General features: G+C 55.2%; 50 protein-coding genes and 1 pseudogene (1 of these 51 running past the window's edge). 30 read left to right on the top strand and 21 right to left on the bottom strand.

Annotated elements, in window-relative coordinates; all coding sequences use genetic code 11:
* Together LBR61_05945 and LBR61_05940 are read left to right on the top strand one after the other, a co-directional pair.
* Positions 1-1,097 carry the 3' portion of a BACON domain-containing protein gene (locus LBR61_05945; protein ID MDR1731619.1) on the top strand. It extends 856 nt beyond the left edge of the window, so the window shows 1,097 of its 1,953 coding nt (coding positions 857-1,953); its start codon lies off the left edge, out of view; its stop codon occupies positions 1,095-1,097.
* 17 nt (positions 1,098-1,114) lie between these two features.
* Entirely contained in the window at positions 1,115-2,806 is a 1,692-nt protein-coding gene (locus LBR61_05940) for a lectin like domain-containing protein (protein ID MDR1731618.1), read from the top strand.
* Between the two features lie 97 nt (positions 2,807-2,903).
* On the opposite strand, the gene LBR61_05935 is transcribed toward LBR61_05940, so the two are convergent.
* A complete protein-coding gene (locus LBR61_05935; GenBank protein ID MDR1731617.1) occupies positions 2,904-3,827 on the bottom strand; it encodes a LysR family transcriptional regulator in 924 nt (307 codons plus the stop codon).
* Between the two features lie 387 nt (positions 3,828-4,214).
* Between LBR61_05935 and LBR61_05930 the strand changes: the two genes are divergently transcribed.
* The 22 genes and pseudogenes from LBR61_05930 (at position 4,215) to LBR61_05825 (ending at position 27,442) form a co-directional block, all read left to right on the top strand.
* On the top strand, positions 4,215-5,177 hold the full coding sequence (locus tag LBR61_05930; protein MDR1731616.1) for a TAXI family TRAP transporter solute-binding subunit: 963 nt from the start codon (positions 4,215-4,217) through the stop codon (positions 5,175-5,177).
* A 111-nt stretch (positions 5,178-5,288) separates the two neighbouring features.
* Positions 5,289-7,253: a TRAP transporter permease gene (locus tag LBR61_05925; GenBank protein ID MDR1731615.1), complete on the top strand. Its 1,965-nt coding sequence runs from the start codon at positions 5,289-5,291 to the stop codon at positions 7,251-7,253.
* Positions 7,254-7,280: 27 nt separating this feature from the next.
* Positions 7,281-8,480 carry an aminotransferase class V-fold PLP-dependent enzyme gene (locus tag LBR61_05920; GenBank protein ID MDR1731614.1) on the top strand — a complete coding sequence of 400 codons (1,200 nt, stop codon included), beginning with the start codon at positions 7,281-7,283 and terminating at the stop codon, positions 8,478-8,480.
* 71 nt (positions 8,481-8,551) lie between these two features.
* Positions 8,552-9,490: a dihydrodipicolinate synthase family protein gene (locus LBR61_05915; GenBank protein ID MDR1731613.1), complete on the top strand. Its 939-nt coding sequence runs from the start codon at positions 8,552-8,554 to the stop codon at positions 9,488-9,490.
* A gap of 89 nt (positions 9,491-9,579) precedes the next feature.
* A complete protein-coding gene (locus tag LBR61_05910) occupies positions 9,580-10,572 on the top strand; it encodes a DctP family TRAP transporter solute-binding subunit (protein ID MDR1731612.1) in 993 nt (330 codons plus the stop codon).
* A gap of 115 nt (positions 10,573-10,687) precedes the next feature.
* Complete coding sequence (locus LBR61_05905) at positions 10,688-11,170, top strand: TRAP transporter small permease (protein ID MDR1731611.1); 483 nt, start codon at positions 10,688-10,690, stop codon at positions 11,168-11,170.
* Complete coding sequence (locus LBR61_05900; protein ID MDR1731610.1) at positions 11,167-12,438, top strand: TRAP transporter large permease; 1,272 nt, start codon at positions 11,167-11,169, stop codon at positions 12,436-12,438. Before LBR61_05905 ends, LBR61_05900 begins: the two co-directional genes overlap by 4 nt.
* A gap of 207 nt (positions 12,439-12,645) precedes the next feature.
* On the top strand, positions 12,646-12,852 hold the full coding sequence (locus LBR61_05895; protein MDR1731609.1) for a 4Fe-4S binding protein: 207 nt from the start codon (positions 12,646-12,648) through the stop codon (positions 12,850-12,852).
* An 8-nt stretch (positions 12,853-12,860) separates the two neighbouring features.
* Positions 12,861-14,003 carry a 2-oxoacid:acceptor oxidoreductase subunit alpha gene (locus tag LBR61_05890; protein ID MDR1731608.1) on the top strand — a complete coding sequence of 381 codons (1,143 nt, stop codon included), beginning with the start codon at positions 12,861-12,863 and terminating at the stop codon, positions 14,001-14,003.
* Complete coding sequence (locus tag LBR61_05885) at positions 13,996-14,838, top strand: 2-oxoacid:ferredoxin oxidoreductase subunit beta (protein MDR1731607.1); 843 nt, start codon at positions 13,996-13,998, stop codon at positions 14,836-14,838. The genes LBR61_05890 and LBR61_05885 overlap by 8 nt, the downstream gene beginning before the upstream one ends.
* Before the next feature lie 2 nt (positions 14,839-14,840).
* Positions 14,841-15,392, top strand: a complete 552-nt coding sequence (locus tag LBR61_05880) for a 2-oxoacid:acceptor oxidoreductase family protein (protein MDR1731606.1) — start codon at positions 14,841-14,843, stop codon at positions 15,390-15,392.
* 42 nt (positions 15,393-15,434) lie between these two features.
* Positions 15,435-16,901 (top strand): hypothetical protein, encoded by a 1,467-nt coding sequence (locus LBR61_05875; protein ID MDR1731605.1) that lies wholly within the window; start codon positions 15,435-15,437, stop codon positions 16,899-16,901.
* 74 nt (positions 16,902-16,975) lie between these two features.
* On the top strand, positions 16,976-18,145 hold the full coding sequence (locus LBR61_05870) for a CoA transferase (GenBank protein ID MDR1731604.1): 1,170 nt from the start codon (positions 16,976-16,978) through the stop codon (positions 18,143-18,145).
* A 22-nt stretch (positions 18,146-18,167) separates the two neighbouring features.
* On the top strand, positions 18,168-19,829 hold the full coding sequence (locus LBR61_05865) for a methylmalonyl-CoA mutase family protein (protein MDR1731603.1): 1,662 nt from the start codon (positions 18,168-18,170) through the stop codon (positions 19,827-19,829).
* A 38-nt stretch (positions 19,830-19,867) separates the two neighbouring features.
* Positions 19,868-20,281 carry a cobalamin B12-binding domain-containing protein gene (locus LBR61_05860; protein MDR1731602.1) on the top strand — a complete coding sequence of 138 codons (414 nt, stop codon included), beginning with the start codon at positions 19,868-19,870 and terminating at the stop codon, positions 20,279-20,281.
* Positions 20,282-20,283: 2 nt separating this feature from the next.
* The gene (gene meaB, locus LBR61_05855; protein ID MDR1731601.1) at positions 20,284-21,279 is read left to right on the top strand and encodes a methylmalonyl Co-A mutase-associated GTPase MeaB; all 996 of its coding nucleotides are present in this window, start codon (positions 20,284-20,286) and stop codon (positions 21,277-21,279) included.
* A 47-nt stretch (positions 21,280-21,326) separates the two neighbouring features.
* Complete coding sequence (locus LBR61_05850; protein ID MDR1731600.1) at positions 21,327-22,514, top strand: pyridoxal phosphate-dependent aminotransferase; 1,188 nt, start codon at positions 21,327-21,329, stop codon at positions 22,512-22,514.
* Positions 22,515-22,565: 51 nt separating this feature from the next.
* On the top strand, positions 22,566-23,405 hold the full coding sequence (locus tag LBR61_05845; GenBank protein ID MDR1731599.1) for a putative hydro-lyase: 840 nt from the start codon (positions 22,566-22,568) through the stop codon (positions 23,403-23,405).
* On the top strand, positions 23,398-24,168 hold the full coding sequence (locus tag LBR61_05840; GenBank protein MDR1731598.1) for a 5-oxoprolinase subunit PxpA: 771 nt from the start codon (positions 23,398-23,400) through the stop codon (positions 24,166-24,168). Before LBR61_05845 ends, LBR61_05840 begins: the two co-directional genes overlap by 8 nt.
* Positions 24,169-24,182: 14 nt before the next feature.
* Positions 24,183-24,920, top strand: a complete 738-nt coding sequence (pxpB, locus tag LBR61_05835; protein ID MDR1731597.1) for a 5-oxoprolinase subunit PxpB — start codon at positions 24,183-24,185, stop codon at positions 24,918-24,920.
* A pseudogene (locus LBR61_05830) lies at positions 24,917-25,810 on the top strand (biotin-dependent carboxyltransferase family protein). The gene pxpB and the pseudogene LBR61_05830 overlap by 4 nt, the downstream one beginning before the upstream one ends.
* Positions 25,811-25,897: 87 nt before the next feature.
* The gene (locus LBR61_05825) at positions 25,898-27,442 is read left to right on the top strand and encodes a methylmalonyl-CoA carboxyltransferase (protein MDR1731596.1); all 1,545 of its coding nucleotides are present in this window, start codon (positions 25,898-25,900) and stop codon (positions 27,440-27,442) included.
* 55 nt (positions 27,443-27,497) lie between these two features.
* Here LBR61_05825 and LBR61_05820 read toward each other — a convergent pair whose 3' ends face one another.
* The 7 genes from LBR61_05820 to LBR61_05790 form a co-directional block, all read right to left on the bottom strand.
* Positions 27,498-29,930 (bottom strand): response regulator, encoded by a 2,433-nt coding sequence (locus tag LBR61_05820; GenBank protein ID MDR1731595.1) that lies wholly within the window; start codon positions 29,928-29,930, stop codon positions 27,498-27,500.
* A 99-nt stretch (positions 29,931-30,029) separates the two neighbouring features.
* Entirely contained in the window at positions 30,030-31,184 is a 1,155-nt protein-coding gene (locus LBR61_05815) for an FIST C-terminal domain-containing protein (protein ID MDR1731594.1), read from the bottom strand.
* Positions 31,181-32,212: a response regulator gene (locus LBR61_05810; GenBank protein MDR1731593.1), complete on the bottom strand. Its 1,032-nt coding sequence runs from the start codon at positions 32,210-32,212 to the stop codon at positions 31,181-31,183. Before LBR61_05810 ends, LBR61_05815 begins: the two co-directional genes overlap by 4 nt.
* A complete protein-coding gene (locus LBR61_05805) occupies positions 32,209-33,267 on the bottom strand; it encodes a response regulator (protein ID MDR1731592.1) in 1,059 nt (352 codons plus the stop codon). Before LBR61_05805 ends, LBR61_05810 begins: the two co-directional genes overlap by 4 nt.
* 207 nt (positions 33,268-33,474) lie before the next feature.
* Complete coding sequence (locus LBR61_05800; protein ID MDR1731591.1) at positions 33,475-33,993, bottom strand: hypothetical protein; 519 nt, start codon at positions 33,991-33,993, stop codon at positions 33,475-33,477.
* 65 nt (positions 33,994-34,058) lie between these two features.
* A complete protein-coding gene (locus LBR61_05795) occupies positions 34,059-35,471 on the bottom strand; it encodes a HAMP domain-containing protein (protein MDR1731590.1) in 1,413 nt (470 codons plus the stop codon).
* A gap of 2 nt (positions 35,472-35,473) precedes the next feature.
* Positions 35,474-36,166, bottom strand: a complete 693-nt coding sequence (locus tag LBR61_05790; protein ID MDR1731589.1) for a response regulator transcription factor — start codon at positions 36,164-36,166, stop codon at positions 35,474-35,476.
* A gap of 306 nt (positions 36,167-36,472) precedes the next feature.
* On the opposite strand from LBR61_05790, the gene rapZ reads away from it, so the two are divergent.
* From rapZ to LBR61_05760, 6 genes are all read left to right on the top strand, one after another.
* Positions 36,473-37,360: an RNase adapter RapZ gene (gene rapZ / locus LBR61_05785; protein ID MDR1731588.1), complete on the top strand. Its 888-nt coding sequence runs from the start codon at positions 36,473-36,475 to the stop codon at positions 37,358-37,360.
* A gap of 1 nt (position 37,361) precedes the next feature.
* Positions 37,362-38,471 carry a uridine diphosphate-N-acetylglucosamine-binding protein YvcK gene (yvcK, locus tag LBR61_05780; GenBank protein ID MDR1731587.1) on the top strand — a complete coding sequence of 370 codons (1,110 nt, stop codon included), beginning with the start codon at positions 37,362-37,364 and terminating at the stop codon, positions 38,469-38,471.
* A 2-nt stretch (positions 38,472-38,473) separates the two neighbouring features.
* Positions 38,474-39,346, top strand: a complete 873-nt coding sequence (gene whiA / locus LBR61_05775; GenBank protein ID MDR1731586.1) for a DNA-binding protein WhiA — start codon at positions 38,474-38,476, stop codon at positions 39,344-39,346.
* A gap of 65 nt (positions 39,347-39,411) precedes the next feature.
* Complete coding sequence (locus LBR61_05770; protein MDR1731585.1) at positions 39,412-40,599, top strand: phosphoglycerate kinase; 1,188 nt, start codon at positions 39,412-39,414, stop codon at positions 40,597-40,599.
* A gap of 64 nt (positions 40,600-40,663) precedes the next feature.
* Positions 40,664-41,455, top strand: coding sequence for a triose-phosphate isomerase (gene tpiA / locus LBR61_05765; protein ID MDR1731584.1), 792 nt, complete (start codon positions 40,664-40,666; stop codon positions 41,453-41,455).
* A gap of 19 nt (positions 41,456-41,474) precedes the next feature.
* Positions 41,475-43,421, top strand: a complete 1,947-nt coding sequence (locus LBR61_05760) for a hypothetical protein (GenBank protein MDR1731583.1) — start codon at positions 41,475-41,477, stop codon at positions 43,419-43,421.
* A gap of 4 nt (positions 43,422-43,425) precedes the next feature.
* Here LBR61_05760 and LBR61_05755 read toward each other — a convergent pair whose 3' ends face one another.
* From LBR61_05755 to LBR61_05695, 13 genes are all read right to left on the bottom strand, one after another.
* Positions 43,426-45,051, bottom strand: a complete 1,626-nt coding sequence (locus tag LBR61_05755; GenBank protein MDR1731582.1) for an ATP-binding cassette domain-containing protein — start codon at positions 45,049-45,051, stop codon at positions 43,426-43,428.
* Between the two features lie 21 nt (positions 45,052-45,072).
* Complete coding sequence (locus tag LBR61_05750; protein ID MDR1731581.1) at positions 45,073-46,371, bottom strand: ATP-binding protein; 1,299 nt, start codon at positions 46,369-46,371, stop codon at positions 45,073-45,075.
* Positions 46,372-46,417: 46 nt separating this feature from the next.
* Positions 46,418-48,097: a biosynthetic-type acetolactate synthase large subunit gene (gene ilvB / locus LBR61_05745; protein MDR1731580.1), complete on the bottom strand. Its 1,680-nt coding sequence runs from the start codon at positions 48,095-48,097 to the stop codon at positions 46,418-46,420.
* A gap of 22 nt (positions 48,098-48,119) precedes the next feature.
* Positions 48,120-49,130: a ketol-acid reductoisomerase gene (gene ilvC / locus LBR61_05740; GenBank protein MDR1731579.1), complete on the bottom strand. Its 1,011-nt coding sequence runs from the start codon at positions 49,128-49,130 to the stop codon at positions 48,120-48,122.
* A 68-nt stretch (positions 49,131-49,198) separates the two neighbouring features.
* Positions 49,199-49,735 (bottom strand): acetolactate synthase small subunit, encoded by a 537-nt coding sequence (ilvN, locus tag LBR61_05735; GenBank protein ID MDR1731578.1) that lies wholly within the window; start codon positions 49,733-49,735, stop codon positions 49,199-49,201.
* Between the two features lie 513 nt (positions 49,736-50,248).
* Entirely contained in the window at positions 50,249-51,235 is a 987-nt protein-coding gene (locus LBR61_05730; protein MDR1731577.1) for an autoinducer 2 ABC transporter substrate-binding protein, read from the bottom strand.
* A gap of 64 nt (positions 51,236-51,299) precedes the next feature.
* Positions 51,300-52,256, bottom strand: coding sequence for an ABC transporter permease (locus LBR61_05725; GenBank protein ID MDR1731576.1), 957 nt, complete (start codon positions 52,254-52,256; stop codon positions 51,300-51,302).
* Positions 52,253-53,176: an ABC transporter permease gene (locus LBR61_05720; GenBank protein ID MDR1731575.1), complete on the bottom strand. Its 924-nt coding sequence runs from the start codon at positions 53,174-53,176 to the stop codon at positions 52,253-52,255. Before LBR61_05720 ends, LBR61_05725 begins: the two co-directional genes overlap by 4 nt.
* 47 nt (positions 53,177-53,223) lie before the next feature.
* Positions 53,224-54,729: a sugar ABC transporter ATP-binding protein gene (locus LBR61_05715; protein MDR1731574.1), complete on the bottom strand. Its 1,506-nt coding sequence runs from the start codon at positions 54,727-54,729 to the stop codon at positions 53,224-53,226.
* Between the two features lie 10 nt (positions 54,730-54,739).
* Complete coding sequence (locus LBR61_05710) at positions 54,740-55,681, bottom strand: carbohydrate kinase family protein (protein ID MDR1731573.1); 942 nt, start codon at positions 55,679-55,681, stop codon at positions 54,740-54,742.
* An 82-nt stretch (positions 55,682-55,763) separates the two neighbouring features.
* Entirely contained in the window at positions 55,764-56,852 is a 1,089-nt protein-coding gene (pgsW, locus tag LBR61_05705) for a poly-gamma-glutamate system protein (GenBank protein ID MDR1731572.1), read from the bottom strand.
* A gap of 11 nt (positions 56,853-56,863) precedes the next feature.
* Positions 56,864-57,325: a poly-gamma-glutamate biosynthesis protein PgsC/CapC gene (locus LBR61_05700; GenBank protein ID MDR1731571.1), complete on the bottom strand. Its 462-nt coding sequence runs from the start codon at positions 57,323-57,325 to the stop codon at positions 56,864-56,866.
* A partial coding sequence (locus LBR61_05695; protein MDR1731570.1) for a hypothetical protein occupies positions 57,322-57,671 on the bottom strand: 350 nt, incomplete at its 5' end. The genes LBR61_05695 and LBR61_05700, both read right to left, overlap by 4 nt.

Genomic DNA, 57,671 nt, shown 5'->3' with positions numbered 1-57,671 from the left:
TCATCCAGGCGGCGCACCATTTCGGCGTCGCCAGCGGCGACATGGGAAAAGATTGGTACTACGTCTATCAGGAATGTCTCCTCGACGGCAGCGGCAAAGGCGGCCCGTATGAATATAAAAAAGCGGTAGTCGGGGCAGAACCTCCCCTTTTTTTCAAAGCGACTCTTCATGGAAAAGTGTATTATGTAATGGGGTCTGCTTTGCAGGTCGCTCAGGATTTCATTTCACAGTACGCCATAGCCGACGACCTCCTCCTCGGAGGCGCCTCCTCCGGGGCCGTCGTCCTTTCGGATTCCAAGCCGGAGGCGTATAACAACGTGACCACGGTTACCGTGGGCAGCAACTCCAGCGTCAACGAAGCCGCCGCGGCGGGCGGAGGCGGAACCGGGGCCCTGAGCAACGTACTGGCGGTCACCAATTTCATCAGGAACGCCGTCAAGCCGATGCTCCTCCACGGATATACACAAAGCAAATCCATGAGCTATCAGACTTATGACGTGACGGTGAAGCAATTCATCCAGAACAGCGTTTCCCCCCGGTGGCAGTACGATTTTAAGCTGCCGGGCCTGCTGGAGGACGCGGTGGAGCTTTCCCGCTCCGTTTACAAGCCGTGCCAGACGTGGATATGGGGCATCGACACCAAAGAGCGGGAGAAAATCAACAAATTCCGGCTGTCTTTGGACGTGACGGACCGTTCCAATATCTGGGAGGCTAAAGCCGTGGACGGAAACGGCGAGAACTCTCTTGTCGAACGCAGGGGCATAAGCTGGAAGGCGAACACCATCACCCAGGACATCAGCCTGCCGCAGCCGCCGCTCATGGGCTTCAGCACGAACACCGTGACCTACGGCAAACAGGCGGGGACGCCGAGAACGCCGGTGGAGATCCAGGCCGAGGGCGGCTGGACCGCGGACATTCCGACAGGATACAACTGGGACTGGTACACCGTCTCGCAAGCCAACGACAAACTCTACATAACCTTCAAGGAAAACACCACCGGGGCGACCCGGCAGGGAGTGGTCCGCGTCACCCGCGCGAACTCCACGGACGTCAACTACATCGTCGTCACCCAGGTGGCCACGGCGCTGGTGGATTAAAGAGAGAGAGTGAATTTATGAGAAAAATGATAAGAAAACTTTTATATGCGTTAGCGGTTCTCGCGCTCGCCGCTTCGGGAGCGTCCCACGCGGAGGCGGCTGCCGGGCTTCGGCCCGTCCCCCTCAACCCGGACTTTGTGCGTTACAGAGAGGGGACGCTGAAGACGGATTACCCGCCTTCCCCCATCGATTGGTCCTATGTGAAAAAGGCCCGCGCCGCCCGGAAGGACAATAAAATGACGCTCCGCGCGACCGGGGCGGACGTGGACATAGAACTGCCCGCGTCCTTCGACCTCTCGGCGCTGGGGCGCACGCCTCCCGTGGCCAATCAAAAAGGCTGGGGCACCTGCTGGGCCTTCGCGGCCATCGAGGTGATGGAGTCCAACCTCATCAACAAGGGCGCCTACGTGCCCCTTTCGGAGCTGCACCTGGCGTACTTCACGTACAGCTTCGACGAAAGAAACGGGCTGCCCGGATATTTCAGGAACGTCCTTTTGAGAAACGACGAAGAGCTTCACAACCCGATTTTCGACACCGGGGGATTGCCCGACAAGGTGGCCGCTATGCTGTCGCGCGGGACCGGGCCGGTTCTGGAGGCGGACGCGCCCTACCCCGACATGGGAGAGGGAGACCTCGGATGGGCGACGTACCTTCCCCCCGCGCCCTACGCTCCCGCGCGGTTCAGGCTCGGGTCCTTCCTGTGCCACGTCAGCGTGGAGGACGCCAAAAAGGCCCTTATGGACGAAAATTTCGGCGCTTTGTCCGCGAACTTTGACATTGACGGGTATCTCGGGGGCGCTCATTTTTATTCGACGGAGGGCCACTCCAATCACGAGGTGCTCCTCGTCGGGTGGGACGACGGGTATTCCAGGGAGAACTTCAGGTCCGGGGACGTGGTTCCCGCCGAGGATGGGGCGTGGAAAATTCAGAACAGCTGGGGGACGGAGTTCGATGGCGAGCCCGTGGGCGACAACGGGTACTTTTACATCTCCTATGAGGACACGACGTTTTGCGACGACGTCCCCGGCCCGTATTCCATCACCCTGGAGCCCCTGGAGAGCTGGGACGGCATCTATTTTCACGACGCCCTGGGGCACTGTCTGAACATCGAGGGAAACAACCTCAGCGAACATCTGGAGGCGGCGGTTTTCGAGGCCGTCCGGGACGAGGAGGTTGTGGCGGCGGGCTTCGTCACCGCCAACGAGGACATGACCTACGAGATACAAATCTACAGGGACATCCCCTCGGGCGAGGGGCCCGGCGCGGGCAAACCGGCCCTTGCCGCCCCTCAGATCGGCGCGGCTTATGAGATGGGCTACCGGGCCGTGAGGCTGAAGGAGCCCGTGCGGGTGAAAAAGGGCGAGCGCTTCGCCGTGGCGGTGAAGATCGCGACGCGGGACGGGTCGGAGGCGTACCTGCCGGCGGAGGCGATGATCCCCGGATACAGCGACGACGCCGCCGTCTCCCCCGGCCACAGCTATCTTTACTCCGACGTGGGGAACGGCCCCGAGTGGCTGGACACCTACCAGCTCGTGATGACCGACGCCTGGGACGAATACTCGCCCCGGAACTTCGACGTGAACGTCAAGGCGTTCACCGTGGCGGCGTCAGAGCAAAAGTCCAGCGGCGGGGGATGCAGCGCGGGCGCTTTCGGCCCCTTCATGTTCCTGACGGCTCTCGCGGCGTTCGCAGCGGGAAGGAAACGGTAAAAATTTCCGCGCTGGTTTATAAATTGACGTGAGGGCGGCCAAAAACCGCCCTCAATTTACATTACACCTGCTTACATTACGCCTGCACTTTATGATTTCAAATTGGCATTATATTGGATTCAGGTTTATTCTCGTTGATTAAGTCGGGCCTTTCCACGCAAAAATCAAGGAAAGTCTGCGCGACGGCGGAAAGCGACCGTTCTTTGCTGACGGCGAAAGACCTTCGGGTGGACATGGCTCGTCCGGTGAGAATGCGGCAGCACAAATCCTCCGTTTCCTGATCTTCCGTGCGGGGAGAAACGATGATGGCCACGGCCGTTCCACGTGCTGCCCACATCAGAGCGGAGCCGCGGGAAGAACTGACAGAGAGAAAGCTGGGATGAAAACCGGCCTCCATACAGGAATCGCTGATTTTTTGCCTGAAGCCTTTGGATACGCATAGAGGGACTCCTTCCAGCGCGGTGATATTTATCTCCTTCATATCGGGAGAAAACCAGGGGTTTTCCTTTCTATAAACCACCATCAGATGTTCTTCGAGAGAAATCGAGGCCTTCAGCATGGGTGGAATGAAAGAAGGCGTTCGAATCACTCCGATTTCGATGTTGCCAATTTTCAGAGATTCCACCAGTTCGTCGGAGTTGGCTTCGAAAATCTCAAATCGGATCTGGGGATACGCTTCGTGGAAATCCAGCAGGAGATTGCCCATGAAGGGATCCGGATAGGCCGGCGTCAGCCCCAGCCACAGTATTCCCTGGTGGCCGCTGATGCAGGTTTCGATTTCTTTTTTCACGGCGTCGTCCAGATAACAAATGTTTTTGGCTTTTTCATAAAAAATCTCTCCGGCGCTGGTCAGCTCCACCCTGCGCGCGCCGCGTTTCAGCAAAGCCGTCCCAAGCTCCTGTTCAAGCGCCTTGATCTGGATGCTCAAAGCGGGTTGCGCGATGCGGAGAATTTTGGCTCCCGCTGAAATGGAACCGGCTTCGACAACCTGCAAAAAATTTCGGTAGTGTTCGATGTTCATGAAAGGCGCCCTCTCTCTAAGGTATATGAAATAAAATATAGTTCGTATAAAAAATTGATATTTTTGATTATATTATGAGCATCATATAATAAAAAATCATCTTCCTAAATTTGTGCTTATTTTTGATTTTTGTCTGCGATTTTTGGGGATAATGTATTGTTATTGTTTTTTATGCTTCAAATGAAACATATTTTTTATGAAATATCGTGCTTAAATTAATTTTGTAAGAGACTTCCCGCTTAAAAATTCGTTATTTTTTATGGATGATGTTTTCGCGATACATGATCAGGGTTCACAGTTGAAAAGAGGTGATGACAGGTTGAAATCGTTTTGACCGGACTATGGGAAAAAAGAACGTAACGAAAAACAAAAAGGAGGAACATTGTGATGAGTAAAAAATTCTTTGTGCTGTCAGTTATAGTTTTCTGCCTGTTTACGGCAGTTTCGCCGGTTTCCGCCGCCGATCAGATTTTTATCAACATCGCGACGGGAGGAACGGGCGGAACTTATTATCCTCTGGGCGGCGCGTTCGCCGATATCTGGAACAATAACATCCCGGGCGTCAACGCCACCGTGCAGACGACCGGCGGTTCTGTCGCCAACATCAACCTGCTCAAAACCGGCGAAGTGGAAATGGCCATCGCTCAGAACGACGTTTGCTATTACGCCAAAGAAGGAATTGTTCTCTTCCCGAACGGTAAATTTCCTGACCTGAAGGGTGTGGCGTCCCTCTACTCGGAGCCGATTCAGCTGGTGACCCAGGCCTCTGCCAATATCAGCAGCGTGAAGGACCTGAAGGGCAAAAAAGTCGCCATCGGAGCGATCGGAAGCGGGTCTGAGGCTTGCGCGCGTCAGGTTCTCAAGGCGGCGGGCATCGACGCGGACAAGGACATCGACGCGAAGTTCCTCTCCTTCAACGAGGCCGCGACCGCGATGAAGGACCGTCAGATCGACGCCACGTTTGTTCTTGTGGGCGTTCCGACGGCGGCCATCGTTGACCTTGCCACCACGAATGAAATCAAGCTCACTCCGGTCGACGAGGACGTCATTGAAAATCTGTTCAAAAATTATTCCTACTATGTGAGGTTCACGATTCCGGCCAACACGTATCGCGGCCAGACAAAAGACATACAGTCCGTCGCCGTTCGCTCGATCATCGCCGTAAAGGCGGATTTCGACGCCGACCTGCTGTACAAAATGCTTGAGACCATGTACGCCAACAAACAGCGCATCATCAACTCCCACGCGGCCGGTAAATTCATCATTGAGGAGACGGCGCTGGAGGGAATGAGCATCGAGTTGCATCCGGGCGCGCAGAAATTCTTCAAGGACAAGGGTGTTATCAAATAGAACGATAACCGGACCAGATACACCCCCTGCGGGGTCATGCAATCCGACAGAGAGACGACAGGTATTTTACCGGGTTAATCCGCCAAGCCTTCAGACGCAAAGGAGAATGACATGATGTCCGACGACCTTCACGAAGAAAATATCCAACAGGACGCAGCGCTTTCCGCGAGCGAAGTCGACAATATTTTAAGAAAGTATGACAAAACTTTCAATATCAGGGCTTTCGCGGGTCCCTTTGCAAAAGTCGTCTCTGTTCTTCTTATCCTGTTTTCCGTATTTCAACTGGTCACATCCACGGTGATCACGCTCGACGCGATTCTGCTGAGGGCGTTACATCTCGGCTTTGGCTTATTTTTGATCTTTTTATTCTACCCCATGACCTCCAGGTGGCATGAAAAAATACATCCCCTCGACGTCGCTTTTTCCTTCATCGCTTTGTCCTGCAGCCTCTATCTTGTGATCAACTACAGAGCCATCGTCCTCCGCGCGGGTTTGATCAGCCAGACCGACCTGGTCGTGGGAGTCATTATGTTCATCCTGGTGCTGGAGGCCGTGCGTCGCGTTGTGGGTTGGCCGATGGTCATACTTTCTCTGATCTTCATGCTCTACGCTTTTTATGGAAGGCTCGTTCCCGGCAGGCTCGCTCACAGGGGCATCAGCTTCGGCGTCTTTATTCAGCATCAGTTTTTCTCCACGGAAGGGATATTGGGGCTGCCTATCGGCGTATCGTCCACTTTCATTTTTCTGTTCCTGCTCTTCGGCGCGTTTCTCGAAAAAACGGGAATGGGTGAATTTTTCATGGATTTGACCAACTCCATCGCCGGAAATAAGCCTGGCGGGCCGGCGAAGGTGGCCGTCCTGTCCAGCGCGCTGATGGGAACTCTCTCCGGCAGCTCCGTCGCAAACGTCGTCGGAACCGGCAGCTTCACCATCCCGATGATGAAACGTCTGGGATACCGCCCTGAATTTGCCGGCGCGGTCGAGGCTGCCGCTTCCACCGGCGGGCAGCTGATGCCTCCCATAATGGGCTCCGCCGCGTTCATCATGGCTGAGTTTACCAACACTCCGTACCTCAGAATTATCACCGCTGCGGCCATACCCGCCGTTCTGTATTACTTTGGAATCTGGGCCGGCGTTCACTACGAGGCGTTGAAACACGGTCTGCTCGGCCTTCCGAAAGAACAGCTGAAAAAGACGTCTGAAGTTCTCAAATCCCGCGGACACCTTCTTTTGCCCATTCTGGTCGTTCTGTATCTGCTGATAGACGGATTTTCCCCCGCTTATGCGGCTCTCGGCGCCATCGTGGCCGCGATCGTGTGTTCGATGTTCAAAAAAAGCACGCGCATGTCCCTTCGGGATTTTCTCAACGGACTTGAAAACGGCGCCAGAAGCGCGCTCTCGATTATTGCGCCCTGCGCCTGCGCCGGGATCATCATCGGCGTTGTGACGCAGACGGGTCTTGGGCTGAAGGTTGGCTCGACGCTGGTTGCCGTCGCCGGAGGAAATCTGATGCTCACGCTTATGTTCACCATGGTGACGTCGCTCATTCTCGGCATCGGCGTCCCCACGACGGCAAATTACGTCATCACGTCCGTGATCGCCGCCCCGGCTCTGCTCGCTTTGAACGTGCCGGTTCTCGCCGCTCATATGTTCGTCTTTTATTTCGGAATCATCGCGGATATCACGCCTCCCGTCTGCCTCGCGGCGGTCGCGGGGGCGGGCGTGGCGAAAGCGGAGCCCATGCGGACGGGAGTCAACGCCACCCGGCTCGCTATCGCGGCTTTTGTCGTCCCTTACATCTTCGTATACAGCCCGGAGCTGATCCTGATTCACCCGCACGTCCTGCATATTGTCTATGCCATAGTGACGGCGGTTATCGGCATGTTCCTGGTGGCATCCGGCCTGACCGGATATTTCGTAACAAACATGAATATCCTTGAACGTGTGATTTTTGTTGCGTCGGGTATCACTCTGCTGACTACTCCCTATCTGCTCAACTTCGCGGCCGGAGTGGTCGCCGCTGCCGCCGTATTCATCCAGTATCGGAAACGCTCGCGGGCAGAGTCGGCGGCATAACCAGACAGGGAGGCAGTCGTAAGGATAATGGAGACGGAAAAATCGATTTACCTGGACAGCGCATGCGCGGGAATTTATCCTGATGAGGTTTTGTCGTGCGCGGGGGATTTCGTGGAACTTATGCGTAATCGCCAGCTGCCGGGAAGCGAAAAGACAAATATCATGCGGTCGTACCTCGCGACATGCCGCGAGCGTGTCGCAAGGCTGATTAATTGCTCTCCGGACGAAATCGCGCTTGTGGAGAGCACGACTCACGGGCTGGGTATCGTATCTGAAATCGTCGAGCTGGCGCCTGAGGACAACGTGCTGATCTGTGACCTGGAATATCAGGCGTCCTACCTCTGTCTCAGGCCAAAACAAAGGAAAGTCGGCTTCGAAATACGCAGGGTGGAAAACGTCGGCGGGGAGATCACGGCGGAAATCTTCGGAAAATACATTGATCAGCATACAAAACTCATCGTGCTCGCTTCCGTCCAGGAGATCAACGGCTTTCGGGCCGATGTCCGAGAAATATCCGAGCTGGCCCATCGCAGCAACTGCCTCGTCGCGGTGGACGGGATACAGGAGGTCGGCGCGATGCGCGTCGACGTAAGGGAGACCGGCGCGGATTTTTATTGTACCGGCTCGAAGAAATGGATTTGTAATCCGTTCGGCATGGGATTTTTGTACGTCAGGCGGGAACTGGTCGAGAAACTGGAGCCGAGCTACGACACGTATTTCAACGTGGAGCTGCCCAGCGGTTATCAGAATTATGTCTCTTATCTGGAGAACCCCAGCAGAACCCCTTTCGACCCCTGTCCCAACGTGCGGACCGCGATGAAATTCGAGATAGGCGCTTACAAAAACTACATCGGCATTTTGGGTTTGACCCGGGCCATAGAGATACTGCTTGACATCGGGCTCGAAAAAATCGAAGAAAAAATCATTTCGCTGAATATTCGGCTCACGGAGGGCCTGAAGAAAATCGGCGTCGACACCTGCAGCTCGAAGAATCGGAAACACATGTCGTCCACCGTCAGCTTCAATCTCGGCTTAAAGGACGGAAAATCATCCCGTGAAAAAGAGCTGGTCGATTACCTGATCTCCAGAGGGCTGATCGTCTCCCTGCGCTGTGCCGTCGGGACCGGCGGCATCAGAGTTTCGATGCACCATTACACCACTGAAAACGACATCGATTCTCTGCTGTTCCACGTCGAAGAATTTTTAAGGATGAAAAGGCCGGAATAAACGGGATTAAGAATAAGCCTATATTGGCAATGGCTTTCAATACTGATTTGAGAACGAAGGCGATATAAATCATGCTTTCCACAGAAACGAGGGGTGTTTTCCCGATCTCTCCGACGCCCTTCCTGCCGGACGGAGCGATCGATTTTGCTTCGATCGCCAGGCTTTGCCGCTTTTATAAAAATGTCGGAGTGGCCGGCATAACGATTCTGGGGTTGCTCGGTGAAGCCACAAAACTGGACTGCGACGAAACGGACGCTGTGATTCGGGAGTTCGTCCAACACTCCGGCGGATTGGAAATCATTGTGGGAGCAAGCTCTCCCGGATTCGCCTCGATGAGACGCACCGCCTTGAACGCAATGGCGGCCGGCGCCGGCGGCGTTCAGATAGCGCCTCCTTCTCACCTGCGCAGCGACGCCCAGATTATCGAATATTTCGATTGCGTCGCCAGAACTCTGGGATCCGGCGTTCCTTTCGTGATTCAGGATTATCCCCTCGTTCATCAGGTCGTTTTTACGCCGAACGTCCTGCGGGAAATCGTCAACCGGAACGAATCCTGCGTGGCAATCAAAAACGAGGACTGGCCGGGGATGGATAAACTCAGAACGCTGAATCAGTTTAAGAGAGAAGGCTCCATGAGAAATATCCCGATTTTCGGCGGAAATGGCGGGCTTTCCCTGGACTGTGAATACGCCGCGGGGGCGTCGGGCGCCATGACGGGCTATCCTTTTCCCGAGTTCCTGGTGGAAGGTCTGAAGCTTGTGGAAAGTGGGAAAAGAAGCGAATTTCAGGATTTATACGACGCGCATCTGCCCTATTTGCGCTATGAGGGGCAGCCGAAAATTGGAATCGCCATACGTAAATATGTGCTGTGCAAACGGGGATTGATTGCCCATGCGGCGCAGCGCGAACCGGTGGCCGCGCTTTCAGCGGGAACGAAAGATGATGTGGATTTTCTGCTCGGACGCCTTATCAGAAAAACCGGTCTTCAACTTGAAGTAAGTTCATTTTAAAAAATGGAATCGAACGGGCTGAGGAAGTCATACACTCCCATCTTCGGTGGGGGATATGACCATTCATATAATAGAATGGAGGGGAAGAAATGAAGAAGTATGCGAAGTTTTTTGCGTTGACAGCGGCGGTTTTGCTCTTTTCGTGCGGCGGCGCTTTCGCCGCGGTGCAGATAAGGGTGGCGCACGCCGGCAGCACCGAGCACCAGTACCAGATTGCGCTGGAGCAGTTTAAAAAACTCGTGGAGGAGCGTTCCGGGAAGGAGATTACCGTCCAGATATTCCCGTCGGGTCAGCTGGGCAGCGAACGGGATGCCATCGAGGGCGTGCGCATGGGGACCATGGAAATGACGACGATCTCGGCGGGCGGCGCGTTGCCGAGTTTTGTCCCGGAGACGGCCATATTCGGACTTCCTTACGTGCTGCATACCCGCAAACAGGTGGCCGCCGTGTATTCCGGCCCGTTTGGGCAGAAAATGACGGAACTCGTCAACGCGAAGGGGTTCATCAATCTCGACTGGTGGGAGATGGGATTCAAGCATTTCACCAACAATACGCGTCCCATTAAGACGCCGGCCGACCTGAAGGGACTCAAGATCCGCGTAATGGAGTCCAAGGGATGGATGGAGCTCATCAAGCTGCTTGGCGGCATTCCTACGCCGATCGCGTTTGGGGAGCTTTACAGCTCGCTTCAGCAGAAGGTCGTGGACGGGGAGGAGAATCCGATCTCCACAATCTACTCCTCCAAATTTTACGAAGTGCAGAAGTATCTTTCGCTTGACGCTCACACCTACGAGCCCACTGCCGTTTTGGCCAATCCCAAATGGTTCAATGCCCTCAGCGCGGAGCATCAGAAGATCATAAAAGAAGCGGCGCTTGAGGCCGGAAAATTCCAGGTCGCGAAACTCGAACAGCTTGAGCAGGAGCGTCTCGAAGTCATCAAAAAAGCCGGCACCATCGTGGAAGAACATCCGGATATAGAGGCGTTTGTGGAGATAACGAAAGGGTTCGAAAAGAACCTCGACAACGTGCCGGCAGAACTTGTCGCGCTGCTCAGAAGCGAGGCCGCAAAGGCGCCGAAGTAAAATATCGTTGTTTGCAGGAGGCGGAGATCTGCCGGACTGTCGGCAGCCGCCTCATCTTTTTTATTTTTTTATTGAGGCCGACCTGGAAGATTTGGGGTGATTGTCAGTGGGGAAAATGGATCGTATCTTTGCCGTCATTGGCGGCGTTTGTCTTATCGTCATATTTGTCGTCTCGTTTGTGCAGGTTTTGCAGCGGTATGTTTTCGACATGTCGATCCCCTGGTCGACCGACGTCATCCGCATCTGCTTCATTTTTTCCGTTTTCTGCGGAAGCTGCGTCGGCATTATCCGGAAGGCTCATCTGAACATCGATGTGGCGCTCCAGTTCATTCCTGAGAAAAAGCGTTATATTTTCGGGGTCGTCTCCAACGTCATCATGTGCGTTTTTTTAATCGCCGTCCTGCGATACAGCATTCCGTTCATACTGGCCAATACCGATCAATATACGCCGTATCTGGAATTTCCCATGAGCTATGTATACGCGGTGTTTCCCGTAGTGTCGACGGTGATGATCGCCGCGCTGGCGATCGATACGTACAGGATGCTTTTTTTGAGGGACAAAGCGGTATCCTCCGGTGAAGGAGGGGCTGGGATATGATTTGGGTATTCGTCCTGTTCGGCATCTTTCTTATCGGTACGCCCATCGCTTTTTCGCTGGGCTTCACGACGCTGCTGGGGCTTTTGGGCGCCACCATCCCGATGGAGATTATTGTACAGCGGATGTTTACCGGCATCGATAACATCACGTTTATCGCGATTCCTCTTTTCATGCTGGCCGGCAACCTGATGGCGGCGGGGGGAATATCCCGCAGAATCACGAACTTCGCCCAGACGCTGGTGGGACACATGCCTGGCGGACTTGGCATGGTCGTCGTGCTTGCGTCCATGATCTTCGCGGCGGTCACCGGCTCCGCGATTGCCGCGACTGCAGCCATCGGAGGAATTTTGATGAGCGAACTGGTCAGTCAGAACTATTCAAGGGCATATGCGGCTTCGCTCGTCTCCGTATCCGGCTCCATAGGCCCGATCATCCCGCCCAGCATTCCTCTTGTGGTGTATGGCGTCATGGTCAGCTGCTCAATCGCGAAGCTCTTTATGGGCGGAGTGGTCCCCGGTCTTCTGATGGGTCTTCTGATCATGGTCACCAACTACATCATCAGTAAAAAGAGGGGCTATGTGGGAAAAGCGGGGAAAAGCACCTGGCGCGAGGTGGCAAAGGATTTTGGAGACGCGATTCTCGCGCTGATCATGCCGATCATCATCATCGGCGGTATCGTCTCAGGCGTTTTCACGCCTACCGAATCGGCCTCCGCAGCCGTCGCTTACGCAATTATCGTCGGCGGGCTGGTCTATCGGGAGCTGAGCTGGAAAAGCATGTGGAACGCCATGGTCGACGCGGCGATTCAGAACGGAATCATCCTGACGGTTTTGATGACGGCCAGCCTTTTCATCTGGTTTATGACGATTCAGATGATACCGCAGCAGGTGACGGCGTTGTTGCAGACGATCGTGCACACGGAGTGGGCGGCGTTGCTTTTGATGAATGTCGTTCTCCTGATCGCCGGCACGTTTATCGACACGATCAGCGCGATAACGATCTTTGTGCCGCTGTTTCTGCCGCTGGTGCAGGCGTATCATATCGACCTGATTCATTTCGGCGTTGTGGTCGCCGTCAACCTGACCATCGGCATGTGCACGCCGCCGCTTGGCGTTTGTCTCTTTGTCGCGGCCGGCATTGCGAAGATCACCCTGCGCGATATGCTTCGCGACCTTTGTTATATGCTGATCCCTATTTTGATTGTTCTCTTTCTGATTACCTACATTCCCGCTTTAGTCACGGGGCTTCCAAATTTGCTGGGCCTGTGACGCGGGTTTTTCTCAAAGGTCCCTGAAGATCTCTGAAGATCCTTTTTGTGTGCCACAATCCCTGCAGGAGTCATACAAAAAATATTATAGTTCGCATAAAAGATTAGTATTTTTATTATATAAAGATCTTACTATAATTTATGTCATATTTCTCTGATACCTGATGAACTGTTCCGGCGGGTAAATTTTTCACGAGGAGGACGCAACTTGGAGACGAAGGGAAAAAGCTTTCCTGAAATTGACAGGCGTTTGTGCAAAGCCTGCGGCGTTTGTGTCGAAATATGCCCTAAACGGGTTTTATCCAGGGACGCTGAGGGAAAACCTGTGATCGGTGCAGGGGAAAATTGTATTCGCTGCGGATTGTGCGAATTGCAGTGTCCTGATTTTGCTATTCGCCTCTACGAGGAAGGATAAAGGGGAAAATGGAAGATCGTTTTGCGATTATGACGGGAAACGAGGCCTGTGTGCGCGGCGCTGTCGTCGCGGGGATGAATTTTTTCGCCGGATACCCCATTACGCCGGCGACCGAAATCGCGGAAATCGCCTCTGCCCTCCTGCCCAAAAAAGATGGAAAGTTTATGCAGATGGAGGACGAGATTGCCTCGATCGCGGCTGTGATCGGCGCCTCGTTTGCGGGAGCGAAAGCGATGACGGCGACCAGCGGTCCGGGAATTTCTCTGATGCAGGAAAATCTGGGATTCGCCATTATCGCGGAAGTTCCCATCGTTATCGTCGACGTGATGCGTCAGGGACCCTGCCAGGGCGTTGCAACGGCTCCGGCCCAGGGAGATTTCATGCAGACGAAATGGGGAACCCACGGGGACCATCCCGTGATCGCTCTGGCCCCCGCGTCGGTGGGAGAGGTTTACGTCGAGACGATACGGGCTTTCAACCTCGCCGAAAAATACCGCACGCCGGTCCACATCCTTTCAGACGCGATGCTGGCCCACATGAGCGAGCGAGTTCGCATTCCGGAGGCGAAGGAGTACGAAATCGTCAACAGAAAGACTCCCACCTGCGCGAAAAACGATTATAAGCCCTATCAGGACGACGGAACGGGAGTTCCTCCCATGGCAAAATTCGGTGACGGTTACAAATGGTATGTGAGCGGCATCATTCACGATGAAACGGGTTTTCCGGTTACGAATGAACCGGAACAGATTGGACTTCAAATCAGGAGGCTGCTCTCCAAAGTTGAAAACAACCGCGGCGATATCGAGAAATACGAAGAGTACAGAACCGAGGATGCCGAAATCCTTCTCTCCGCCGTCGGCATGGTGTCCCGCTCCGCCAAAGCCGCCATCGACCAGGCCAGAAACGAGGGCATCAGGGTTGGTTTGCTGCGCCCCATAACGCTTTGGCCGTTCCCGGAACGTCGCCTTGCCGAACTGGCCGGGCAGGTCAGAACCATCGTCACATGCGAAATGAACGAAGGACAACTTTTTCACATGGTGAGAGAGTCCGCCGGCGGGACGAATGTAAGGCGCGTGACGCAGAATAACGGAAAAATCATCTCCGCGCAAAAGATTTTGACGACGATCAGGGAGCTTCAGACAAATGACTGAGCGTACTGAAAGAAAAGAACATATTTTCGACAAATATCTGCGTCAGGATAAACTGCCTCATATCTGGTGTCCCGGGTGCGGCAACGGGACGGTCGTCAACGCCCTGCTTCACGCGATCGATAAAACGGGGCTTGAGCAGGACAAAATCGTTCTGGTCGCCGGAATCGGATGCTCCAGCCGCGCCAACGGCTACATGAATTTCTGCGGCATGCACACCAACCACGGCCGGGCGCTGGCCTACGCCACCGGAGTTAAAATGCACAACCCGGAACTGAAGGTCATTGTCCTGACGGGAGACGGAGACTGCACGTCGATTGGGGGCAATCATTTCATTCATGCCTGCCGGAGAAACATTGACATCACCACCGTCGTTTTCAACAACGCCAACTATGGAATGACCGGCGGACAATATTCGCCGACCACCCCTGTGAACGCCAGAACCAAAACGTCCGTGTATGGAAATATCGAGCCCAATTTCGATATCTGCTCCCTTGCCGCGACATCCGGCGCAACCTATGTGGCGCGCTCGACCATCGCCAACGCGACCATGATGGTCAGTCAATTTGAAAAAGCCCTGAATCACAGGGGATTTTCCGTCGTCGAGGCCATCTGCGACTGCCCGACCCTTTTCGGACGCATCAACAAACTGGGCGACGCGGTGGCCATGCTGGCGGACAAAAAGACGCGTTTCATCACGGCTGCGCAGGCGAAAAACATGACCCCGGACGAGTTGAGCGGCAAAATCATTACAGGCGAGTTTGTGAACCGCACGAACCTGCCCGAGTACACGGAGCAGTACGACGTCCTCATCAAAAACGCGAAGGAAGAGGAATAAAAATGTCGAGGCATTATGAGATTCGATTCAGCGGATCGGGGGGCCAGGGCATGATGCTCCTTGGGGATATTTTCGCCGAAGCCGCCGGCAGTTACGAAAACATGGAAATCATCCTGACCAAATCCTACGGTCCGGAGTCGCGGGGCGGCGCGTGCCGGTCCGAACTCATTATCGACGACTCGCCCATCAACTATCCGGAAGCTCAGAGCTTGGACCTGCTCCTCGCCATGACGCAGCAGGCCTGCGACAAATATTGCGGAGACCTGGGCGCGAAGGGCATCCTGCTGGTGGATCCGGCGTTCGTCCGTTCTCTGCCGGAGGGAATTGAAAGGGTTTATTCCATTCCCATGACGGAAATCGCTCAAACAGTTACGGGCAGGGACATCACGGCAAACGTCGTCGCCATGGGGGCGATTGTCGCTTTGGGAGAATTTGTCGGGGCCGAATCCGTTCGTAAGGCCATCGCTCAGCGTTTTCCCCCTTCGCTGCACGAGGTCAATCAAAAGGCGTTCGACGCGGGCTTCGAGGCCGCGAAGGCCCTGCGGAAGCGATGAGACGGAGATGAGGCGCGCATGTCTTCCGGCCGCTGTAATCGAATGAAGGAGAAACTCATGTCCGCGGAAGACGCCGCGGCGCTGATCCACGACGGCATGACCGTGGCGACCAGCGGTTTTGCCGCGGCCGGGTACCCGAAGGCCATTCTGCACGCTTTGGCCGAACGGGGAAAAAGGGGCGACTCAATTCAGATCAACCTTCTGAACAGCTCGAATCTTGGAACCGAAATCGAATCGGAGTGCGTGGAGGCCGGCATCGTGAAAAGACTGACGCCGTTCCAGATGACGCCCGTATGTGCGGCGGCGGTCAACAAAGGCCGGATCGAATTTGTGGAGATGCCCCTCTCCCGCGTCGCCCCCGCGGTGAGAAACGGTTCTCTGGGAAAAATCGACGTGGCCGTTATCGAAGCGCTGCGCGTCACTTCCGGCGATGAGCTGATCCTGACCTCCGGAGTCGGGCTCAGTCCGCTCTTTGTCGATCATGCCGAACAGATTCTCATTGAGATCAACTCCACGCAGGCGAAGGAACTGGAGGGAATGCACGATATTTACCGGCCTGAAACCGGACCCGGAAAAGCGCCGATTCCCCTGCGCCGCGTGGGAGAGCGCATCGGCAGCTTCGGGTTGTCCTTCGACCCCCGGAAAGTCATCGGCGTCGTGGAAACGGAAAAGCCCGGCGTGGACGCAGCCTATAAAGAACCGGACGAGTCCGTCAAAAAACTTGCGGACAACCTTTTCAACTTTCTGGAGCTGGAGCGTCGCCGGCGGCGGTGGAAGAAGTTTCCCCCCATTCAGTCCGGAATCGGGAACATGGCCAACAGCCTGGTCAAATTGCTTCAAAAAACCGATTTCAGGGATCTGGAGTTTTTCTGCGGCCTTCTGCAGGAGGCCAACGTCGAGCTTCTGGCGAGCGGGCAGGCGATTTGCGCCTCCGGATGTTCCGTCCACACGACCAGGAAAGTCAGAGATATTTTCGCTTCCGATCCCCGGGGATACAGAGAACGAATCGTTCTGCGTCCCCTCGAAGTGAACAACTGTGCTGAAATTATCGACCGTATGCAAATTATTTCGATGAACAGCGCTGTGGAGGTCGATATTTACGGTAACGCCAACCTCAGCCACGCGATGGGAAGCCGGGTGGTGAACGGAACGGGCGGAGGAACCACGTTCGCCCATAACGCGGGCCTTTCCATAATGCTTCTGCCCTCCGCCGGAAAAAACGGCGACATCTCAAGAATCGTCCCGAAGGTGACGGTGCAGGACATCAGCGCGCATTATATCGACGTCCTCGTCACCGACGACGGAGTAGCCGACCTGCGGAGCAAAACGCCCGTGGAGCGCGCAGCCGCCGTCATCGAAAACTGCGCGAGCCCTGTCTATAAAGAAGAGCTTTTCCGTTATCTGAGGGAAAGCGTTGAACGCGTCGGAGGTCATGAACCTCAAATGCTGGAGAGCTGTTTCGAGTGGCACAGACGTTTCCGCGAAACGGGAAGCATGAAAAAAATATGAAAAAAGTATGAAAAAAGACAGAGAAACAAGCTGATTTCCAATACACTTATATATTGATTCTGCGAGGAGAAAAAATGAACGCTCTTGAGGGAATAAAAGTTCTCGATCTGACGCGGCTCCTGCCGGGGCCTTTCGCGACGATGTTCCTGGCGGACTTCGGAGCCGAGGTCATTAAAGTGGAGCAGCCCGGCGAAGGAGACTATGCCCGGGGTTACGAGCCCATGCGCGGCGACAGGGGATACCGCTTTCTTATCATCAACAGAAACAAGAAAAGTCTGACGCTTGATTTGAAAAAACCGGAAGGAAAAGAGATTTTTCGCAAACTGGCCCGAAACGCCGACGTCGTGATCGAGAGCTTCCGCCCGGGCGTTATGAAAAAACTGGGACTGGACTACGAGGCGCTGTCTGAGCTCAATCCGAGGCTCGTGTTCTGTTCGCTGAGCGGTTACGGACAGACGGGGCCTTACCGGATGGAGGCGGGGCACGACCTGAACTACGTCGGCTCCGCCGGCATTCCTTCCCTGACGGGAAAACCCACCGGCGATCCGGTCATTCCGGGAATACAGATCGCCGACCTCGCGGGCGGTCTCATGGCCGTCATCGGGATTCTTGTGGCCCTTCAGGGGCGCGGCGTCACCGGTCGGGGTCAGCAGGTGGACGCGTCTCTTTTTTCGGCGGCGATCGCCATGCTGCCCGCGGATGCCAGCGTTCTTTTCGGAGGGGGAGGGATTCCCACGCGAGGCGAAGGCCGTTTGACCGGCGGCTGGCCTCACTATAACATTTATCGCACAAAAGACGGCCGGTACCTCGCCTGCGGAGCTCTTGAAAAGAAATTCTGGAAGAACCTCTGCGGCGTCCTTGGCCGGGAAGACCTTTCGGACGCCATCGACGACAAAAAAAATTTTCCGGCGCTCAAAAATCTGCTGGAATCGACGTTCAGGGAACATACGCTGAATGAATGGCTCCAAAAGCTCGAGGGACGCGAGACCTGCATAACGCCAATCAAAAACCTGGATGAGGTTTTCGAAGATCCGCATGTTGTCGAAAATGAGCTGGTCGTGGACGTGGAAGACGCCGAGCTGGGACGCTACCGGCAGTTGGGCCAGCCCATAAAGCTATCTGAAACGCCGGGCCGCCTTGAGACGACGGCCCCCAAACTCGGCGAACACAACGAGAAAATTCTGACGGAATTGGGTTACACAAAGGAAGAAATCGCGTCCTTTTCTCGAAACGGCATTATTTGACGGTGGAAGGAGAAAATCTGTTATGGAGAACGACGTGCATATTCTTGAAAAAGCCAGGCAGGAATGGCAGGAGGGGCCGCTGGCCAAAGCTCTGGCCAAAACGCCTGAACGGGAAAATCTTCAGGACGGGAGAATTTATACGCCGTTGGACGTCGATACGTCTTACGAGGGTTATGTGAAGAAGATCGGGTTTCCTGGTCAGTATCCGATGACCCGCGGAGGCCAGGCCACCATGTACAGGGGACGGTTCTGGACCATGCGCAGTTATTCGGGATTCGCGACCGCCAAAGAAACGAACGAGCGTTTCCGTTATTTGCTGAAGCAGGGGGTGACGGGCCTTTCCGTCGCGTTCGATATGCCGACGCAAATCGGTTACGATTCCGATCACCCTTTCAGCGACGGGGAGGTCGGCAAAGTCGGAGTGGCCATCGACTCTCTGGAGGACATGGAAGCTCTGTTCGAGGGCATCCCTCTCGATAAGGTCAGCACGTCGATGACCATCAACTCGCCGGCGGCGGTGATGCTGGCCATGTATCAGGCAGTGGGAGAAAAACAGGGCGTCGCCCCGGATAAGCTCAGGGGCACCACGCAGAATGACGTCCTCAAGGAATATATCGCGCGAGGCACCTACATTTATCCCCCGCGCCCTTCGATGCGCCTGACCGCCAATATTTTTGAGTACTGCAAAAACGTCATCCCGAACTGGAACACCATAAGCCTCGGCGCGTACCACATCCGCGAGGCCGGCGCGACCCCGACGCAGGAGATCGCTTTTGCCTTCGCCAACGCCATTGAATACATCCAGACCGCCATCGACGCCGGACTGGACATCGACGACTTCGCGGGGCGTATTTCATGGATCTTCACGGCAGACATCCGGCTGCTGGAGGAAGTGGCGAAATTTCGCGCCGCGAGAAGGCTTTGGGCAAAAATTCTCAGGGAGCGGTTCGGGGCGAAAAAGCCGTCTTCCTGGATGCTGCGCGTTCATGTACATACATCCGGGAGCGTTTTAACCGCCCAGCAGCCCCTCAACAACGTGATTCGCGTTTCGTTGCAGGCCTTGGGCGCGGTCATGGGCGGGACGAATTCAATGGCGACCTGCGCGTTCGACGAGGCGCTTTCGATTCCCACGGAAGAGTCCGCGACGCTGGCCGTTCGAACCCAGCAAATCATCGCTTACGAAAGCGGGGCGGCGGACGTGGTCGATCCCCTTGCCGGCTCCTATTACATTGAAAACATGACGGACCGGTTCGAGAGCGACGCCGAATCCCTGATTCAAAAAATTATCGATATGGGCGGAGCGGTGGCGGCCATCGAACGCGGATGGATGCAGAACGAAATTTCGAAGAGCGCCTATGTTCAGCAAATGGCTGTCGAGGACGGAAAGAAGACGGTTATCGGGGTGAATAAATTCACCGGCAACGACCGGGCCGATGTGGATTTGACTTCGGTGGATCCCGTCGTACAGGAGATTCAGATCGAAAAGAAGAAGGCCCTGATGAACCGCCGGGATAACGTGGAATGTCAGGCGGCCCTCGAAGCCCTTTCCGCGGCCTGCCGGGACGAAAAAGTCAACCTCATGCCGTTCATTCTGCGGGCGGTGAAATCATACGCCACACTGGGCGAAATCTGTGACAGCATGCGAAAAATCTTCGGCGAGTATGAAGCGGTCAAAACCATTTGAGTAAATTTATCTGAAAAGCGAACCTGAGAGGTGTAAAAATGTCGGAAGACAAAATTCGAATTTTAGTTGCAAAACCGGGGCTGGACGGACATGACCGCGGCGCGAAAATTATCGCCAAGGCCATGAGCGACGCGGGGTTCGAGGTTATCTACACGGGCCTTCGTCAGACACCCGAGCAAATCGCGGCCGCTGCCACGGCGGAAGACGTGGACGTGGTCGCCATGAGCATTCTCTCCGGCGCGCACAACACTCTCTTCCCCCGCGTTGTGCAGTGTCTCAGAGAGCGGGAAGGACAGGATATTCTCGTCATCGGAGGCGGCGTCATTCCCGATAAGGACATTCCGTTCCTGAAGGAAAACGGCATCGCCGAAGTTTTTACTCCGGGAACGCCAAGCCGGGAAGCGGTGGCCTGGGTGAAGAAAGCCGTGGAACAGAAGCGGCTTCAGCAATAAAAATGAATGGACGAAAGGCCGACGGCCCGGGTCTGGAAAAACTTTTGAAAGACGCCTTTTCCGCGAATCGCAGGGCGGTTTCGAAGTTGATAACGCTTGCGGAGAACGACCCTGAAATGTGCCTTGAGATATCGAGGCGAGTTTACGCGAAGACGGGTCGCGCCTGGCTGATAGGGATCACGGGGCCTCCGGGCTCCGGTAAAAGTACCCTGACCGATAAATTGGCCAAATTATTGAGAAAAGACGGCCAAAAAATCGGCATCGTCGCCGTGGATCCCAGCAGCCCCTTTTCCGGGGGCGCCATTCTGGGAGACCGGATTCGGATGAACGACCTGACTCTGGACGAGAACGTCTTTATTCGCAGCATGGCCACAAGGGGCCACCTTGGAGGACTTTCAGAATCCGTCCTGAGCGCGATCCGGATCTTCGATGCCTGCGGGTGCGCCTTCATCCTTATAGAAACCGTCGGAGTGGGGCAGTCGGAGGTGGAAATCGCGCGAATCGCCGACACCACCCTGGTGGTTTCGGTCCCTGGCCTGGGGGATGACGTTCAGACCCTGAAAGCGGGAATTCTCGAAATTGCTGACGTCCTGGTCGTCAACAAAGCCGACCGGGAGGGTGCGGAGGAGTTCGCGAACATGCTGAGAGCCGCGCAGTTACTGAGCGGAGAGTCCGGAAGCGAAACCTGGAAGACGCCCGTTGTCCTGACCTCCGCTCTTCAGAGCGAGGGCGTGGTCGAATTGATGGAAACCATTCTGAAGCACCGGGAAGCGGTAAATACCTCGAAAACTTTTGAAGAATTGCGAAGAAAACGCCTCCGCGAGGAGATATTGCTTCTGCTGCGTTACGAAACGTCGAAGCTGATAGACGGGCTGTTTTCGCTGGAACGGGACTTGGACGAGCGCCTGCCGGATATGTACAACCGGACCGTCAATCCATTCGACTGGGTTCAAATGAAAGTCGAGCGGATAAAAACCGCTTATGATCGTAAGTCGTGAACCTGAAATCTGTGGAAATCCGTATATGAAAGAGGGTACGCCGAGAAATGAAAAGTGAACGCGTTCTGCGCATGACTCCTTCCGCGACCATGGAAATCAACAGCACGGTGGCGCGTCTCAGAGCCGAGGGCAGGAATATTATTGGTTTCAATGTAGGCGAGCCGGATTTTAACACGCCCCGTTTCATCATTGACGCCTGCGCGGAAGCCATGCTGAAGGGAGAAACGAAATACACGGCGGTGGACGGTATCCTGCCTCTCCGTAAAGCCATCAGCGAGAAACTCGAAACGGAAAACGGCGTTTTTTACGCGCCCGACGAAATCGTCGTCTCCACCGGTGCCAAGCAGGCGCTGAACAATGCCGTTTTGTCCATCTGCAACCCCGGCGATGAGGTCATAATTCCAAAGCCCTGCTGGGTCAGTTACGTCGAAATCGTAAAACTGGCCGATGCCGCGCCGGTTCTCGTCGAAACGGACGCCGATTTTCAGCTTGACAACGAGGCCATTCGACGGGTTTTGTCTCCCCGAACCAGGGCCGTGATCATCAACACTCCCAACAATCCGTCAGGAGCGGTGTACGGCGAAGCGGCCCTGAGAGAACTGGGAGAAATGGCTGTGGAGCACGATTTTTACGTCATTTCCGATGAAGTCTATGAAAAACTCATTTATGGACAGAGCAGACACGTCAGCATCGCTTCTTTATCGAAGGACATTCGGGAACATACGATTACCGTCAACGGTTTTTCCAAAGCCTACGCGATGACAGGCTGGCGCATAGGATACAGCGCGTCGCCCTCCGATGTGGCGGCTTCCATTCGTTCCCTGCAGGGGCATACGACCTCAAACAGCACATCTTTCGTGCAATGGGCCGCGCTGGCGGCGCTGAAGGGCTCTCAGCAGTCCATCGAAGAAATGAAATCCGAGTTTGCCCAAAGACGGCTGTACATGGCAGAGCGTCTCAGGGCGTTGCCTGGCGTCGCCTGCGCGAACTCGGAGGGCGCTTTTTACCTCATGCCGGACGTCAGTTCCTATTACGGCAAAAAAACGCCCGACGGCGGGCGAATCGAGAATTCCGTCGATTTTTGCAAATACCTGCTGGAAGAGGCGCTTGTTTCCGTTGTGCCCGGCGTGGCCTTCGAGGCTCCGGACAACGTGAGAATTTCCTACTCGAATTCCATGAAAAATTTGGAGGAGGGCATGAGGAGAATCGAGGGAGCTTTGGCAAAACTGGCGTAATAAACGCAAAAGCTCCAGGAATCGTGTCCTGCCTGAAAGAGGGTGTATGTTATGGCAAATTATGCTGAAATGTCTCCAAAAGACCTCCGTCGGCTTATCCGGGAACAAAAAATCACCGGGGAAACTTCGGGGATGTGCTCCGGTTTTGTGCAGGCCAATCTGGTTATTTTAGCTCAAAAGTACGCGGAAGATTTTAGAAAATTCGCGGAGCGCAACCCCAAACCCTGCCCAATCCTGGAAATCACGGAGCCGGGGGATCCTTTTCTGAAAAAAATCGCGGATCATGCCGACATTCGCACGGATATTCCCCGTTACAGGGTTTTTCGAAATGGCGTCCTCGTTGACGAGCCTTATGACATTACAGGCTGCTGGCAAAATGACTTTGTCTGCTTTCTGATCGGGTGCAGCTTCTCGTTTGAAAACGCTCTGACGAAAGCGGGCATTGAAATCCGCAACATCGTCGACGGTCACATGGTTTCCGTGTACAAAACCTGTATACCCTGCGCCCCGGCGGGTATTTTCAAGGGCCCCGTCGTCGCGACCATGCGTCCCGTGCCGGAGAGTAAGGTGGACCTGGCTTACGAGGTTACGGGCAGACTGCCGCACGTTCATGGGATGCCTCTCTATCATGGAGACCCTTCCAAACTCGGTGTAGACCTGAATAAGCCGGACTGGGGAGTTCCAACCCGCTTCAACGAAGGGGAGGTTCCCGTTTTCTGGGCCTGCGGTGTGACGCCTCAGGCGGCGATAGAGAACGCCAAACCCGACCTGGTGATCACGCATACCCCCGCCTGTATGCTGGTTGCGGACATAAAAGATGAGGAACTGGAAGAAAAACTGTTTGGCTGTAAAGAAGCCGTTTATAAAAAAGGAAGTGAGCACAATGCATAAGATCGATCTGAACAGTGACCTTGGAGAAAGTTTCGGCGCTTATAAACTGGGAATGGATTCCGAAATCATTAAACACGTCTCTTCCGTCAACATGGCCTGCGGATGGCACGCGGGGGATCCCATCATTATGGAGAATACGGTGAAAATGTGCGCCAAAGCGGGCGTCGCGGTGGGCGCGCATCCCTCCTATCCCGACCTGATGGGCTTTGGACGGCGGCATATGGAGCTGTCCTTTGAGGAAGCGAAGGCCTGCGTGAAGTACCAGTTGGGAGCGTTAATGGCCTTCGCCGCCTCCAGCGGAGTGAAGGTAGAGCACCTGAAAGCCCATGGCGCCATGGGAAACGACTCCAACAAGGACGAAATTCTGGCGCGCGCTATTTGCGAAGCGGTGGCGGAAGTGGACAAAAACATTATTCTTTTGAGTTTCGTGAATGGAGCGGTTATCAGAAAAGCGCAGGAAATGGGCCTGCGTTTCGCGAACGAGGTGTTTGCGGACCGCGCTTATCGGGACGACTGCACCCTTGTACCGCGCAGCCAGCCGGGCGCCATGATCCACGACGCTGAATTCGCCGCGAAACGCATCATCCGCATGATCAAAGAGGGGAAGGTCGAAACCATCACCGGCAAGGTGGTGGACGTTTCCGTTCATTCGGTGTGCGTACATGGAGATACGCCCACGGCCGTCGAAATCGTTAAAAATCTCAGAAGCGCGTTGACGGCGGAGGGTGTTCAGGTGGCAAAACTGAACGACTTTGTCGCGTGAACAGAGATACGGTGATGAACGCAGCTTTTTTGCCGGTTGGCGACACTGCGGTGTCCGTACAGGTCGGAGATGAAATCAGTTTAGCCGTCAGCCGCAGGGTTTACGCTTTGAAACAATGCCTTGAGGACAATCCCGTCGAGGGGATTGCCGAGACGGTGCCCACCTACCGGGCGCTTATGATAAATTATCGCCCTGATGTCATTCGGTATGGCGCTTTGCTGGAGGCTTGCAAAAAACGTTTTGAAAATTTGGATCTCGATTATTCTTTTAGCTTATCGAAGGAAGAAATCTGTGAAATTCCCGTTCTTTACGGAGGTGAGTTTGGAGTCGACCTTGATGAAGTTGCCGTTTACCACAAAAAAACTCCGCAGGAAATTATCGATATCCATACCGCTCACGATAATTTCAACTACATGATGGGATTCACGCCCGGCATGGGGTACCTGGGGTCCGACAACGGGCTGACCATTCCCCGCAGACAGTCTCCGCGTCTTAAGGTCGAGGGAGGCGCCGTCATTATTTGGGCAAATCAGTCGATCGTTTTCCCCATCACAGCTCCAACGGGCTGGAACGTCATCGGAAAGACGCCGGTGAGGATTTTTGACATGAGGGAAGAAAATCCCTTTTTGTTTAAAGCCGGCATGTGGGTTCGTTTCCGGTCCGTCGATCAGGCCGGGTTCGATAAAATTGCCGAACAGGTGGAAGCGGGAGTTTACCGGTGTCGCTTTGAAAACAGGGAGGTGCGGCCATGAGCCTCGTCGTTGAGAAAGGAGGAGCCCTGACGACCATTCAGGACGCCGGACGAACGGGCTGGCAGCAGTTTGGAGTCCCTGTCGCCGGCGCAATGGATTTGCGATCTCTGAGGCTCGCGAACCTGCTTGTGGACAACGACGAAAACGAGGCCGCGCTGGAAGCGACGCTCGTCGGCCCCGTTCTCCGCTTCGAGGAGGACAACGTTTTCGCTGTAACGGGAGCGGATTTGAATCCATGCCTCAACGGAATTCCCATCTGTCGTTACTCCGCGACGGCCGCCAAAAAAGGAGACGTTCTCTCCATGGACGTTTCTAAAAGTGGCTGCCGCGCTTATATCGCTTTTGCCGGAGGCCTGAACGTCCCGCTCGTAATGGGAAGCAAATCGACCTATCTGCGAGGCGGTTTTGGGGGGTATCAGGGACGGAAACTGCAAACGGGGGATGCGCTGAACTTTACCGCGCCGAAAAAATCATTGCCCGGAATGGACCTGCGCAGTCTGACGCCGGAAATATTTCCCGGGGGAGAGGTCGTTTTGCGGGTCGTGCGCGGGCCTCAGAGTGACGCCTTTACGAAGAAAGGGTACGAAACTTTTTTTTCCGCCTCTTACGCCGTCACCAACGAGTACGACCGCATGGGAGCGCGTCTGCAGGGGGCCGTCGTCGAGCACGTCAAAGACGGCAACATCATTTCCGACGGAATCGTCATGGGATCGGTTCAGGTTCCGTCCAACGGTCAGCCAATCATCATGCTGGCTGACAGGCAGACGACGGGTGGTTACGCAAAAATTGCGACGGTCATATCCGTCGATATTCCCCTGCTCGCGCAAAGTCAGCCGGGAACCGTCATTCGCTTTCAGGAAATCGGCGTTGACGAGGCCCAGGAGCTCTGGCTCGCGGACTGTCGTTACCGGGAGACCTGCCGTCTTCAATTCCAGCTTCCATTCCAGCTTCAATTCCAGTCAGACGGGGCTTTTCTCATGGACAGGCTCTGTGAAGAACTGGAGGAAAAGAGGAAAACCGCGGTTCGGGGGGGCGGAGAAAAAGCCGTTGCGAAACAGCATGAGAAGGGCAAATTGACCGCCAGAGAGCGCATCGAACGAATTGTGGATCCGGGAAGTTTTGTGGAACTCGATGAATTTGTCGTTCACCGCTGTACGAACTTCGGCATGGAAAAACAGTCTTATTTGGGAGACGGGGTGGTGACGGGGTACGGAACTGTCGACGGAAGAATTGTGTACCTGTTCAGTCAGGACTTTACCGTTGTCGGAGGTTCTCTGGGAGAGATGCACTCCAAAAAAATCTGCAAGATCCTGGACCTCGCGATGACGAACGGCGCGCCGTGTATCGGGATCAACGACTCGGGCGGCGCCCGCATTCAGGAAGCTGTCGACGCGCTCTCCGGTTATGGTCAGATATTCTATCGCAACGTCAGGGCCTCCGGCGTCATTCCCCAGTTTTCGATCATCGCCGGCCCCTGCGCGGGGGGCGCCGTTTACAGTCCCGCGCTCACCGATTTCGTGTTCATGGTGGATCAGGTTGGGATTATGCACATCACCGGCCCGCAGGTCATCAAATCGGTGACGGGGGAGGACGTTACGTCGGAACAGATCGGGGGAGCCCGGGCGCACAATCAAACCTCCGGCGTGGCGCATTTTTTCGCCAAAAATGAAGACGAGTGCTATGAACAGGTGCGCAAAACTCTCTCCTTTCTTCCGAACAACAACATGGAAGATCCGCCCTTCCGGGAAACGGCAGACACCCCCGACCGCATGGACGTCTCTTTGCGGAAGATTGTTCCGGTTCAGTCGAATAAATCCTATGACGTTCGGGACGTCATTCGCAGAGTCGTCGACGATGGAGGTTTCTTCGAGATTCAGGAGATGTTCGCGCAAAACATCGTCATCGGATTTGCCCGCGTCGGAGGCAGAAGTGTGGGCATTATCGCCAACCAGCCCAAAGTCATGGCCGGGTGCCTCGATATCGACGCCTCCACCAAAGCCGCTCGCCATATCCGTCTCTGCGACGCTTACAACATCCCGATCCTCACCTTTCAGGACGTACCGGGCTATCTTCCCGGTCTGAAGCAGGAAATGGGCGGGATCATCAAACACGGGGCGAAGCTTCTTTACGCCTACAGCGAGGCGACCGTCCCCAAAATTTGCGTTGTCCTGCGAAAAGCTTATGGAGGTTCCTACATCGGAATGTGCGCCAAAGACCTTGGCGCAGATGTGGTGCTGGCCTGGCCGGGCGCGGAAATTGCCGTCATGGGTGCGGAAGGGGCGGCAAACATCATCTTTCGCAAAGAGATTGAGGCTTCGGCGGATAAAGAAGCGCTGCGCCTCGAAAAAATCGAGGAATATCGCAAGGCCTTCGCAAACCCGTACGCCGCGGCGGGAAGAGGGTTTGTCGAGCGGGTTATTCTGCCGGAGGAAACGCGTCCCGCAGTGTATCAGGCGTTGCTCATGACCACAAACAAACGGGAGTTTCCTCCGGTGCGCAAGCATGGACTGATGCCCTGCTGATGCCGGCGAACAGACGGATGGATACGATACTTTGTGACAGGTGATTCCGGGAACGTCAGTTCTTTTTTTCTGCGAGGAGGTTTTCCAGCCGCTCCCGTATCGTCTCGTACTCCAGGGCGTTGAGCTGTTCCCTCAGCCACTGAATCAGCTCGTTTCCCGTCTCGTATTCGTAACGCTCCAGTTCCGTGAGAATTTCTTCCATCAGCAAAGATTTGTAATGTTTGCAGGCCTCCAGCAGCTCTGTCAGAAGAGCGCTGTCCGGGCCTGCCACCCGTTCCCTTCCCCTCGTGCTTTCCGATGATATGCCGGCAAGGAGTTCTTCCAGTCTGGAAAGCAGGTCCTTCACCGTGGCCACAAAGGACACGTTCCCCGCCCGCACCATTTCGAAATGTCCCGCCCGGGCCGCCTGCTCCAGCGACTCCGCCCTCCGGCCTGTGGCGTCGGCCCGTATGCCGTAGCTGGCGCCCTTCAGTCCGTGTACCGTAATCACGTAGTCTTCGAGATTTTCTCTGCTCACCTGGAGCATCTGTTCCAACAGGTCGGGGGTGTGGGTCGCGTAGGACCGTAAAACGTCCAGATAGGCTTCCTCGCCGTTGCAGCATTCGATGCCCGCCACCAGGTCCACGCCCTCCAGGATTTTTCCCTTCAACAGCTCCTGACGCGGAAGCAGGGGTTTCGCGTTTTCCCGGTCTTTTTCCGTGTGTTCCATCAATTGCAGCGCCGTCCGGTCCGGTTTGGGAATCCACTGCCGGAGAACCGCGTCAAGCTGCATAATATCTATGGGCTTCGAGATAAAACCGTTAAATCCGTTTGCCAGGAACATTTCGCGATTTCCGGCGAGCGCGTTCGCCGTCAGGGCCACCACCGGCAGATTTTTGGCGTAGTCCGTTTCCATTTCACGGATGATTCGGGTCGCCTCGATGCCGTCCATTCCCGGCATCATGTGGTCCATGAACACGATGTCGTATTTCGGCTTTTCCTGCCGAATTTTCTCCAGAGCCTCCTCTCCGCTTTCAGCGCAGTCGATGGTGAGGCCGTAGGGGAGCATGAGGCCCTTCGCCACGTCCAGATTGATGGGCACGTCGTCCACGATCAGAACCTTGCCCCAGGGCATGTAGGTGCGAATGAGATTTTTGCTTCGAGAGCGCCTTGTCTCAATAAAGTGAAATTCTTTCAGTTTTTTCACGGTTTCTTCGCCGATGGGCGTCTCGTCGGACACGACCTGGGGAATCTCGACTTTGAAGCTGCTGCCCTTCTGGTATTCACTTTCCACCGAGATCGTCCCGCCCATGATGTCCACAAGGTTCTTCGTAATGGAAAGGCCCAGCCCCGTTCCCTCGATGTGGCGGTTCGCCTGGGTGGTAATCTGGGTGTACCTTGAAAAGAGCCTGCCCATGTCCTCCCTGCGGATACCGTGTCCCGTATCGGTCACCTCGAAAATCAGCCAGGCGGTTTTCGATCGATACTCCCAGTCGATCCGGAAGGTCACTTTTCCCGCGTCCGTGTATTTGATGGCGTTGGAGAGAAGGTTATTTAAAATTTGCTTTATTCGCAGTTCATCTCCGCAGAAGAAGGAGGGGAGGGTTTCGTTCAGAAAAAGTTCGAAGGTGATGTTTTTGGAGCCGATGCGAACCATGTTGAGCTGGACCGTATCGTTGATCATGGCTGCGATGTCGTAACGGGCCGGCAGCAGCTCGAAGCTCCCCGACTCGATTTTCGAAATGTCCAGAATATCGTTGACGATACTCAGAAGGTTCGACCCCGAGTTGTAAATTTTTTCCAGGTTTTCGTGGGTTTTCTTCGGCAGCGTGTTGCGCAGTTCCATCTCGGAAAGGCCGATGATGGCGTTCAGGGGCGTGCGAATCTCGTGACTGATCGTGGCGAGGAAGGCGCTTTTTGCCTGAGAGGCCGCCTCGGACTGACGGGCCTGCAGAACGTCGGTGAGGTCGTGGAACAGCGCCATGGAGCCCGTGATGCGGCCTTTGCCGTCCAGCATGGGAGTGAAATGAATGGTGTAGGTGTGGGGATTTCCCCTTCTGCTGAAATCGATGGTCCACTCCAGATAGGCGCTGGTCCGCTCTTTCTTCGATTTAACGAAAATATCGGCGAGGCGTCGGGCTTCTCCCGCTTCCATCAGGGAGCTGAACACCTCGAAAAATTTTCTGCCTCCGATCAATCCAAAGTTTCGGATTTGAGCGCTTTTCAGAAAAGTATCCGTGGAGTAAAGAAATCGGTCCTCCTGATCGAACAGAAGGATGATGTCGGGGCTGTTTTCCAGTATCAGGTCCAAAAAAATTTCACGATGGGATCTTTCCGCCGACAGCACGGCGCTCAGGGCCATACTGCCGACGGTGGTGGATTGAACCCTTTCCGCCAGTTCCAGCATCGTCCTCAGGCGTCGGGCCAGCTTTGCGTTTTCTCCGCGCAGCCGTTCCGTTTCTTCTTTTAACTGCCGATACTCTTCGGGTGTTGGAATCTCATCAAACAAAAAATTCGCCGCCTTCTGTCCCGCCGTCGTTCTGACTGTGTGACAGTGTCTTCCGTTTGAGTTATTTTACTCCAAAGTCATATAAATCTGGAGATGTTTTCAAAACGCGCAGGTCGTCAGAGCCAGGTTGTGAAAACGATTCACCAGACGCCCGTCGGAGTCCCGTACCGGACAGATTTCCCCTCCCGTGTAGGCGAACAGGAAGGGATTCTCCCCCAGACCGGAGCGAAAAAGATCGAGTTCCGCTCTGTTTTTCCATTTCAGGGCGAAATTTCTGACCACGCAGGACCCCACCAGCAAAAAATCGCGCCTTTCGTTCAGAGTCGTTTCCACCAGCCTCTCCGCCGACTCCAGAACGTCATCGGCGTCGATGGTCCCGATTCCAATGGTGGAGTTGACCGGGGCCGTGCCTCCCAGAACGGCATATCCCTCCGGCGTCTGTCCATAGATGGCGTATACGGCCGGGGGGGTCCCGTCGTTGCAGTCCACGATCAGGGGAATGGTTTGGGTTCCCGAGATTTTGCCCTCTCTCACGAGGCCCAGGGACTTCATGTATTCGATGACGGCTATGCCGTTGACTTCTTTCAGAATGTTGGCCTCGGACGCGGTGACGATGGCCTTGCGCTTCATGATTTTGTTTTCGGGAATTGAGGAGACTCTGAACCTGGGTTTGATGTTCCCCGACACAAGGACCATGGCGAAGGAATCCTCCCGAACCTGGTCGTTGTAGATAACGAGAGGTTTTCTGAAGAAAGCTGTAAAATCGGAAGGAAGCATGCCGAATATCGGAATATTTCCCGAAATTGCGTCCAAATGTTTCACCAGCAGATCCAGAGGGACTTTCCCCTTGAGTACCGGAACGAAGGAGAGCATCAGCGCGGCCTTTTCCGGTAAAGGGCCGGCGACTCTGTCGTAGAGGTCCCGCAGCCCTTTTTCGTATCCTCCCTCCAGAGAGTCCGAGAGCCCGGCGGAAAAGGAAACGTCGTCACTGGTCAGGACCGCCAGGGAAAGAACCAGCTGCCCGCCTCCCCCAGGGGTGGCGCTGCCCAGGGTGTTGACGCCCACGAGGTCAAAGGGCAGACGCGCGGCAAGAGCACTGACAAGCCCTGTCGTCACGCTGTCCGCACAGCAGGCCAAAAGCCCCACGGAATTTTTCAGCAGGCTGTGCTCCAGGTCCAGCCGCTCCAGAAGAAGCTCGACGCTGGAGGTCAGGTCGTCCAGTTCTTCCGTGCAGGCGGTCAATACCTTAATCATGAAAAAATTCCCCTGTCCGTTACCATTTTTTCGAATTCCTTGCTGCAGGCGTCGAAAATGTCGATGAGAATTGGATCGAACTGAGTGCCCCTGCCCTCCAGAAGAATGCTTCGGGCCTCGCTGGGGCTCATGGCGCTGCGGTAGACGCGGTCGTCCACCAGAGCGTCATAAACGTCCGCCACCGCCATAATACGACCGATCAGGGGAATATCGTTCCCCTCGAGACCCTGGGGATAGCCTTTTCCGTCGTACCGCTCATGGTGGGAGGCCGCGATCATGGTTGCGTACTGCAAATATCGCTGAGCGGGGGTCCGCTCGTACATGTGCTTCAGAATTTCGGCCCCGATGATGGTGTGACGCTTCATGGCGGTGAATTCCACCTCGTTCAGCCGTGCCGGTTTGAGCAGAATGCGGTCGCTGATTGCGATTTTGCCGATGTCATGCAGGGGCGCGGCTCGAATAACGGACTTCAGTTCCTCCGCGGAAATTTCATCCGAAAAGTGACGGCATTTCATCACTTCCCGCCCCAGGATTTCCACGTATCTGCTGGTGCGCATGACATGGCCTCCCGTGCTTTCGTCACGGCACTCAATCAGGTCGGCGAAGGAAGAAGCGATGCCGTCCGACATTTCCATAACGGAGTTTTCCAGACGGGTCTGCCAGGCAGAAAAACGCAGATGAAGTCCGAGGCGGTGGAGCAATATGCTTTTTTCCACGGGCTTTGAAATGAAGTCCCTCGCCCCCAGAGAGAGCCCTCGCACCTCGGTTTCGACGTCGTCCCGGGAGGTGAGGAAGATGACGGGAATATGCTCCAGCCAGGGATTTTGCCTCAGACGGGCAAGGGTTTCGAATCCGTCCATGTCCGGCATTTCGACGTCCAGCAGGATCAAATCCGGTTTCTCCTGGATGCAGATCTGCAGGGCGAGAGCGCCGGACTTTGCCAGCAGAACCTCATAATCCGCGGCAAGCTGAGCGGCAGCCTGCCGCAGACTCGTTATGTTGTCGTCCACGATGAGGATGCGTTTCACAGCCCCGGGTCGCCTCCGAACCTTTTCCCCAGCAGCCTTGATCTCGCGTGCAGTTTCGAAAAATCATCGTACAGAGATTCAAAAACGTCCACAATGTAAGGGTCAAACTCCGTGCCTTTTCCGGCCAGGATGACCTGCCGCGCTTCTTCGTGGGTCAGAGCGGGCCGGTAAATACGGGGCGTTATGCAGGCGTCGTACACGTTCGCCACGGCTATGAGCCTGCAGCACAGGGGAATATCTTCGCCTTCGAGTCCGTAGGGATAGCCTTTTCCGTCGTATCGCTCATGGTGGCCTTCCGCGAACAGCTGAGCGTATTTGAGATAGTCCTGGGTGGGGGTTCGATCGTGAATGGACTTCAGAACCTGGGCGCCGATAACCGTGTGTTTTTTGACCTCGTCGTATTCTTCGGGGGTCAGGGATCCCCGTTTCAGCAGAAAGACGTCGCTTACGCCTATCTTGCCGATGTCATGAAAGGGGGCGGCCCGGATCATGAGGTTCAGATCTTTTTCGCTGAAGGCGTCGGAGTATTTTCCGTCCCGCATCAGGGCGCGTCCCAGCAGTTCCACGTATTTGCTGGTCCGCAGAACATGCCCGCCCATTTTTTCGTCCTTATATTCGATCAGTTCCGCAAAAGAGATGACCACGTTGTCTTCCAGTTCTCTCACGATCTGCTCCAGATGGTGCTGATAGGTGGAACATCGGAGGTGAAGGTCGATTCTGTGCAGGAGGATGTCTCGGTGGGCCGGCTTGACTATGAAATCCATGGCCCCTGATTCGAGGGCCCTGACCTCGGTGGCCACGTCGTTGCGACTCGTCAGAAAAATGACGGGGATCTGGTTCAGCGGCGGCGTTCTCTGGAGTTCCGCGATGGTTTCGAACCCGTCCATATCCGGCATTTCAACGTCAAGCAGAATGAGATCGGGACTTTCCTGCGCACATATCTGGAGAGCCAGCTCTCCCGACCGCGCGAGAAGAACGTCGTAGGTTCCCGCGAGCTGTACGCCAATTTGTTTCAGAACCGTCAAATTATCGTCTACAACCAATATACGCTCCATCACTCATCCACTTTCCTCAGTTTTTTGTAAGAAAATGTTTTAAATATCTATTTTGTTTTTATTGTTCTGCGATGACTCAAGTGTATCATGTTCCGGGGAAAATATGAAAGCCTGTACAACCACAATTTCATCCGAAATCTCATCCGGAAACCGGCGCCTGAAACTTCCGGACGCTGATCGGATTGAGGCAAAAAAGAGCCGCCGGCTCTAAAATCTGCCGCTCAGAGCGCGCCGGCCTTCGAGTTGACGGGTTCGCGTGCGAAGTTTTTCGATTTCCTCGACGATTGCGTTTTTGCCCTCGGCGGGAACGTCCAGTTCGTCCAAAATGGCCACCAGCCGATCCTCCAGTTTTGAGAGCTCGGTGGGAGTGCAGGGAAGGGTGCGTCCGATGTTCTTCGCGGCGGTTACGGCATTTTCAGAAACCAGAAGGGCCAGTTCTCTCAGGGTGCTTTCCCGGTCTCCCTTTCCGCCGGAGACGACGTTGTCCCCGGCGTCGTCTCTCCGGGGCCGACGGGGCTCCCCGACGGCGAAATACAGGAAAAGAGCGGTCAGGGCGAACATCGCCAGTCCGGCCGGGTAACGTTCAAGGTAAAAAAGATGACCCGCGGCGACGCCTCCCGCCATTCCCCAGATAAAAAGCAAAGCTTTGGAAAATCCTTTCCATGTCAGTCTTTTTGATGTAAAACCGGCAGAACCGTTCGATCCCATGGGGGTCACACTCCTCATTTTATATCCCGCCTATTGTCCGTCATTTTACCGCGGGACACAACGTCACATGAGCCGTCATTTTTTCAGATTCGCGGCAGAAGGACCGTGAAGGTGCTGCCCCTGCCGGGCTCGCTTCGGACGGAAATGGAGCCGCCGTGGGCTTCCACCGCCGCCCGGGCAATGGACAGCCCCACGCCGCGGCCTCCGGTCCCCCGTGTTCTGGATGCGTCGGCGCGGTAGAACCGTTCGAAAATGTGAGGCAGGTCCTTCGGTTCGATTCCCATGCCGGAGTCCTCGATGTCGATTTTGGCGTTTTCCTCCGAGGCGTCGAGGCTCAGGGTCACCGTCCCGCCCTTTTCTGTGTAACGCACGGCGTTGGACAGGAGATTCTCGATGACGTGACGAAAACGTCCGGAGTCGATATTCACCATAATTTGCTTTTTTTCCGGAAATTTTCGGATCAGCGTGATTCCGGACCGGGCAAAAAGCTGTTCGAAGGAGTCCAGTATTTTCCACAGAAAATCCCCCAGGTTCCGTTCTTCCATTTGAAGGGAGAGGGTTTCTCCCTCAAGGTTCGACAGCCGCTCCACCTCCGCGATCAGCTCGCTCAGGCGGTCAATTTCCGTCACGCAGAGCCCCAGCCGCTCCGGAGATGCGTCCCATACGCCGTCTGCCAGAGCTTCGAGCTGGGATTTGATGACCGTCAGAGGGGTTCTCAGTTCATGGGCGATGTCGACCATGAGACGCTGACGCAGTTTTTCCTGTCCGTCCAGCGCGCGCCCCAGCTCCTTCACACTTTCAGAAAGCGCGTCCATCTCCAGGATGCCGCTGGGTTTTTCCGGAGGCGCGTCGTAGTTCCCCCGGCTGATGCGCTGCGCCTGCTCCGCGGCTCGAAGCACGGGACGGCTGAGATCTCCCGCCACGAAAAATCCCAGAGCGCAGGCCAGGGCCACCATAAGTGCAGCCCCTTCTATGGCGTAGATTCCGAGGCGTTTCACGAACAGCATCTCGCCTTTTCCGGGCATCGGGGGCAGGGCGACGATCAGCGTTCCAATGGGCTTTCCCTCGTGTTCGAGGGGAATCCTGTTGAAGCCGCTCCGGAGCGTTCTTTCACCCGGACCCGCTTTCGAGCCCTCTCTTTCGCGGTGCTCCGGCTCCGGGGGCAGAATGGGAGGAGGCCCTCCCTCGCCGGGATTTGCCGGGAACACCCGACGTCGGTCCGCATTGTAGAGGGCCAGGCTCATCATGGGCATTCTGGAGGCCTGACGCAGGACGTCCCGAACCCGGGTGGGGTCCCAGAAATTTTCCTCCTGATAAAGAGAAATCAGGGAACCGGCGATCTCTCGGATATCGTATTTCTTCCGTTCCTGTAAATATCCCCTGAATTCCTCCAGGGTAATGTATATACTGGCCATGGGGACGAGAATGCCCGAGAGCAGGGCCAGTAAAACGTAGAGCAGCAGCAGGTGGGCTCGCAGGGAATGTTTGATTTTCATGTTCATTCCGGTCGGGTGTCGTCGATTTTATAACCAAATCCGTGAACGGTCTGTATCCACCCGTTTTCACAGCCCGGTTCGGCAAGTTTTTTGCGGAGGTTTTTGATATAGGTGTCCACGGTGCGGTCGAACCCGTCGTACTCGTCTCCCAGAGCGACGCGGATAATGTCGTCCCGGGACCAGGTTCGGATGGGAGGCGTGGCGAGTGTGGAGAAAATCAGAAATTCGTTGCGGGTGGCCGATACAGGGCGTCCGTCTTTACGGATCTCCACACGGTTGGGGTCCACCTCGATTCGGGAACCTATCTTTATAATATTTTTCAAATCTCCCTGAGTTTCGCCGTTTTTGCGGAGGTTGGCCCGGATGCGGGCCATGAGGATTCGGGGGCTGAAAGGTTTGACCACGTAATCGTCGGCGCCGGCGTCGAGACCGGCAATGACGTCGTTTTCACTCCCCCGGGCCGTCAGCATGATGATGGGGACGGCGGAGGCGGAACGGATGTTCCGGCAGACCTCCTCGCCGGAAAGTTTTGGAAGCATGAGGTCCAACAGCACCAGGTCGAAGGGTTCCCGGGCCCAGAATTCGAGGGCTTGTTCGCCATCCGCGGCCCATCGGGTCTGATACCCTTCGCGGGTGGCGTAGGCCCCGATCACGTCAGCGATGGCGGGTTCATCTTCCACGATCAGTATTTTCATGCAAACACCCCCAGAAATATGTCTGTCTTACATGATAGAAAAAAAAAGGGGAGAAAATATGAAGAAAAACGCCCTTCTCGCGAAAAACTTTTTTTTTGCGCGGATTTTCGCGGAACTCTTTCCTTTGTTTCCCGTTCGTCTCGGGGATTTTTCCTGGAAGGTATACAATTATCGCGGCCCGGTGATTCTCATGGCGCTTTCACCGCGCGGTTTGAGTTAGAATTATGAAGAAATTATTGAATTATGAATAAAATTATTAATAAAGTATTTAAAAGTATTAAAAAGAAAGTTTGGGCGATGTATAAAATGGAAAAAACAAAAGAAGGCGTCCGGCAGTGCATTATCGTCACGGGGATGTCCGGGGCTGGAAAAACCACGACGCTCAAGGTTTTGGAAGATGAGGGTTTTTTTGCCATAGACAACATTCCCCCCCTGCTTCTGCCTCAGCTTTTTCATCTTTTATCGGACCACAGGGCGGCCACGGAAATGGGCATCGCCGTCACAATCGACGTGCGAAGCGACCGGCTTCCGGATGATTTTACGAAGGCCGTGGCGCTGATGAAGGAGATCACCTCCAATGTGACGGTTCTTTTTCTGACCGCCTCGGAGGAGGCTTTGCTCAGCCGTTTCGAGCAGACCCGACGCCGTCACCCTCTGGGAGAGAACCTGTCGGTTCAGGAGGGCATACGCAGGGAACGCCTTTTACTGGCGCCGGTTCTGGAAAAGGCGGACCTGGTGCTGGACACCTCGCTCATGGATCCCCAGCAGTACCGCAAATATCTCATCGGCGAGTTCGGACGCAGACAGGGCAGCGTTTCTCTGATGCTCTCCTCTTTTGGGTTCAAGCACGGGGTTCCTCAGGACAGCAATTACGTGTTCGACGTGCGTTTCCTTCCCAATCCGTTTTACGTGGCGGAACTGAAGCTCCTTTCGGGCATGGACGAGGCCGTTCGGGAGTATCTGAAATCTTTTTCGGAAACTGGAGAATTTTTGACCTCCTGCACGCAATTTCTCGATTTCGTCATTCCCCGTTACCTCAATACGGGCAAGTCCCTGCTCCACGTGGCCATGGGATGCACGGGAGGGCGGCATCGATCGGTGGCCGTCGTGGAGTGGCTTTTCGAGCATTACAGGGATATTCCCGGAGGAATCAGCGTGAACCACAGAGACCTTTCGAAACTGCAGGTATTCTGAAATGGATTGGACCACGGGGTTTATCGTCGGTATTTTTACCGCTTTTTTTATTATTGTCGTTTTCGACGTTCGAGGACTGAGGAGAACACGTAATAAGGAAGGAAACGATCCCTTCAGAGGGGCCATGAGCTACCGGCTGGCCACCGGACCCTGTATCGTGGCGGTTGGGGGAGGCACGGGACTTTCCACGCTGCTGAGAGGAATCAAGGGCTTTACCCGCAACATTACGGCGGTGGTGGCGGTGACGGACGAGGGAGGAAGCTCGGGGCGGCTCAGAATGGAATGGGGCGTGCTGCCGCCGGGGGACGTGCGCAACTGCATGGTCGCTCTGGCCGAAAACGACAACGCTCTGAGGCGGGTGCTGGATTTTCGCTTCGACCACGGAGAACTGGCCGGCCACAGCCTGGGAAATTTGCTTCTTCTGGCGGTTTCAGAACTGTGCGGGGATTTTCGGATCGCCGTCGAACAGATGAACGACCTGCTGGCCATTCGGGGCAAGGTTCTGCCCGTGACCACGGAGGCGATCTCTCTGGTGGGGCTCACCCTGGACGGCCGGAAAGTGCGGGGAGAACTGGAGATCTCGAAGTACGGCCACAGCCTGAAGGAAATCTGGCTGGAACCGGAGGGCGCGCGGCCTCTGGAGGAGGTGCTTCACTCCATTGACGATGCCCACATCATCGCCCTGGGGCCGGGCAGCCTCTTCACCAGCGTCATTCCCAACCTTCTGCTTCCGGAGTTTGCGGAGAAACTTCGGGAGTCCCCCGTGCCGAAGGTGTACATCTGCAACCTCATGACCCAGCCGGAGGAAACGGAGGGGATGAACATTCTGAATCACCTGGAGTGGGTTTCTGCCGCGTTGGGTCAGGTTCCGGAGTATATCGTCGTCAACAACGCTCCGATTCCGGATGAACTGGCGGCGGGTTATCGGCAGGAAAACGCCAGACCCCTCTATCTGGACCGCCATCAGCGCAAAAAAATTGAGGCGCTTCAGTGCAGGATCATCGAAGTTCCCATGGTGCAGGTCCTCGACATGAAACTCGTGAGGCACGATTCCTTCAAGCTGGCGGGAATCCTTCTGCGTCTCTGCCGTGAGCCGGAGCGAAACCCATAGCCATGCACTCTCCGGAGGAAGACCTTTGGGACGAATGGGCGTCATTTCCGCTTTCTTCCGAAGAGAGAGCCACGTCGGAGGCGGCGGGCATCGTGACGGGACTGCGGGCGGGCGTCAGAACCCGGAAGAACGCTCCGGACGAGATATTTCTCAGCAGTTCCCGCCTGTGGGTTTTGCGGCGTCTCCTGAAAATCTGGAGGCTTTCAGGGTGGGAGCGGGTTTTGGACCTGAGCGGACGGACCCTCGTCTCCAAAACGACGAAGGGGCCCGTGCGGCTTGCCCTGCCTGAAGACGTTTACGAAGAGGTGACGCGTTTCGCGCCTCAGAGGAACTGGGACTGGATGCGGGGCCTGTGGGGGAGCTGCGGTTCTCTTTATTTTCCGAAATCCGGTTATTATCTCGCCCTTCGCCTGAAGGAAAAAGACGTCTTTTCCCGCGTGGGGAAAATTCTGCAAAGGGCCCGTATCCTCTGGAGCGAGCGCGCGGTACACAGCGCCTGGGAGGCGATTTTGCGGGATCAGGAGGAAATTGTGACTTTTCTGAGTAAAATCGGCCTTTCGGGAGTGTCGCTTTCCATAGAGGACAGGGCGGTTCTGCGGTCGGTGCGCAACCGCGCCAATCGTATGCGCAACTGCGACACGGCCAATATTCGAAAAACCCTGAAAGTGGCCGAGGAGCAGCTGGAGCTGGCCCGAAAGCTGAAGAGGGAAGGACGGATTGAAACGCTGCCGGGCCCTCTGAGGTCTCTTGTGGAGGCCCGACTGGAATATCCCGAGTCGTCGCTGGCGGAACTTGGGGACGTTTTATCTCCTCCGGTGACGAAAAGTACGATAAAATATCGATGGAAACGTTTATGTGAATTGCTGAGTGAGTGAAAAACATGTCGGGGAAGTTTTTCCCCGATGAAAATGTCTGCAAACCAATTAAGGAGGATACTGCGGTGAAACTGAAAACATTTGGCCCTCAGGATGTCGCAAACAGGAAAGTGCTGGTTCGCGTCGATTTTAACGTTCCCTTTAAAAACGGAAAGGTTACGGATGACGCTCGTATACGCGCTCACGCTTCGACGGTGAAAAAACTTCTGTCTGCCGGGGCGAAGGTGGCCCTGGCGTCGCATTTTGGCCGCCCCAAGGGGAAGCCCGTTCCCGAGATGTCCCTTGGACAGATTGTCCCTGATGTGGAAAAGGCCTACGGCGCAAAAGTGCATTTTGTCGATGAGTGCGTGGGGCCGAAGGTGGCGGCTGCCATGGAAAAACTTCCGAAGGGAGAAATTCTGCTTTTGGAGAACGTCCGTTTTCACGCCGAAGAGCAGGAAAATGACGCCGCTTTCGCCGCGGAGCTTGGGAAACCCTTCGACGTTTTCGTCATGGACGCCTTCAGCGCCGCCCACAGAGCCGACGCTTCCACAAACGGCATCATGTCCGTGCTGCCTTCCTTCGCCGGAGATGTCCTCGTGAAGGAGGGGGAGATGCTGGGGGCCGTCAGCGAGTCTCCCGTGAAGCCCTATGTCCTCATCCTGGGGGGAGCCAAGGTCTCCGACAAAATCGAGGTGGTGGGGAACCTGCTGGACAAGGCCACGACGATCCTCATCGGAGGAGGCATGGCTTATACCTTCCTGAGGGCGCAGGGGTATTCCGTGGGAAAATCCCTCTGCGAGGAGGACCGGATCGATTTTGCCCGTGAAACCCTGAAAAAGGCGGAGGCGAAGGGCGTCAAAATTCTCCTGCCCCTGGACAGCGTCGCTGCCGACGGGCTGGACGCGACGGAAACGGCTGTGGTCGACAGCGCTTCGATGCCGGCCGATAAAATGGGACTCGACATTGGACCCAAAACGTCGAAACTTTTCGCTGAAGCCCTGACAGGCGCGAAATCCGTGCTCTGGAACGGTCCCATGGGCGTGTTCGAAAACAGGCTTTTCGCCGCCGGAACCACAGCGGTGGGGGAGGCCGTCGTAAAATGCACCGCGGCCGGGGCAACCACCGTCATTGGAGGCGGAGACACGGCTTCCGCCGTTCGGGAGTTCGGCTTCGACGACAAAGTCTCCTGGGTTTCCACCGGCGGAGGGGCCAGTCTCGAATACTGTGAGGGAAAAAAGCTGCCGGGCATGGCTCCTCTTGAACAGAAGTAAATGCGATGCCCGTGAAGTGCCCGTGAAGGGAGAAATTTTTTAAATAAGGGAGACTTTGTTAATAATGAAGAAAATCCATTTATACGGCAACTGGAAAATGAACCTGACCCGGGGAGAAACGGCGTCGTTTTTCAGGGATCTGACCGCGCGTTTTTCCGCGGTTCCTGCGCTTGCCGCGGCGGCGGGGCATACGCTGGAGCTGGCCGTCTTCCCTCCTTTTACCTCCCTCTCCGCGGCGGAGACGGCCATTCGGGACATGGACAAAACGCTGGCTCCCATTCTGGGCGCTCAGAACGCGTATTTCGAGGCAAAGGGCGCTTTTACCGGAGAGGTTTCCCTCCCCATGCTGAAGGATGCGGGCTGCACCCACGTGATTTTGGGGCACAGCGAACGGCGGGCGATCTTTGGCGAGGGCGACGGCCTGATCGCCAAAAAGGTTAAAGCGGCTCTGAGCTCGGAAATGACGCCGGTTTTCTGTTATGGAGAAACCCTGGGCGAACGGGAGGACGGAAAGACCTTTGACGTCGTGTCGAGACAGTTGAAGGCGGTTCTGGAGGTGCTTTCCCCCGAGGAGATGGAAAAAATCGTCTATGCCTACGAACCGGTGTGGGCCATTGGAACGGGCAGGTCCGCCACGTCCTCCGAAGCCCAGGAGGTTTGTGCGTTCAGCAAAAAGCTCATTCAGGAGCGGAGCGGACGTTCTCTTTCCCCTGTGGTGCTTTACGGCGGCAGCGTCAAACCCGATAATTCCCGGGAGCTTCTCTCCATGGACGCCATCGACGGCGCTCTTGTGGGCGGAGCCTCCCTGAAGGCGGAGTCCTTTTTGCAGATTTATGAAAGTTATGCCGGAATATAAAAATCGGGGAGGTAATCCTTTGTTAAAATTCCGAAGATTTCTCTTATGTGTGCTCGTTCCCGCGTTGATTCTGATTATCGCTCCGGCCTCCGCCTGGGGAAGGAATCCCGAAGAGGCGCTCAGCGTCAGGCCTGAGAAATCGGTCTGGCTTTCGATTCGTCTGGAAGACCTGGGGGGCGTGCTGAGAACCGTTTTTTCTCCGGAAAATGTGGAGATGTTCATCACCCCGGGGATGGCCCTCAGCGACGCCAGCAATCTTCGGCTCGTGGCCGGGATTGCCTCGCAGATTCCTGCCCGGTCGGTGGCTGTGCTGATGGGAATGGACAAGGACGAAAAGCCCTTTCTGCAGGCAGCCATTGCCCTGCCGCCGGAGATGCGCTCCAAACTGGATCTCATTGCGGCGGGAAAGGCCAAAGCGGAGGACATGGTCACGCTTGTGCTGGGAGATGCCGGACTGCTTCTGGCGGGGGCCGTCAAACCGGCCCTGCGAAAGGGGAAATCGGGGCCCTACTATCTCATCGACAACGAAATCGCTCTGAGCGCAAAGGAGGACCTGCTGCTGCTGGCGCTTTCCCCCGGCGACCTTCAGAGTTCTCTCGATGCTTTGAGCAATGCGAAAAATCGCTTCGCTCCAAAACGTAAATTCAACGATCCCGACTATTATTTCCTGCACGCGGATATGGCCACGATAATGGCGGCGGCCGATATGAACAATCCCAAAGAGGCGGAAGCGGCAAATTTCCTGAAGAGTTTCTTCAAAGCGCCTCTGGAAGTCGAGACGGCTTTCCGCTCCGACCCCGGCAATTTCAGAATTTCCACTGCGGTGAACATTGAGGCTTTTTCCGGTGAGGAACGCCTTAAAAAAGAAAAACCCATCCCGGGGGGCGGCATGTTTCTGGCCGGCAGGGGGACAGTTCTGCTGGGAATGGCGGGAAAACCGTTTTTCAGCGCGGCGAACCTGAAACTCTGGCCGGAGCTGGAGAAAGCGTGGAAGCAGATTGTGGCCGGCGCATCCCGGATCGGCGTTACGGAGAAGGAGATCGAGAACCTTCTGTCGGGGAATCTTTCTCTGGTGGTGGGCGGGGAGGCCTCTGTCGAGGGTTATCCCGTGCCGGGAGCGTATGTCACTCTGACGGGGCAGGAGGGAGCCGCGGCTTCGATCCTGAAAAAGATTTTTGAAAATCCGGAGCTGACGAACGCCATCCCCTTCGCACCCCTGAAGGTCGAGGGATGGGAGACGCTCGTGCGAGTGGACCCCGCTCTGGTTCCGGCGCCGCTGTTGCTGGGAAACAGAGACGACACGCTCTTTTTCGGGATGCTGAACTCCGAAGATTTGAATGTAAAGCCGGAAGTTGCGCCGGCGGCCGCCCCGCTTCTGGAGAAAGAGTTTTTTTCCGTGGGCTTTATCGACGTCGCTCAGATCTGGAGCCGGATAAGAGCGGAATTTTACGACGCCGACTCCCTGATGGGGCAGGCTCTGTCGACGCTTCAGCCCGCCTGGAAAGAAGCGATTCAAAATGTTCTGGAGGCGGATCTGCCGGTCTCTTTCATCACGATGCAGGCTGCCGAACTGGGAATGGGTTTCCTTGATATTTCTCTTGTGGAGGTGGCTCCGGAAAAGCGCCTTCTTCCCCGGATCATAGCGTCGGCGCAAAAGCTGGACCTCTCCGACGACGGTCAGGAATCCCCGCTTACCCTTCTTTTGACGGTTCGCGATGCGATTGAGGCCGAGAGCCCCGACACGAGTATCGAGGAGCTGAAAGAGGAATTTTCCGATTTCGTGTTTTTCTTTGAGGTGAACGGCAGTTTGTACATCGGCGTGCAGGTGGCGGGAGACGCCGATAAGCTGGAGCTGATCGAAAACGCCGAAAAATTCGGGTTTACAGGTTCCGCGGGCCTCGACCTGGCGCCCTCCGGCGAACCCTACGACGGACAGGAAGTCGTCTGGCTGAAAGTCGAAAGATAATTTATTATCGAAATCTGTCTTCGCGATTCTCACCGGCCAGAAGGAGTCTTTCTGTAACGCCGATGCGCTCCAGGAAACGGCTGTCGTGGGAAACGGCGATGAGAGCGCCGGTCCAGGCGTTCAGAAGTTTTTCCACTGATTCCACGGAGTCCGCATCCAAATGGTTGGTGGGCTCGTCCAGGATCAGAAGCTGTGGAGGCGGATCGCCATGAAGCGCGCAAAGCAGGGCGACCTTCAGACGTTCGCCTCCGCTCAGCAGCCCCGCCGGCATTTTCATCCGTTCCCCGGCGACGCCAACCTGAGCGAGGCGGGCGCCGGCTTCGCCTTCGTCGAGGTTTTTCCCCGCTCCCCCGGCACGCAGCAGCTCAAGAGACGAACGCTCCTCCTGTCCGTCCGCAAACTGGTTCAGCATGGCCCAGGGGACTTTCACTTCACAGGTTCCCTGCAGGGGGGAAATCTCGTTCGTCAGAATACGCAGCAGGGTCGTCTTGCCGCTTCCATTCGCGCCTTCGACGGCGAGGCGCAGAGGCCCCCTTATCGTCCGGTCGATGGGAGCCCTGTGAGCTCCATAGGGAAGAACGACGCCTTCCATCCTCAGTACGACTTTGCCATCCGGAACGGAACAGGCGGGAGGGATGAGAACCACCGCGTCCTCGATTCCGGCTTTTAAAAAGGCTTCCTTTTCGGCTTCGGCCAGGGCTTTCGTTTTATCGGTTTTCAGCCTGTTCAGTTTGCCCGTCGTTTTTTCAGCCGTATTTCTCATGGCGTGCAGCAGGGCTCTGGGGGTATCGTGAAAATCCCTGAGCCTGTTTCCGGCGGCTGCGCGTTTTCTCTGACGATCGGCGACGAGCCGCAGCTGGGAGGCAACCTGTTTGCGCTCCGCTTTGGCGTGATTCAGGCGGTCCAGAGCCGCCGCGCGCTCCTGCGCCTTCAGCTCCCGGTACAGGGAATAATTGCCGCCATAACTTTTGAGCCCGCCGGGGGGCGGAGAAAGCTCCACGATGCGTTCCATCTCTTCGAGGAGCGCCCGGTCATGACTGACGACCAGCAAATCCTTTTTCCAGGTGTTCAGGTATTCCGTCAGAGCCGCTCGACTGGGGGCATCCAGGTGATTGGTGGGCTCGTCCAGGATGAGAAAATCCGCTTCGGAGAGAAACGCGCCGACGAGAGCGGCCCTTGTGCATTCTCCCCCGCTCAGAGTCGGAGCCGGAGTGTCCAGGGTCAGGTGAGGCAGGCCCGCAAGACTGAATTCGCGAAAGGCGCGTTCCTCCAGATCCCAGTGCCCTTCCGCCCGTTCCAGGTCTTTTTCCGTCGCTTCTCCCTTTTCAGCTTTTCGCACGGCGTCCAGCGCGGTCGAGGCTCCGATCAGGTCGGCAACTCTGTCGAAATGCGCCGGATTCAGCATCTGGTCGAGATAAAAAACGATTCCTTCACGGATAATTTTGCCGGAGGAAGGAGACAGCAAACCCGCCATGATTCGAGCCAGGATCGTTTTCCCCACGCCATTCCGCCCCACAAGGGCGGCGCGTTCTCCTCCTTCGCCCGCGCCGCCGCCAAAACTTTCGTTGAGACGATCCAACAGCAATCGTCCATCCGGCAGAACGAAGGAAACGTCGCGCAGCGAAATCATTCGAACACCTGCACTGTTTCCTTAATATTCTGCCAGCAGGTTCTGCACGAACTGTCTGGCCGTTCTGCCGGTGAAGCTGCCTTTGCCCAGCTCCCAGCGCATGGCCAGTATTTCCAGCTCCGTATCGCTTATGGACAGGTTCAGTCCCGATTCTTTTGTCAGCTCCTGGATGAGAGCCTGAACCATTTCCATGTACTCTTTTTTCCCCACCGAGCCGTACCAGAGGGTGACGCCGAACCGGTCCGCCAGAGAGAGCTTCTCCTGCAACGTGTCTCCTCCGTGTACGTCGTCGCCGGAGGCCCTGCCCCGGTCGGCCCAGACCTCCCGAACAATGTTTCTTCTGTTGGACGTGGCGTAGATGACGGTGTTTTCCGGTTTTGGCTCGATTCCCCCTTCAATGAGGGCTTTCAGATGCTTGTACTCCGTCTCAAATTCCTCGAAGGACAGGTCGTCCATGAACAGGATGAACCGGTAATTGCGAAACCGTATCCGGTCCAGAATCTCGGGAATGTGGATGAACTGGTCCTTTCGCGCCTCGATGATACGCAGACCCCGCCGGGCGAATCCCGGCTGGTTCAGGAGAGCCCGCACGGAGGAGGATTTGCCCGTTCCGCTGTCGCCAAAAAGCAGCACGTTGTTCGCTGTTCTGCCGCTGAGAAAAAGCTTCGTGTTGCTCAGAAGCTCTTTCTTTTGAGTTTCATAGCCCACCAGAGAGGTCAGAGACAGGGGATCCAGCTCTTTCACCGGCGTCAGGCCGTGACCGTCCGACCAGCGAAAGGCCCGGTTCAGCGAGAAAAAACCCGAACCCCAGGTCCTGTAAAAATCGACGAGGGCCTGACAGACATCCTCCGGTCCTGTGGATTTTCCGAAGGCCTCCGACAGGCGCGAGAGGCCCTCCATAACTTCGCTCTGTCCTCTCGAAAGGCGAAAGGAACGGCTCCCCGACGGGACATAATTTTCCAGAGGACGCAGGAACTGAAATCTTTCTTCGGAGCGGACCAGATGCCGCGCGAAGGAGATAACCTCGTGAAGGTCCTGGAGTTCTGCCGCGGCCAGCGCGGCGATGGAGCCCGAAGGCGCTTCCCCCAGCTCCGAAATCTGTCCGAGAGGATTTTCGTCCTCGGCCAGCAGCAGCGCGAAGAAGGCCTCCCATATGTCCCCTCTGAGCGAATATCGCTCGGCTTCGGCCACGATTTCCTCCGCCGCCTGAGAGACGAGGGCAAAAACGTCATCTCCGGCTTTTGGCGATCGGGCCTCTTTAAGCCTGAAAAACGCGTCATATCTTAGAGCATGATCAGATCGATTACGGAAAAACAGCAAGGCGGTCCCTCAATTCTCAGTTATAATTTAACTCGTTTGAACGGATTCAGTTCAGAAGCATGTTGGCCAGCGACTCTCCCGCCGGAACCATGGGAAACACGTTCTCAGTCTGGGGGATGGGAAAATGAACCAGAACCGGCCCCGGAATTTCGAAAGCCCGTTTCAGAGCGATCCTGATTTTTTCCGGAGAGGACACGGAAAACGCCTCGACTCCCATGCCCTGAGCGATTTTTACAAAATCCGGCTGTCTGGCGTAAAGGGTTTGGGAATAACGGTTGCTGTAAAACAGCTGCTGCCACTGCCGCACCATTCCGAGACAGTTGTTGTCGAAAAGCAGCACCTTGACCGGCAGGTTGTAACGCGCGCAGGTGTCCAGTTCCTGAATGTTCATCATGGCGCTGCCGTCTCCCGCTATACAGGCGACGGGCAGACCGGGGCGTCCGAAATGAGCCCCGATGGACGCCGGGATGCCGAACCCCATTGTGCCAAGCCCCCCGGAGGTTACAAACGAGCGCGGAGAGAGGGCTTTGTGATACTGCGCCGCCCACATCTGATGCTGTCCCACTTCTGTGGTTACGATCACATTTCCCTGAGTCACGTCGTCGAGGGCCTCCAGGATTTGCCGGGGGTGGATCAGGTCGTCCGAAACGTCGGGCTGCGCGCTCTCCGCCGCGATTTGCCGGATCTTTTCCCTCCAGTTCCGTCGGGAGGCGGAGTTGTGGCCGGCGGCCTCCCGGGTCAGCAGACGCAGCACCCTGTCCGCGTCTCCAATGAGGTAAACGTCGGCCTTGATGTTTTTGCGGATTTCGGAGTTGTCAATATCGATGTGCAGCACACGGGCGGTTTGCGCGAATTCGGAACTTCTGCCGGTGCTGCGGTCGCTGAAGCGCGTTCCCACGGCGATGATCAGGTCCGCCGTCATGATCGCCTGGTTCGCGGCCGCGCTGCCGTGCATTCCCATCATTCCGATGAAGTTCGGGTGATCGTCGCGAATCGCTCCTTTGCCCAGAAGAGAGGTCGCCGCCGGTATTTCCAGCTCTTCGGAAAAATTTCTCAGGGAGTCGAAGGCCCGGGAAAGATTGACGCCGTTGCCCGCCAGCAGCACGGGCCGTTCCGCGTCGCGGATCAGCTTCACTCCCTCGTCGAGCCGCGAAAGGTCCTCCGGCAGTTCCGCGGAATATCCGGGATAGCTGACTCCCGGCCGGGAAGGGCGCCGATATTCCCCGACGGCTTTCTGAACGTCCAGCGGCAGGTCCAGGACGACGGGGCCGGGTCGTCCGGTGGAGGCGATAAAAAAGGCGTCCTGCATCATGCGGGGAATATCCTCAGGGCGCCGGGCCTGCATACTGTGTTTCACGATGGACAGGGAAATTCCCATCATATGCGCTTCCTGAAAGGAATCCGTGCCAATGGATGCCGTCGACACCTGTCCCGTTATGGCCACCATCGGAGAAGAATCCCGGTGCGCGGTGGCCAGTCCGGTGACGAGGTTGGTCGCTCCGGGGCCGGAAGTGGCGATGCAGACTCCCACCTCGTCTCCCACTCGGGAAAATCCGTCCGCCGCGTGAGCCGCCGCCTGCTCGTGGCGAACCAGCACGTGTTGCAGCGAAGCATCGTAAAGAGCGTCATAAAGAGGAATGACCGTCCCCCCTGGCAGGCCGAAAACGGTTTTAACTCCCTCGTCCTCAAGCGATTTTACCGTGATCTGAGCACCGGTGAGTTCCACGACGATCTTCCTCCCTGCGGCCTCAATATTCCGGCGCTTCTTTCGTGTCGAGCCAGGACATCATGCCGCGCAGATCTTTGCCCACTTTTTCCAGCAGTTGTCCCCGTTCCTGGACCAGCCATTTTTTCATTCCGGGCCGCCCGGCCATGTTTTCGAGAATCCAGTTTTTCGCGAAAGAGCCGTCCTGAATTTCCCTCAGAATGTCCTTCATGACGGCGCGGGTGTGGGCGTCGATCACCCGTTTGCCCGATATGCTGTCTCCGTACTTTGCGGTGTCGCTGACGGAATAGCGCATCCAGGAAAGCCCGCCCTCGAAGATCATATCGACGATCAGCTTCATTTCGTGCAGGCACTCGAAATAGGCGATTTCCGGCTGATACCCCGCATCCACCAGCGTTTCGAACCCCGCCTTGATCAGCTCCGTCACGCCTCCGCAGAGGACGGTCTGCTCTCCAAAGAGGTCGGACTCCGTTTCCTCGCGGAAGGTCGTCTCCAGAAGGCCGGCCCGTCCCGCGCCGATTCCCGATCCGTAGGCGAGGGCGATTTCCATGGCTTTGCCCGAAGCGTTTTGATGAACCGCGACCAGAGCGGGAACGCCCTTGCCCTCCGTGTACATGCGACGGACGATGTGTCCCGGCCCTTTGGGCGCTACCATGAAAACGTCGTGTTTTTTCGAAGGCGTCACCTGCCCGAAATGAACCGCGAAACCGTGGGCAAAAGCGATCGCCGCGTTTTCTTTCATGCCGGGGGCGACGAGGCGGTTGTAGATGTCGCTCTGGATATGGTCCGGCATCAGGAACATGATGATGTCCGCCCGGGACGCGGCCTCCGGAACGGAATAAACTTCGAAACCGTCCTTTTTGGCCGTTTCTCTGGATTTGCTGCCTTCGTGCAGACCGATGATGACCGACACTCCACTCTCCTTCAGATTCAGCGCGTGAGCGTGTCCCTGACTTCCGTAGCCCAGAATCGCCACGGTTTTGCCCCCAAGCAGTTTCAAATTTGCATCTCTGTCGTAATATACCCTTGCCATTTCAGAATCTCCTCTCATAAGTTATACATTGGCTTCTTAATTAACATTTGATTGAAAGCAATTTGACGTTATGCATTGACTGCGCGCGGATAAGACGGCAGCTGTGCGAAAACGTCGCCGGCGCGGGTTTCGTCGCGTCGGAGGGCCACTGAGCCGGAGCCGGCCGTTTCGATGATGCCGTAGGTTCGAAACGCCTCCGTGCAGGCATGAATCTTGTCTTCGTCCCCCGTGATTTCGAAGGTCAGGGCATCGACGCCGAAATCGACGACGCGGCACCTGAAAACGTCAGCGATTTGTAGAATGTGAGGTCGCGTTTCCATGGTCGTTCGAACCTTGATCAGCGAAAACCACCGTTCGACAAAACGGCCCCTGTGGTTCAGATTCTCCACGGAAATCACTTCGATGAGCTTGGAAAGTTGTTTTTCGACCTGTTCATGGGCCCATTCGTCCGCGTCGATCATAATCGTGAAGCGTGATATTCCCGCGTTGTCCGTGGGGCTGACGCTCAAACTTTCTATGTTGTAATTCCGTCTGTAGAACAGACTTGCAATTCTCATCAGCACTCCTGGAGCATCCTGTGTCAAAACGCTGAAAGTACACCTCATTGTCGTCTCCTCCGTTCAGTTCAGTCTCGTTTTAAGATGGTATAAAAAAACCGGGGCCCTTTTACGGGTCCCGGTCTGGAGTCTTTTCTTCACATCACGGCGCTTAAACGCCGACCACCCCAACTGAGGACCCGCGAATAAGCAAGCTAATAATAATAACGAGGACGACATTCATGGAAATACCCCGCTGGTTCATCGACAGGCCCCTCCTTCTTTCAAAAATGGCGACGCTTCAAAAACAAAAATCACATTTGACTTAACAATTCAGAAAAATTATCAAAGGTTATATTATTTAATAGTGCATGATTCTATTCGCCCAAATCGATTTTGTCAAGCCCTCCAAAAATGCTTGTTGTTCGTCTGTGATAATGTCCTCCTGTAACTCGTCAGGGAAAATGTCCCTTGCAGGTTCTCTCAATGATGAATGATAAAAGAACCATGAGCGCGCTTCTGCCATGGTTCCTCATTGAAATGCTGCTTTTACCTCAGTTTGACGGGCTTGGACTCTGCTGCTCAGAAAGTGAACTGGTCGACGTTATCGGCTGTCACGATGGTCATGCCGGTCCAAATCCGCTGCCCCTCAACCGTCAGTTTTCCTATTTTGGGCAATGTGACACCGCTTTCGATTGGTTGTTTGTTCCTTAGCCTGTGAATGACGTGAACACTGGTATAACCCAGTTTTTCAGATTCCCAGGAAAAAATTTGCTCAAGAGTTCCGCTCTTGATGTATTTGCGGCAATTACTGGGAAAACCTACGCCGGTTACAATGATCTGGCCCTTTTTAAGTTCTCCGGCGGCTATCGCCTGTTCAATCACTTCTGCGGCTGCAGGCGGTTGACCTCCCGTAAATCCAAGAATCCCCTTGAGGTTCGGATAGGTCTTAATCAAGGTTGTGGCATTTTCGTAAGATTTCTGCATGTCGTTGTTGGAAGGAAGCGTCGCCACTACCGTGATATCCGGGTACTTCGAAAGTTCTTCCTTCGCCGCATTCATAGTAGCAACCTGATTTTCAGCTGCCAGTCCGCCGCACATAAAGGCGATTTGTCCCCTGTAATCGATTTTTTTCGCGATGTAGTCCGCCATATCCTTTCCGTTCTGCTGGTCAGACGCCGGACCGATGTAATAGGCTCGTTTTGACTCCGGCGCGTCCGAGTCAAAAGTGACGACCGTTACGCCTTCATCAATGGCGTCAGCGATGAGCGGCTTGATGGCCTGCGCGTCGTTCGGCGAAATCGCCAGTCCCTGTATTCCCTTCGACAGCATATCTTCAATCATATTGATTTGTTTGGAAGATACCGCTTCCGAGGGGCCGTTGAAAATAACGTCCACTCCCAGTTCTTTCCCTGCGGTTTTCGCTCCCTGTTCCGCCAGGGTCCAATAAACAGGCCCTAAAGTTTTAGGGCAGATGAAATAGGTGTCGGCTGCCCCGCTTTGCGCGGCGGTCTCGGCGATGCCCATCACTGTCAACATTAAAATTCCCAGCCATACTTTGCGTTTCATTATTTTCCCTCCTCAAGATAATTCTAAATAATAATGATCAATACCCTGCCTGCAGACATACCTTTCACTCTCGTCTCTCTTTGGTCCAGTTCGCCGCATTGAGCGCTATGACCACCCCCAATACGATATCCTGGTAAATTGCGGGAATGGCCAGCTGATTGAAGCCATTCCTCATGATTCCAATGCACATGAGGCCCAGGAAAACTGAAAAAATGTTCCCGCTGCCGCCATGCAAACTCAGGCCTCCCAGAAGACAGGAAGCCAGAATGTCCAGATCGTAGCTGTGCCCGGTAGTAGCCTCGGCGCTTGCCATTCGTGAAAGCAGAAAAAAACTCGCGAAGGCGATCATCATTCCGTTTGCGGTAAAAAGCAGAAATTTGATTTTGCCGACTTTAATCCCGGAAAACCTGGCCGCTGTTTTATTTGCTCCAACAGCTGTTATCTGAAGGCCGATGTTCGTTTTTTCCATGATGACCCATGCAATGATAACTATGACAATAAGGCACAGAAACGACAAAGGCAGGATATTCCAGAAACGCATACGTCCCACGGCCAGAAATTCATCCGAAAAGCCGCTGATGGGATATCCTTTTGTGAGAACATAACACATCCCTCGCAGCAAAATCAGAAGCCCCGCGGAGGCCACCATGCCTTCCAGCTTAAGTCCGGCCACCATAATCCCGCTGATCGCGCCGATAAATGCCCCGGCAAGTATCGTCAGCAGTCCGGCGTGATACATGTTCATGCCGCTTTTCAGTAACAAACCCAACACGACGCAGCAAAAACCCAGGGCAGAGCCCATGGAAATGTCTATGTCTCGCGAAAAAACCAAAAAAGCCACCGTGATAACGATCATACCCGTTTCCGCCGTCTGACGCATGATGTTCAGGAAGTTACGCCTGGAGAGGAAACTGTCGGACATACAGGCAAAAACAAAGATCATCGTTATCAGGAGCGTCAGCAGTATCCATGTGATTCGGTTTCTGTCCCGGAAAAAAGAATTGATGCTCAGGTTATTCATTTCTTTTCTCCTCTTTGTGAATAGTTCTCAAGATAAGACAAAACGAGAGCAAACACGATAATCGCTCCGGTGATGGCATCTGCCCAATGTTCTGAAATTCTGGAGATAATCAGCCCGTTTCTAATAATCTGCATTAAGAGAACACCCATGCCTGCGCCAAAGATGTTGCCCTTTCCGCCGTTAATATTAACTCCGCCAATCAGCGCCGCCGCCAGAAGATCTCCTCCGGTGTTCAAACCTGTGGTGTCCGCGCTGACCGTTCCCACCATGGAAGCGTATATCGTCCCGCTCAGGCCAATTAAAGCGCCGCTTATCATGTAAACATTCATTCTGCAGGCAGCATAGTCGATGCCGAACAGCCTGGCGGCCTCCGGATTTCCACCTGCGGCGTAAAGTTTTCGTCCTGCGTTGAAATTGTTGAGGATATACTGCGCACTAAACGCCAGCGCGATCCAGAGGACGAAGTGCATCGGGATGCCTCTCCAGGTGGTCTGTCCCGGCCATTTGAAGGTATCGGGAAAGTCGGATATCCAGACGCCGCCGGTGGCGATTGCGCACATGCCTCGAAGCACGTACATGCTCGCTAAAGTCGCGATAATCGGGGCAATGCGCAGATATGCAATAAGGAAGCCATTGACGGCTCCGCACAGAATCCCTGTTGACACACTAAGTAATATAACCAGAATTACAGGGAGTCCATGATTTACCAGGATTCCGGAAAAACAGGCGCATACCGCCAAAATCGCGCCCATCGAAAAATCTATACCCCCCATGATAAGGCAGGTCGTCAGACCGATGACGCATATTCCGTTGATCGCGGCCTGAGAAAGAATGATTCTGAAATTCGGCAGAGTACAAAAATTGCTGTCCGGTATCGACGAAAAAACCGCAATCACCAGGGCGGTGAAAAGCGTAACCAAACATTCCTGCCGCAATAAAAAAGCATATTTCTGTCTGCTCCAATTAATCACCGGCTCTGCACATCCTTTCCGGAGGCACATGCCAAAAGACGTTCCTGAGTACATTGGTCAGACGGTATCTCAGCTGCGACGCGGCCTTTATTAATCACCAGGACTCGATCGGCCATTCCTGCGATTTCCGGAACTTCTGAGCTGATGAAGAGAATGCCCATCCCCTGCGCGGCCAGACGGTCTATTTGAGCGTAAATTTCGGCTTTCGCTCCAACGTCAACACCTCTTGTGGGTTCGTTGAGGATAAGAACGCCGGGTTCTGTCTCAAGCCATTTTGCCAGGACCACCTTTTGCTGATTCCCGCCTGACAGGAAACGGATCTGCTGTTTTCCATCCCTCGTTTTGATATTGAAATTCATGATCGAGCGAGCCGCTGTTTTCCCGATTTCCTTTTTTCGCAGAAAAAGTCCTGCAAAACTGTACTTTTTGTATGAACTCAGGATGAGATTATTTTCCACAGAAAACTCCGTCACGATCCCTTCGTTGCGCCTGTCCGAAGGAACATAGGCAAGACCGTTCCGAATGGCTTCGGAGGGTCCCGTCCCGTTCAATCTTTTTTCTTTGACCCATATTGAACCTTTCGATATTTTACGAAGTCCGAAAAGACATTCCGCAAGGTCCGTTATGCCAGAGCCTGCCAGACCGTACAAGCCCAGAATTTCGTAAGAACTGAGCTGAAAAGAGACATCCTGGAGCCATCCGGAAGTCAGCTCTTTTACTTCCAAAACTGTTTCTCCTCCTGCGTGTTTGTTGCGCGGATAATAGTTTTCAATTCTGCGGCCTACCATCAATTCGACAATATCATGAATCTCGGTGTCAGCAACCTCAAGCTCCCCGACGTTCTCTCCGTCCCGAAGCACCAGGACCGTGTCGCATATTTGCCGTATCTCGTTCATTCGGTGGGAAACATAAATGACAGCCACACCTTGCGCTTTTAAGGCTCGAACGATTTCGAACATTTTTTGAACTTCGCCTTCCGTCAAAGCCGCGGATGGCTCATCCATAATGAGAACTTTCGCGCTGACGGAGACGGCGCGGGCAACTTCCACGATCTGCCGTTCGCGAATACGCAGAGACAAAACCTGAGCGTCGGGATCGATATCCGTTCCAAGCCGCTGCAACAGGGAGCGGGCATCCTCCCGCATCCGCTTTCTGTCAATTTTTCCGAGAGAGCTTCGGTATTCTTTCCGGTCAAGATAAATGTTTTCATAGACGCTTAGATTGGTGAACAGGTTTAGTTCCTGATGCATAATGGCGATACCGGCGTGCAAAGCCTGTAAAGAGTTCGCGTACGCGACGGGTTGATCGTTCAGGAAGATCGTACCGGAGTTCAGCTCATAAATGCCGGCAATAACTTTGACCAGGGTGGATTTTCCCGCGCCGTTCTCTCCCACCAGGCCCATGACCTGTCCGGGGCGCAGAGCAAAATTGACGTTTTTCAGCGCCTGATTGCCAGCAAAGGATTTGCAGATATTTTCCCCTCGCAGCACGTATCCACTCATGATCTCATCCTCACACGACAGCCGACTTTATCTCGTGTTGATCCAAAAATCCGGAAATTTCTTCTATCGTGGCCGCACCGCTTTTCGGGCCCATCAGGGTGACCGCCCGCGCTCCGGCAGCGTTCGCCATTTTTGCCGTACGTTCAAGAGCCCATCCATTCAGACAGCCATATATAAAAACGCTGTTGAAAGAATCTCCGGCCCCGGTAACGTCCACCACGCTCACGCGATGGCCGTCAACATTTATTTCGCGGTCTTTTGTAAAAACTCTGCATCCTTTTTTGGCCAGCGTCAGCACGACAATACGCACTCCTGCGTCTAACAACCCTGCAATCGCCTGGTTTACAGGCAGGGACAAATCAGAGGCATATTTCTCGATGCCCCATTCGTTGAAGAAAAGCAAATCCGCCATTTTGATCAAATACTGGTCTTCAATTCCGCCGTTAAACGCAGCCGGTTCCATGTCCCAAACCAGCTGCACTCCTTTTGATTTCAGAGATTTAAGAAGCGTTTCACATTCACGTATTTTTCTGATTTCTGGCAGGATGCTGTATACCACGGCTGCTTCTTCAAATAATCGAACCTGTGCTGGCGACAGGTCAATCGGTGGTTTATTCTTCGAGACGAAAATAGTTCTTTCTCCGCCCACGAGAATAATGGTGGTTTCGCTCTCAATACTCTCGTCGCCTGGCGTCACATAATCGGTACAGACTCCATACCTGTCGAGTTCCTGGACGATCTGCTCTCTGAGTCCGGGTTTCACCGTATCTATCAAATATGTCGGAATGCCGCAGGAGGCCATGACACAGGCAGCGTTCGAGATCAGCCCTCCGACCTTCGTTCCGATTTTTTTGACCATGACCTTATCGCCCAAAGCAGGCCAGGAAAGAGACTCGTAGTAAGTATCCAAAGAAGAAGATCCAATGGCCACAACGTATTTTTTATTTTCCATGTCCATGTCATCCTTTTTTATTATATTTTGGCGCACAGCCGGATGTCAAGAAGAAGAGCTGAAATGTGCCCGTCAGGCTCCTTCAGTCTTCCCAGATCCAGCGTTTGTGTGTGCTCAGAACAAAGACGAAGAGCAGCAGGCCGGCAATGGCAGGACACAGTGAACGGACCTGCGCAAAGACCGGACGTCGTTTGTAAAAATCCAGGTTCACGCGATCGGCCAGGGCGTGCAGGTTCAGGAGATGCAAAACGGGATAACCCCGCTGAAGGGCCAGCGCGATGATGCCATTGCCCGCTTCGAGGCGGTCGCCGGGATCCAGCAGACCGGGGGGCAGAGCGATTGCGGAGGCGTCGTGCCCCAGCGCGGTTTCCGAGCCTCCAATGCTGATCAGGAGCTTCGCCTTTGGACGATCCGGCGCTTCTGTCAATGACATTTTCAGGGCGAGGGTGGCCTCGAAGGAGGAGGTGCGGACAATCTTTCCCCCATTTTCACGTACAGCCTTCTCCAACACCGTTATTCCCTCTTCGAAGATGCCGCCTCCGTTTTCTCCATTACCTCCGCCGAGAGTATAAAAAAAGGGGATCGTTTTCAAAAATCCGCCGTTTCTCAAAATTTTTTCCAGTACCGGCCAGGGCGCTTCCGGACGATTGGCTCCCCAGGTCGAAGCGCCCAGAGAAACCGCCAGGTCGATCTGGAGTCCCCGGGTTTCGGCGGCGGCGAGGACGGAAAAAAGCATTCCGGGGAACGAGGCGGAGGAAAGCACGACAATCCGGTCTTCCGATGTTATTCCCAGTCGATCGAACCAGCGCAGCGTTTGTACCGCCCACAGAGGGTCACAGGCGCTGCGCTTCGATTCCAGACTGCCGAGGGTGGTCGTGATCGGGCTCCATTCGACGCCGATGAATCCGGTTTTGTCCACGTCCTCTTCAGGGTCGAGCTCAATACCCCGCCGAAAAAGTTCCTGCCAGAGATAATCCTGCGCCCTGCGAACCCGGTGGAAAAGTTCCGTTTCTTCAAAAGAAACTTTTTGGTTGGAGTTATAGGGGTTCTGCGAATCTTTTTCCTTCTGAAACCATAAAAAGCCCTCAAGCGACAACAGGATGAGAGTCAGGGCAATCAGCCGAGCAGGGGAGGAGCGGTCAAAAAAAGGATTTTTTCGCCTGTCGGTCATTTTTTTGCCCCTCACAGTCCCGGCAGTATCCGCTTCAGCAGAGTCATGCCGAACACGGTGACGAGTGTACAGGCGATCACGCCGCAGAGCGTCATGCCGAGCCCCTGACGTTCGCCGTCTGCGGCGATCAGGCCAGGGACGACCCAGCCCGTCTGACGAAGTCCGGGAGGCAGCAGAAACGCGAGCCCGATCTTCGCGGCCAGGGCGAGGAGCATCGCGGCGCCGACGCGCTCTCTTCCATAGAGTCTGAAAGTGCGGGCCGCCAGAGCCAGAGGGAAGGTCAGAGCCGTTCCCAGCAGAAGAGAAAAAAGAATTCGAGCCGGGTCGGAAATGCAGAGAGCCAGAATCCCCGGAGTGATGATGCCGCCGCAGCTCCAACCCGTTCGGCGGCTCCAGACGAGTCCCGTCAGGATGCCGAGAGCTACGGTCAGGCTTTGCGTTTGTGTGAACGAAAAAAGTGCGTTGGGGATCATTCGCCTGTCCTCTTTTGTTCGTTTCGTTCTTTCTGTTCAAGCAGAAATTTCAGCGGCCATCCGGCCACGTTCCCGCAGGCGAAGATGCGTCCGCGTCCCCTGCGCCAGGCGGCGAAGGACGGAGGATCTGTGATCCTGTCGTTCCACAGAACAGCTCCGCTGGGGAAAAGGGGCCGGCGCTGCCGCGTAAACACCGTCTCTTTCCAGGGGCGCTCTTCAATCCAGGTCCGGAAGTTTTTCAGCCGCGCTTCACGGTCGGGCCGATGATGGTAGAGAAGGATCGTTTCCTCAGGCTGCCAGCCGGTCTCTTCAAAAAGAAGGCCGGTACTTTCAGGATCGTTGGCGG

This window comes from Synergistaceae bacterium, from assembly GCA_031272035.1.
In the GTDB taxonomy this organism is placed as follows: Bacteria; Synergistota; Synergistia; order Synergistales; family Aminobacteriaceae; genus JAISSA01.
The sequence above is the reverse complement of the archived record's forward strand: the minus strand, read 5'-3'. Positions and strand labels throughout refer to the sequence as shown.

Excerpts from the sequence above, each read along its gene's own strand:
- LBR61_05940 (MDR1731618.1), top strand. The coding sequence starts at position 1,115 with ATGAGAAAAATGATAAGAAAACTTTTATATGCGTTAGCGGTTCTCGCG.
- LBR61_05935 (MDR1731617.1), bottom strand. The coding sequence starts at position 3,827 with ATGAACATCGAACACTACCGAAATTTTTTGCAGGTTGTCGAAGCCGGT.
- LBR61_05930 (MDR1731616.1), top strand. The coding sequence starts at position 4,215 with ATGAGTAAAAAATTCTTTGTGCTGTCAGTTATAGTTTTCTGCCTGTTT.
- LBR61_05925 (MDR1731615.1), top strand. The coding sequence starts at position 5,289 with ATGATGTCCGACGACCTTCACGAAGAAAATATCCAACAGGACGCAGCG.
- LBR61_05920 (MDR1731614.1), top strand. The coding sequence starts at position 7,281 with ATGGAGACGGAAAAATCGATTTACCTGGACAGCGCATGCGCGGGAATT.
- LBR61_05915 (MDR1731613.1), top strand. The coding sequence starts at position 8,552 with ATGCTTTCCACAGAAACGAGGGGTGTTTTCCCGATCTCTCCGACGCCC.
- LBR61_05910 (MDR1731612.1), top strand. The coding sequence starts at position 9,580 with ATGAAGAAGTATGCGAAGTTTTTTGCGTTGACAGCGGCGGTTTTGCTC.
- LBR61_05905 (MDR1731611.1), top strand. The coding sequence starts at position 10,688 with ATGGATCGTATCTTTGCCGTCATTGGCGGCGTTTGTCTTATCGTCATA.
- LBR61_05900 (MDR1731610.1), top strand. The coding sequence starts at position 11,167 with ATGATTTGGGTATTCGTCCTGTTCGGCATCTTTCTTATCGGTACGCCC.
- LBR61_05890 (MDR1731608.1), top strand. The coding sequence starts at position 12,861 with ATGGAAGATCGTTTTGCGATTATGACGGGAAACGAGGCCTGTGTGCGC.
- LBR61_05885 (MDR1731607.1), top strand. The coding sequence starts at position 13,996 with ATGACTGAGCGTACTGAAAGAAAAGAACATATTTTCGACAAATATCTG.
- LBR61_05880 (MDR1731606.1), top strand. The coding sequence starts at position 14,841 with ATGTCGAGGCATTATGAGATTCGATTCAGCGGATCGGGGGGCCAGGGC.
- LBR61_05875 (MDR1731605.1), top strand. The coding sequence starts at position 15,435 with ATGAAGGAGAAACTCATGTCCGCGGAAGACGCCGCGGCGCTGATCCAC.
- LBR61_05870 (MDR1731604.1), top strand. The coding sequence starts at position 16,976 with ATGAACGCTCTTGAGGGAATAAAAGTTCTCGATCTGACGCGGCTCCTG.
- LBR61_05865 (MDR1731603.1), top strand. The coding sequence starts at position 18,168 with ATGGAGAACGACGTGCATATTCTTGAAAAAGCCAGGCAGGAATGGCAG.
- LBR61_05860 (MDR1731602.1), top strand. The coding sequence starts at position 19,868 with ATGTCGGAAGACAAAATTCGAATTTTAGTTGCAAAACCGGGGCTGGAC.
- meaB (MDR1731601.1), top strand. The coding sequence starts at position 20,284 with ATGAATGGACGAAAGGCCGACGGCCCGGGTCTGGAAAAACTTTTGAAA.
- LBR61_05850 (MDR1731600.1), top strand. The coding sequence starts at position 21,327 with ATGAAAAGTGAACGCGTTCTGCGCATGACTCCTTCCGCGACCATGGAA.
- LBR61_05845 (MDR1731599.1), top strand. The coding sequence starts at position 22,566 with ATGGCAAATTATGCTGAAATGTCTCCAAAAGACCTCCGTCGGCTTATC.
- LBR61_05840 (MDR1731598.1), top strand. The coding sequence starts at position 23,398 with ATGCATAAGATCGATCTGAACAGTGACCTTGGAGAAAGTTTCGGCGCT.
- pxpB (MDR1731597.1), top strand. The coding sequence starts at position 24,183 with ATGAACGCAGCTTTTTTGCCGGTTGGCGACACTGCGGTGTCCGTACAG.
- LBR61_05825 (MDR1731596.1), top strand. The coding sequence starts at position 25,898 with ATGGACAGGCTCTGTGAAGAACTGGAGGAAAAGAGGAAAACCGCGGTT.
- LBR61_05815 (MDR1731594.1), bottom strand. The coding sequence starts at position 31,184 with ATGATTAAGGTATTGACCGCCTGCACGGAAGAACTGGACGACCTGACC.
- LBR61_05805 (MDR1731592.1), bottom strand. The coding sequence starts at position 33,267 with ATGGAGCGTATATTGGTTGTAGACGATAATTTGACGGTTCTGAAACAA.
- LBR61_05800 (MDR1731591.1), bottom strand. The coding sequence starts at position 33,993 with ATGAGGAGTGTGACCCCCATGGGATCGAACGGTTCTGCCGGTTTTACA.
- LBR61_05795 (MDR1731590.1), bottom strand. The coding sequence starts at position 35,471 with ATGAAAATCAAACATTCCCTGCGAGCCCACCTGCTGCTGCTCTACGTT.
- LBR61_05790 (MDR1731589.1), bottom strand. The coding sequence starts at position 36,166 with ATGAAAATACTGATCGTGGAAGATGAACCCGCCATCGCTGACGTGATC.
- rapZ (MDR1731588.1), top strand. The coding sequence starts at position 36,473 with ATGGAAAAAACAAAAGAAGGCGTCCGGCAGTGCATTATCGTCACGGGG.
- yvcK (MDR1731587.1), top strand. The coding sequence starts at position 37,362 with ATGGATTGGACCACGGGGTTTATCGTCGGTATTTTTACCGCTTTTTTT.
- whiA (MDR1731586.1), top strand. The coding sequence starts at position 38,474 with ATGCACTCTCCGGAGGAAGACCTTTGGGACGAATGGGCGTCATTTCCG.
- tpiA (MDR1731584.1), top strand. The coding sequence starts at position 40,664 with ATGAAGAAAATCCATTTATACGGCAACTGGAAAATGAACCTGACCCGG.
- LBR61_05755 (MDR1731582.1), bottom strand. The coding sequence starts at position 45,051 with ATGATTTCGCTGCGCGACGTTTCCTTCGTTCTGCCGGATGGACGATTG.
- ilvC (MDR1731579.1), bottom strand. The coding sequence starts at position 49,130 with ATGGCAAGGGTATATTACGACAGAGATGCAAATTTGAAACTGCTTGGG.
- ilvN (MDR1731578.1), bottom strand. The coding sequence starts at position 49,735 with ATGAGGTGTACTTTCAGCGTTTTGACACAGGATGCTCCAGGAGTGCTG.
- LBR61_05730 (MDR1731577.1), bottom strand. The coding sequence starts at position 51,235 with ATGAAACGCAAAGTATGGCTGGGAATTTTAATGTTGACAGTGATGGGC.
- LBR61_05725 (MDR1731576.1), bottom strand. The coding sequence starts at position 52,256 with ATGAATAACCTGAGCATCAATTCTTTTTTCCGGGACAGAAACCGAATC.
- LBR61_05715 (MDR1731574.1), bottom strand. The coding sequence starts at position 54,729 with ATGAGTGGATACGTGCTGCGAGGGGAAAATATCTGCAAATCCTTTGCT.
- LBR61_05710 (MDR1731573.1), bottom strand. The coding sequence starts at position 55,681 with ATGGAAAATAAAAAATACGTTGTGGCCATTGGATCTTCTTCTTTGGAT.
- pgsW (MDR1731572.1), bottom strand. The coding sequence starts at position 56,852 with ATGACCGACAGGCGAAAAAATCCTTTTTTTGACCGCTCCTCCCCTGCT.
- LBR61_05700 (MDR1731571.1), bottom strand. The coding sequence starts at position 57,325 with ATGATCCCCAACGCACTTTTTTCGTTCACACAAACGCAAAGCCTGACC.